Origin of the sequence: Microvirga sp. BSC39 (assembly GCF_000739015.1) — a bacterium.
GTDB lineage: Bacteria > Pseudomonadota > Alphaproteobacteria > Rhizobiales > Beijerinckiaceae > Microvirga.
Map to the genome: position 1 here is coordinate 1 of NZ_JPUG01000037.1, position 56862 is coordinate 56862.

53 protein-coding genes and 1 tRNA gene (1 of these 54 only partly in view) are annotated in these 56862 nt (G+C 62.4%); 19 read left to right on the plus strand and 35 right to left on the minus strand.

Annotated elements, in window-relative coordinates; all coding sequences use genetic code 11:
* The first annotated feature begins 277 nt into the window (after positions 1-277).
* A complete protein-coding gene (gene gshB / locus MA07_RS04405; protein ID WP_036347492.1) occupies positions 278-1222 on the plus strand; it encodes a glutathione synthase in 945 nt (314 codons plus the stop codon).
* A gap of 107 nt (positions 1223-1329) precedes the next feature.
* Here gshB and hemW read toward each other — a convergent pair whose 3' ends face one another.
* Positions 1330-2490, minus strand: coding sequence for a radical SAM family heme chaperone HemW (hemW, locus tag MA07_RS04410; RefSeq protein ID WP_036347495.1), 1161 nt, complete (start codon positions 2488-2490; stop codon positions 1330-1332).
* A gap of 293 nt (positions 2491-2783) precedes the next feature.
* Here hemW and MA07_RS04415 point away from each other — a divergent pair, with 293 nt between their 5' ends.
* Together MA07_RS04415 and MA07_RS04420 are read left to right on the plus strand one after the other, a co-directional pair.
* The gene (locus MA07_RS04415; protein ID WP_036347497.1) at positions 2784-3437 is read left to right on the plus strand and encodes a TetR/AcrR family transcriptional regulator; all 654 of its coding nucleotides are present in this window, start codon (positions 2784-2786) and stop codon (positions 3435-3437) included.
* Positions 3438-3528: 91 nt separating this feature from the next.
* Positions 3529-3999 carry a DUF2852 domain-containing protein gene (locus MA07_RS04420; protein WP_036347499.1) on the plus strand — a complete coding sequence of 157 codons (471 nt, stop codon included), beginning with the start codon at positions 3529-3531 and terminating at the stop codon, positions 3997-3999.
* Positions 4000-4212: 213 nt separating this feature from the next.
* On the opposite strand, the gene rdgB is transcribed toward MA07_RS04420, so the two are convergent.
* Entirely contained in the window at positions 4213-4854 is a 642-nt protein-coding gene (gene rdgB / locus MA07_RS04425; protein WP_036347501.1) for an RdgB/HAM1 family non-canonical purine NTP pyrophosphatase, read from the minus strand.
* Positions 4851-5564, minus strand: a complete 714-nt coding sequence (gene rph, locus MA07_RS04430; RefSeq protein ID WP_036347504.1) for a ribonuclease PH — start codon at positions 5562-5564, stop codon at positions 4851-4853. Before rph ends, rdgB begins: the two co-directional genes overlap by 4 nt.
* Before the next feature lie 114 nt (positions 5565-5678).
* Between rph and MA07_RS04435 the strand changes: the two genes are divergently transcribed.
* The 3 genes from MA07_RS04435 (at position 5679) to MA07_RS29985 (ending at position 7721) form a co-directional block, all read left to right on the plus strand.
* Positions 5679-6263, plus strand: a complete 585-nt coding sequence (locus MA07_RS04435; protein WP_081928771.1) for a YetF domain-containing protein — start codon at positions 5679-5681, stop codon at positions 6261-6263.
* Positions 6264-6296: 33 nt separating this feature from the next.
* Complete coding sequence (hrcA, locus tag MA07_RS04440) at positions 6297-7361, plus strand: heat-inducible transcriptional repressor HrcA (RefSeq protein WP_036347592.1); 1065 nt, start codon at positions 6297-6299, stop codon at positions 7359-7361.
* Between the two features lie 183 nt (positions 7362-7544).
* Positions 7545-7721, plus strand: a complete 177-nt coding sequence (locus tag MA07_RS29985; RefSeq protein WP_160195380.1) for a hypothetical protein — start codon at positions 7545-7547, stop codon at positions 7719-7721.
* Positions 7722-7767: 46 nt separating this feature from the next.
* Here the strand turns inward: MA07_RS29985 and MA07_RS04445 are convergent, their stop codons facing one another.
* The 3 genes from MA07_RS04445 to MA07_RS04455 all read right to left on the minus strand — a co-directional run bounded on the left by MA07_RS04445 (position 7768) and on the right by MA07_RS04455 (position 10943).
* Positions 7768-8310 carry a c-type cytochrome gene (locus MA07_RS04445; RefSeq protein ID WP_036347506.1) on the minus strand — a complete coding sequence of 181 codons (543 nt, stop codon included), beginning with the start codon at positions 8308-8310 and terminating at the stop codon, positions 7768-7770.
* Between the two features lie 2 nt (positions 8311-8312).
* Complete coding sequence (locus MA07_RS04450; RefSeq protein WP_052002832.1) at positions 8313-9425, minus strand: hypothetical protein; 1113 nt, start codon at positions 9423-9425, stop codon at positions 8313-8315.
* Between the two features lie 144 nt (positions 9426-9569).
* Complete coding sequence (locus tag MA07_RS04455; RefSeq protein WP_052002840.1) at positions 9570-10943, minus strand: APC family permease; 1374 nt, start codon at positions 10941-10943, stop codon at positions 9570-9572.
* 336 nt (positions 10944-11279) lie between these two features.
* Between MA07_RS04455 and MA07_RS04460 the strand changes: the two genes are divergently transcribed.
* The gene (locus tag MA07_RS04460; protein ID WP_036347507.1) at positions 11280-12758 is read left to right on the plus strand and encodes a SulP family inorganic anion transporter; all 1479 of its coding nucleotides are present in this window, start codon (positions 11280-11282) and stop codon (positions 12756-12758) included.
* A gap of 102 nt (positions 12759-12860) precedes the next feature.
* Entirely contained in the window at positions 12861-14666 is a 1806-nt protein-coding gene (gene lepA / locus MA07_RS04465) for a translation elongation factor 4 (protein ID WP_036347509.1), read from the plus strand.
* A gap of 29 nt (positions 14667-14695) precedes the next feature.
* On the opposite strand, the gene arsB is transcribed toward lepA, so the two are convergent.
* The 3 genes from arsB to MA07_RS04480 are packed head-to-tail and all read right to left on the minus strand — an operon-like array spanning position 14696 to position 16655.
* On the minus strand, positions 14696-15754 hold the full coding sequence (gene arsB, locus MA07_RS04470; protein WP_036347512.1) for an ACR3 family arsenite efflux transporter: 1059 nt from the start codon (positions 15752-15754) through the stop codon (positions 14696-14698).
* Between the two features lie 24 nt (positions 15755-15778).
* Positions 15779-16306 carry an arsenate reductase ArsC gene (locus MA07_RS04475; protein ID WP_036347514.1) on the minus strand — a complete coding sequence of 176 codons (528 nt, stop codon included), beginning with the start codon at positions 16304-16306 and terminating at the stop codon, positions 15779-15781.
* On the minus strand, positions 16299-16655 hold the full coding sequence (locus tag MA07_RS04480) for a metalloregulator ArsR/SmtB family transcription factor (protein WP_036347516.1): 357 nt from the start codon (positions 16653-16655) through the stop codon (positions 16299-16301). The genes MA07_RS04475 and MA07_RS04480 overlap by 8 nt, the downstream gene beginning before the upstream one ends.
* Before the next feature lie 340 nt (positions 16656-16995).
* Here MA07_RS04480 and MA07_RS04485 point away from each other — a divergent pair, with 340 nt between their 5' ends.
* Positions 16996-18231, plus strand: coding sequence for an MFS transporter (locus MA07_RS04485; protein ID WP_036347519.1), 1236 nt, complete (start codon positions 16996-16998; stop codon positions 18229-18231).
* Between the two features lie 91 nt (positions 18232-18322).
* Here the strand turns inward: MA07_RS04485 and MA07_RS04490 are convergent, their stop codons facing one another.
* The 3 genes from MA07_RS04490 to MA07_RS04500 all read right to left on the minus strand — a co-directional run bounded on the left by MA07_RS04490 (position 18323) and on the right by MA07_RS04500 (position 20311).
* Positions 18323-19102, minus strand: a complete 780-nt coding sequence (locus tag MA07_RS04490) for an SDR family NAD(P)-dependent oxidoreductase (protein ID WP_036347521.1) — start codon at positions 19100-19102, stop codon at positions 18323-18325.
* Between the two features lie 67 nt (positions 19103-19169).
* A complete protein-coding gene (gene arsC / locus MA07_RS04495) occupies positions 19170-19595 on the minus strand; it encodes an arsenate reductase (glutaredoxin) (protein WP_036347523.1) in 426 nt (141 codons plus the stop codon).
* A gap of 95 nt (positions 19596-19690) precedes the next feature.
* Positions 19691-20311, minus strand: coding sequence for a hypothetical protein (locus MA07_RS04500; protein WP_036347526.1), 621 nt, complete (start codon positions 20309-20311; stop codon positions 19691-19693).
* Positions 20312-20452: 141 nt separating this feature from the next.
* On the opposite strand from MA07_RS04500, the gene MA07_RS04505 reads away from it, so the two are divergent.
* Entirely contained in the window at positions 20453-21286 is an 834-nt protein-coding gene (locus MA07_RS04505) for a lytic murein transglycosylase (RefSeq protein WP_036347528.1), read from the plus strand.
* Positions 21287-21333: 47 nt separating this feature from the next.
* Here the strand turns inward: MA07_RS04505 and MA07_RS04510 are convergent, their stop codons facing one another.
* The 6 genes from MA07_RS04510 to MA07_RS04535 all read right to left on the minus strand — a co-directional run bounded on the left by MA07_RS04510 (position 21334) and on the right by MA07_RS04535 (position 26681).
* On the minus strand, positions 21334-22422 hold the full coding sequence (locus MA07_RS04510; protein WP_036347530.1) for a TRAP transporter substrate-binding protein: 1089 nt from the start codon (positions 22420-22422) through the stop codon (positions 21334-21336).
* 186 nt (positions 22423-22608) lie between these two features.
* On the minus strand, positions 22609-22782 hold the full coding sequence (locus tag MA07_RS28605; RefSeq protein WP_036347532.1) for a DUF1328 domain-containing protein: 174 nt from the start codon (positions 22780-22782) through the stop codon (positions 22609-22611).
* A 93-nt stretch (positions 22783-22875) separates the two neighbouring features.
* Positions 22876-23967, minus strand: a complete 1092-nt coding sequence (locus tag MA07_RS04520; protein ID WP_036347534.1) for an AAA family ATPase — start codon at positions 23965-23967, stop codon at positions 22876-22878.
* Positions 23964-24929, minus strand: a complete 966-nt coding sequence (locus tag MA07_RS04525) for a DMT family transporter (RefSeq protein WP_244445155.1) — start codon at positions 24927-24929, stop codon at positions 23964-23966. Before MA07_RS04525 ends, MA07_RS04520 begins: the two co-directional genes overlap by 4 nt.
* Before the next feature lie 352 nt (positions 24930-25281).
* Entirely contained in the window at positions 25282-26139 is an 858-nt protein-coding gene (locus tag MA07_RS29465) for a hypothetical protein (RefSeq protein ID WP_052002833.1), read from the minus strand.
* 131 nt (positions 26140-26270) lie between these two features.
* A complete protein-coding gene (locus tag MA07_RS04535) occupies positions 26271-26681 on the minus strand; it encodes a PRC-barrel domain-containing protein (RefSeq protein ID WP_036347536.1) in 411 nt (136 codons plus the stop codon).
* Positions 26682-26861: 180 nt separating this feature from the next.
* Here MA07_RS04535 and MA07_RS04540 point away from each other — a divergent pair, with 180 nt between their 5' ends.
* Together MA07_RS04540 and mepA are read left to right on the plus strand one after the other, a co-directional pair.
* On the plus strand, positions 26862-28022 hold the full coding sequence (locus MA07_RS04540; RefSeq protein WP_036347602.1) for an SDR family oxidoreductase: 1161 nt from the start codon (positions 26862-26864) through the stop codon (positions 28020-28022).
* A gap of 105 nt (positions 28023-28127) precedes the next feature.
* Positions 28128-29048, plus strand: coding sequence for a penicillin-insensitive murein endopeptidase (gene mepA, locus MA07_RS04545; protein WP_036347538.1), 921 nt, complete (start codon positions 28128-28130; stop codon positions 29046-29048).
* A 70-nt stretch (positions 29049-29118) separates the two neighbouring features.
* On the opposite strand, the gene msrA is transcribed toward mepA, so the two are convergent.
* Positions 29119-29778, minus strand: coding sequence for a peptide-methionine (S)-S-oxide reductase MsrA (gene msrA / locus MA07_RS04550; RefSeq protein ID WP_036347539.1), 660 nt, complete (start codon positions 29776-29778; stop codon positions 29119-29121).
* Between the two features lie 85 nt (positions 29779-29863).
* Complete coding sequence (locus MA07_RS04555; protein ID WP_036347541.1) at positions 29864-30184, minus strand: hypothetical protein; 321 nt, start codon at positions 30182-30184, stop codon at positions 29864-29866.
* A 204-nt stretch (positions 30185-30388) separates the two neighbouring features.
* On the opposite strand from MA07_RS04555, the gene MA07_RS04560 reads away from it, so the two are divergent.
* Positions 30389-30478, plus strand: a tRNA-Ser gene (locus MA07_RS04560).
* Between the two features lie 289 nt (positions 30479-30767).
* The gene (locus tag MA07_RS04565) at positions 30768-31211 is read left to right on the plus strand and encodes a PilZ domain-containing protein (RefSeq protein ID WP_081928772.1); all 444 of its coding nucleotides are present in this window, start codon (positions 30768-30770) and stop codon (positions 31209-31211) included.
* Between the two features lie 575 nt (positions 31212-31786).
* Here the strand turns inward: MA07_RS04565 and MA07_RS04570 are convergent.
* Complete coding sequence (locus MA07_RS04570) at positions 31787-31966, minus strand: hypothetical protein (protein ID WP_036347552.1); 180 nt, start codon at positions 31964-31966, stop codon at positions 31787-31789.
* 3132 nt (positions 31967-35098) lie between these two features.
* Between MA07_RS04570 and MA07_RS27530 the strand changes: the two genes are divergently transcribed.
* Entirely contained in the window at positions 35099-35416 is a 318-nt protein-coding gene (locus tag MA07_RS27530) for a hypothetical protein (protein WP_052002834.1), read from the plus strand.
* 1101 nt (positions 35417-36517) lie between these two features.
* Here MA07_RS27530 and MA07_RS04595 read toward each other — a convergent pair.
* Positions 36518-37096 (minus strand): hypothetical protein, encoded by a 579-nt coding sequence (locus MA07_RS04595; protein WP_052002835.1) that lies wholly within the window; start codon positions 37094-37096, stop codon positions 36518-36520.
* A 735-nt stretch (positions 37097-37831) separates the two neighbouring features.
* Between MA07_RS04595 and MA07_RS04605 the strand changes: the two genes are divergently transcribed.
* Positions 37832-40255, plus strand: coding sequence for a hypothetical protein (locus MA07_RS04605; protein WP_081928773.1), 2424 nt, complete (start codon positions 37832-37834; stop codon positions 40253-40255).
* Positions 40256-41789: 1534 nt separating this feature from the next.
* Here the strand turns inward: MA07_RS04605 and MA07_RS04615 are convergent.
* The 5 genes from MA07_RS04615 to MA07_RS04640 all read right to left on the minus strand — a co-directional run bounded on the left by MA07_RS04615 (position 41790) and on the right by MA07_RS04640 (position 45694).
* Entirely contained in the window at positions 41790-42368 is a 579-nt protein-coding gene (locus tag MA07_RS04615; RefSeq protein WP_052002837.1) for a hypothetical protein, read from the minus strand.
* Positions 42358-42993, minus strand: a complete 636-nt coding sequence (locus MA07_RS27540) for a helix-turn-helix domain-containing protein (RefSeq protein WP_160195381.1) — start codon at positions 42991-42993, stop codon at positions 42358-42360. The genes MA07_RS04615 and MA07_RS27540 overlap by 11 nt, the downstream gene beginning before the upstream one ends.
* Before the next feature lie 438 nt (positions 42994-43431).
* Positions 43432-43632: a hypothetical protein gene (locus tag MA07_RS04630; RefSeq protein WP_036347566.1), complete on the minus strand. Its 201-nt coding sequence runs from the start codon at positions 43630-43632 to the stop codon at positions 43432-43434.
* Positions 43633-43729: 97 nt separating this feature from the next.
* Positions 43730-43981, minus strand: coding sequence for an AlpA family phage regulatory protein (locus MA07_RS04635; protein WP_052002839.1), 252 nt, complete (start codon positions 43979-43981; stop codon positions 43730-43732).
* Between the two features lie 507 nt (positions 43982-44488).
* Positions 44489-45694 carry a site-specific integrase gene (locus MA07_RS04640; protein ID WP_036347568.1) on the minus strand — a complete coding sequence of 402 codons (1206 nt, stop codon included), beginning with the start codon at positions 45692-45694 and terminating at the stop codon, positions 44489-44491.
* Positions 45695-46146: 452 nt separating this feature from the next.
* Between MA07_RS04640 and MA07_RS29990 the strand changes: the two genes are divergently transcribed.
* Positions 46147-46293, plus strand: coding sequence for a hypothetical protein (locus MA07_RS29990; RefSeq protein ID WP_160195382.1), 147 nt, complete (start codon positions 46147-46149; stop codon positions 46291-46293).
* 49 nt (positions 46294-46342) lie between these two features.
* Positions 46343-46573 carry a hypothetical protein gene (locus MA07_RS04645; protein WP_036347570.1) on the plus strand — a complete coding sequence of 77 codons (231 nt, stop codon included), beginning with the start codon at positions 46343-46345 and terminating at the stop codon, positions 46571-46573.
* Between the two features lie 435 nt (positions 46574-47008).
* Here the strand turns inward: MA07_RS04645 and MA07_RS04655 are convergent, their stop codons facing one another.
* Positions 47009-47449: a hypothetical protein gene (locus tag MA07_RS04655; protein ID WP_036347574.1), complete on the minus strand. Its 441-nt coding sequence runs from the start codon at positions 47447-47449 to the stop codon at positions 47009-47011.
* A 148-nt stretch (positions 47450-47597) separates the two neighbouring features.
* The gene (locus MA07_RS04660; protein ID WP_152568719.1) at positions 47598-48431 is read right to left on the minus strand and encodes a hypothetical protein; all 834 of its coding nucleotides are present in this window, start codon (positions 48429-48431) and stop codon (positions 47598-47600) included.
* Positions 48432-50038: 1607 nt separating this feature from the next.
* Between MA07_RS04660 and MA07_RS04670 the strand changes: the two genes are divergently transcribed.
* Positions 50039-50683, plus strand: coding sequence for a hemolysin III family protein (locus tag MA07_RS04670; protein ID WP_244445156.1), 645 nt, complete (start codon positions 50039-50041; stop codon positions 50681-50683).
* A 44-nt stretch (positions 50684-50727) separates the two neighbouring features.
* On the opposite strand, the gene mmsB is transcribed toward MA07_RS04670, so the two are convergent.
* The 6 genes from mmsB to ytfT form a co-directional block, all read right to left on the minus strand.
* Entirely contained in the window at positions 50728-51927 is a 1200-nt protein-coding gene (gene mmsB, locus MA07_RS04675) for a multiple monosaccharide ABC transporter permease (protein ID WP_036347581.1), read from the minus strand.
* Between the two features lies 1 nt (position 51928).
* Positions 51929-53461, minus strand: coding sequence for a multiple monosaccharide ABC transporter ATP-binding protein (gene mmsA / locus MA07_RS04680; protein ID WP_200879320.1), 1533 nt, complete (start codon positions 53459-53461; stop codon positions 51929-51931).
* 89 nt (positions 53462-53550) lie between these two features.
* A complete protein-coding gene (chvE, locus tag MA07_RS04685; RefSeq protein WP_036347585.1) occupies positions 53551-54615 on the minus strand; it encodes a multiple monosaccharide ABC transporter substrate-binding protein in 1065 nt (354 codons plus the stop codon).
* A 256-nt stretch (positions 54616-54871) separates the two neighbouring features.
* Positions 54872-55648 carry a FadR/GntR family transcriptional regulator gene (locus MA07_RS04690; RefSeq protein ID WP_081928774.1) on the minus strand — a complete coding sequence of 259 codons (777 nt, stop codon included), beginning with the start codon at positions 55646-55648 and terminating at the stop codon, positions 54872-54874.
* Between the two features lie 12 nt (positions 55649-55660).
* Positions 55661-56623, minus strand: a complete 963-nt coding sequence (gene yjfF / locus MA07_RS04695) for a galactofuranose ABC transporter, permease protein YjfF (RefSeq protein WP_036347619.1) — start codon at positions 56621-56623, stop codon at positions 55661-55663.
* Positions 56623-56862 carry the 3' end of a galactofuranose ABC transporter, ATP-binding protein YtfT gene (gene ytfT, locus MA07_RS04700; protein ID WP_081928775.1) on the minus strand. Its footprint extends 765 nt past the window's final position, so 240 of the gene's 1005 nt are visible here — the last part of the coding sequence; its start codon lies off the right edge, out of view; its stop codon occupies positions 56623-56625. The genes yjfF and ytfT overlap by 1 nt, the downstream gene beginning before the upstream one ends.

Here is a 56862-nt window from a genome sequence, read left to right on the forward strand (position 1 = left end):
AATCCACGTGAACCGGCTCGATTCCATGGTCCTTCAGGCGCTCGACGGCCATGTCACGCTGGGCGGCACCGCTGCGGCTCTTGGCATTGACGATCAGAAGGGCACGGCGGGGCATGGACTCTCACATGGAAAAGCTTGAGGAGATCTGCAAGGGGCACTCGTCAAGCGGGGCCGTTGGATAACCCGCCTTCCCTGTTTTCGTTCACGATAGCCGCCATGAAGAGTTGCCATCCCGCATTTTAGCGCCAATAACCCTGCTTCCCAGGAGGCCCGACTCATGACCCTCACCGTCGCGTTCCAGATGGATCACATCCGCAGCCTCAAGATTGCGGGCGATACCGGCTTCGCGCTGCTGCTCGAGGCCCAGCGACGGGGTCACCGGGTCCTGCATTACACCCCCGACCGCCTGTCGCTGCGCGACGGCGCCGTGATCGCCATGGCGGAACCCGTCGAGGTGCGCGACCAGGAGGGCGACCACTTTACGCTCGGAACGCCGGAGCGGGTCGATCTCTCAGGCGTCGATGCGGTGCTCATGCGCCAGGACCCGCCCTTCGATCTGGCCTACATCACCGCCACCCATTTCCTGGAGCGCATCCACCCCAAGACCCTTGTGGTGAACGATCCGACCCATGTGCGCAACGCGCCGGAAAAGATCTTCGTCACCCATTTCCCGCACCTGATGCCCCCGACCCTGATCTCCCGCGATAGGCAGGAGATCGAGGAGTTCCGGCGAGAGCACGGCGACGTGGTGATGAAGCCGCTCTACGGCCATGGCGGCGCGAGCGTGTTCAAGGTCGGGCGGGAAGATCCCAATTTCGGCTCGCTCTACGACCTGTTCGCGAACCTGTTCCGCGAGCCCTGGGTGATCCAGCGCTTCCTGCCAAAGATCACGGAAGGCGACAAGCGCATCATCCTCATCGACGGCGAGGCGGCGGGCGCCATCAACCGGGTGCCGGCGGCCAACGACATCCGCTCCAACATGGTGCGCGGCGGCGCGGCGAAGCCCACGGACCTGACGCCCCGCGAGCGCGAGATCTGCGAGACCATCGGCCCGGACCTCAAGCGCATGGGCCTGATCCTCGTGGGCATCGACGTGATCGACGGCAACCTCACCGAGATCAACGTGACGGCCCCCACCGGCATCCGCGCCATCAGGCGGCTGGGCGGCCCGGATCTCGCAGTGACGGTGTGGGATGTGATTGAAAGCAAGGTGCGGCGGTAATCGAGACGTCATCCCGGGCACCGCAGGCGATCCGGGATCGCGTGCAGGATAGAACACCCGAACCTCAGCACTGTCATCCCCGCGAAGGCGGGGATGACAGTAGGTTCTCATGCCGCCAGTTCCGCAATCACTGCGTTGAGCACCGGGAAACCCTTCGGCGTGACCGCAAGGCGCGAGCCGTCATGGCGGATCAGGCCTTCCTCCTTGAGGATTCTTAAGCCGCGCTGATTGAGCGTCTTGCCCGTGAACGCCTCGAAGCGGCGCGGGTCGACGCCTTCCTTGAGACGAAGACCCATGAGCAGGAACTCGTCGCCCTCGGCTTCGGAGGTCAGGACTTCTTCGTCGATGACGCCATGGCCTTCCCGCTCCACCCGTTCGAGCCAGGTCTCGGGATGCTTCTCCGTCGCGGTGGCGAGGCGCGCATTGCCTGTCACCAACCGCCCATGTGCGCCGGGGCCGATGCCGGCATATTCGCCATAGCGCCAGTAGAGCAGGTTGTGCTGCGATTCCGCGCCGGGCCTCGCATGGTTCGAGATCTCGTAGGCCGGCAGCCCGTGCTTCTCGCAGGTTTCCTGCGTGATGTCGTAGAGCGCGCGGCCGGTCTCCTCGTCCGGCACCGTGATCTTTCCCGCCTCAAAGAGACGCTGGAACCAGGTGCCGGGCTCGATGGTGAGCTGGTAGAGCGACAGGTGCTCCACCGCGTGGGAGATCGCCTGCTCCAGCTCGGCGCCCCAGCTTTGCGGCGTCTGGCCGGGGCGGGCATAGATCAGGTCGAAGGAGTAGCGCTCGAAGATGGAGGCGGCGATCTTCACCGCGCCCAAGGCCTCGTCCACGGAATGCATGCGCCCGAGGCGCCTGAGATCGGGATCGTTGAGCGCCTGGACGCCGAGCGACACCCGGTTGATGCCGGCACCGCGATAGCCGCGAAACCGCTCCGCCTCGACGCTGGTGGGGTTGGCCTCCAGGGTCACTTCGGCCTTAGCATCGATGCCCCAGGCGCCGTCGATGGCGTCGAGTATGGCGCCCACAGTCTGCGGCTTCATGAGCGAGGGCGTGCCGCCGCCGAAGAACACGCTCGTGACCGTCCGGCCCGGAACGCGCGCCGCCGTATGGGCGATCTCGCGCTTGAACGCCGCGAGAAACCGCTCCTGATCCACCGGCTGGTGGCGGACATGGCTGTTGAAGTCGCAATAGGGGCATTTGGAGGCGCAGAAGGGCCAATGGACATAAACGCCAAAGCCCACATCGCGCGTCGGGTGATCGATCATCGGGCGTATATGGCAGGTCGGAGGCCGAACGTCACGGGTGCTGGTGTCGCGTATGTCCTACGCTCTGGTGTCATTCCCGGCCGGAGCGCAGCGGAGGGGAAGGGAATCCATAGCACTGAGCGTGCGAGTGTATCCCCTTCCCGGCCTCACGGCCGCCGGGTATGACACGTGGCGGGAATGGAAACTTTTCTGAACCTCTTCACCCACAATGATGTTCACTCCATGAGCCGTTCCATCCTGGCTTCCGCACCACCGGAAGCCTATGATGGCCGGCAGAGAGTTAGGAACCCATCATGCGGCATTGGCGCGGTCCGTTCGACCGGCAGGGCTATCACCACGGCAACCTGAAGGAGGCGCTGATTGAGGCGGCGCAGCGCTTCATCGCCGAGCGGGGAATCGGCGGGTTCACCCTCGCCGATGCGGCCAAGCTCGTGGGCGTCACCCCGGCGGCGCTGTACCGGCATTTCCGGGGTCGGGATGCCCTGGTGGCCGAGGTGGCCTTCCGCGGCTACGACGAGCTCGCGAAGCGGCTCGGCCGGGCCCTTCAGAGCGACGGCACGGCGCTCGAACGGTTCACCCGCATGGGCGAGGCCTATCTGGCCTTCGCCGAGCAGGAGCCCGGCTTCTACACCGCCATGTTCTCGGCCAAGCCTGCCGAGGGCGAGGCCTGTGCGCCCTTCTGGGCCAAGGCCGTGGAAAGCGGCGGCAAACCCTCCGGCAATGCGTTCGACTTCCTGGTCAAAGCCCTGGCGGACACCTTCCCGGAAGGGTTTCAGACGGTCGATGCCCGGTTCATCGCCATCGAGGTCTGGGCGCTGTCCCACGGTATCGCCACCCTCGACGCCGCAGGACAGCTGCCGAGGGGTCCCGGCCTGGCGGACAAGTACGAACTCCTGCGGGCCGGCGTCCTCGCCCTCGTCCACGGCGCCCTGAAAGGCAAAGCCTAAGCTCCCTGTCGATTTTTCCAGATCAATCCCTTGAAAGCGCCCAGATCGATCCGCATGTTAATGTTGTTAGCATTAACATAGGACCCTTTCGATGTCAGATTCTGCCTCCGCCGCCTGGAATGCGGGCCCGCACGCGGGGCCGTGGGAAAACCGGACCAACCGCCGCTGCGGGCGCAAGCCCGGCCGCGGTCTGGAGATCGCCGGCATCATTCTGGGCTTCATCTTCGTCTGGCCGCTCGCGCTGGCCTATCTGGTGTGGAAAATGATGGGATATCCGAAATACGACCAAGCCAAGGCCTTCCTGAACGATACGTTCGGCCGCGCCAAGGATGACCTCTTCCGAGGCCCAACCGGCTTCGGCGGCTTTGCCAGCACCGGCAACGCGGCCTTCGACGACTACCGCCGCAGCGAGCTGGAGCGCCTTGAGGAAGAGCGCCGCAAGCTCGACGAGGAAGCCCGCGACTTCCGCAACTTCGTCGAGGAGCTGAAGCGGGCCAAGGACCGCGAGGAGTTCGACGCCTACATGGCCAAGCGCCGCGGCAACGGCCCAACCAACGTCTAAACCGGCCTATAAGCAGCAAGAGCGCCCTTCAGGGCGCTCTTTTCTTGTGAGGACCACGCCCTTCATCGTCATTCCGGGGCGCCGCAGGCGAGCCCGGAATCCATAAACACGACGGCTCAGAAAAGAGCGAGGAGCGTCGCGTCTCCTTCTGCACTGTTAGCGGTTGTGGATTCCGGGCTCCGCTACGCGGCCCCGGAATGACAGTGGGTTATTTCAATCCCTGTCCAAGCACCCGGCGGCCAGCTTCACGAAAGCCCGCGCGCGGTGAGAGAGGCCCGAGGGCTGCGGCTTCGACCAGTCGATGCCGTGCTTCTCCTCCGAAGAGATTTCGCCGAAGGTCTCCGTGTAGCCGTCCGGCTGGAACATGGGGTCGTAGCCAAACCCCTTGTCGCCGCGCGGCGGCCAGACCACCTGGCCGAAGATGCGACCCTCGAACAGCTCCTCGTGCCCGTCGGGCCAGGCGATGACCAGGGCGGAGACGAAATGGGCCCGCCTGTCTGTCGCGTCGCGCTTCTCCAGCTCGCGCATGACCCGCTCCATGGCGGCGGAGAAGTCCCTGTTCGGGCCGGCCCAGTCGGCGGTGAACAGGCCCGGCGCGCCGTCGAGCGCATCCACGCACAATCCGGAATCGTCTGAGAGCGCCGGCAGGCCCGTGGCCTTGGCGGCGGCATGAGCCTTGATGGCGGCGTTCTCGGCGAACATGTGGCCGGTCTCATCGGGGACAGGCAGGCCGAGTTCGCCCGCCGACACGGCCTCGATCCCGAAAGGTGCGAGCAGCTCCTGCATCTCGCGCAGCTTGCCCGCATTGTGGGTGGCAATGACGACCTTGCCGGTGAGGGCGCGATGCAGGCTCATGCCACGGCCTTCTTCTGCAGGTCCACGAGCTGCGCCACGCCGGCCTTGGCGAGGCGGAGCAGGTGCAGGAACTCCTCCTCCGAGAAAGGCTTGCCCTCGGCCGTGCCCTGGACCTCGACGATGCCGCCGGAGCCCGTGATCACGAAATTGGAATCCGTCTCGGCGGCCGAGTCCTCCGCATAGTCGAGATCGAGCACCGGGGTGCCCTTGTAGATACCGCAGGAAATGGCCGCGACGGGCTCGCGCAGGGGATTGATCGAGATGATCGAGCGGCTCTGCATCCAGGCGAAGCAATCGTGCAGGGCCACCCAGGCGCCGGTGATCGAGGCCGTGCGGGTGCCGCCGTCGGCCTGGATCACGTCGCAATCGACCACGATCTGCCGCTCGCCCATGGCCGGCAGGTTGACCACGGCGCGCAAGGAACGGCCGATGAGGCGCTGGATCTCCTGGGTGCGGCCCGACGGCTTGCCGGAATTCACCTCGCGCCGGGTGCGCTCGTGGGTGGCGCGGGGCAGCATGGAATATTCCGCCGTCACCCAGCCCTTGCCCGTGCCACGCAGCCACGGCGGGCCCTTCTCCTCCAGCGAGGCGGTGCAGATGACCTTCGTGTTGCCGAAGGAGACGAGGCAGGAGCCTTCCGCATAGCGCGCGACCCCGCGCTCCAGGGTGACGGGCCGCATTTCGTCGGGGGCACGGTTGGATGGGCGCATGTCTTTGTCTCCTAAGGTTTTCATGCTCATAGAGGCCCTGGACCGCAACGGCAAGGCGGGCCGGGCCCGAACCATCGCCCTCCCCGGGCATTAGCGACGCGGGAGGAAGCCGACATGTTCTTTCAGGGCTGGTTCGGATTGTGGCGCGTTCTCGTGGTCGGCACGCTGGCTTACGTCGCCCTCATCATCCTTCTGCGGATTTCGGGCAAGCGGACGCTCGCCAAGTTCAACGCCTTCGATTTCGTGGTCACGGTCGCAATCGGCTCGACCCTGGCAACCATCCTTCTCAGCGATTCCGTCGCCCTGGCCGAAGGGGTCCTGGCCCTCGCGCTGCTGATCGGCCTGCAATATGCGATTTCCTGGCTGTCGGTTCGCTCCGAGCGGTTTCAGGAGCTCATCAAGTCGGAGCCCACCCTGCTCGTCCACCGCGGCCGGTTCCTGGAAAGCGCGCTCCAGGCGCAGCGCCTCTCCCGCGAGGAAGTTCTGGCGGCCGTGCGCGCCGACGGGCATGCGCGGCTCGAGGAAATCGGGGCGATCGTGCTGGAGACCGACGGCACGATCAGCATCATCACGGGGAACGACCTGCAGCCCTCCGATCCGGCTCTCAGGATGGTGAATGGATTCGAGCGGGCTTGCCTTCACGCTCAAGCACCGTCACATAATGACGATGCCACTGGAAAGCCCCGCGACGCCTCATGACCTCCGATGCATGTGCCAGGTTGTTCTGCCCTCATGAATGATCCCCGCGCCATCGCGGAGCTGAACGACCGTTCCCGCGAGATCTTCCGCCAGATCGTCGAGAGCTACCTGATCACGGGCGAGCCCGTGGGCTCGCGCCACCTGTCGCGCATTCTGCCGATACCCCTCTCGCCGGCCTCGATCCGCAACGTGATGGCGGATCTGGAGATGGCGGGCCTGATCTTTGCCCCCCATACCAGCGCCGGGCGCCTGCCCACGGAGACGGGCCTGCGCTTCTTCGTCGACGCCATGATGGAGATCGGCGACGTCACCTCGGACGAGCGGGCGCGCATCGAGGCGCAGATGCGGGCGGCGGCAAGCGGCCACACCATGGAGACGGCGCTCGCCGAGGCTTCCGCCCTGCTGTCCGGCGTGTCGCGCGGCGCGGGCGTCGTCGTGACATCCAAGTCCAATGCGCGGCTCAAGCACATCGAATTCGTGCGCCTCGACCCGGCCCGTGCCCTGGTGGTGTTGGTCTCCGAGGACGGCTCCGTGGAAAACCGCCTCCTCGATCTGCCCGCGGGCCTTCCCGCCGGGGCCCTCGTGGAGGCCGGCAATTTCCTCAACGCCCGCATCCAGGGCAAGACCCTGGGCGACATCAAGCAGGAGATCCAGGCCCGCCGTGGCGACATGGAGCGCGAGCTCGATGCGCTCACCGCCCGGCTGGTGGAAGCGGGACTCGCGACTACGGTGGGGCCGGTCGAATCCCGCCAGCTCATCGTGCGCGGCCAGGCCAATCTCCTCGACGACCTGAAGGCGGTGGAAGACCTGGAGCGCATCCGCCTGCTCTTCTCGGATCTCGAAACGCAGACCGACGTGATCGATCTCCTGAGCCGCGCCGAAGGCGGTGAAGGGGTGCGCATCTTCATCGGCTCGGAGAACAAGCTGTTCTCGCTCTCCGGCTCCTCGATGATCGCAGCGCCCTTCCGGGACGGCAGTCAGAAGATCGTGGGCGTTCTCGGCGTCATCGGCCCGACACGGCTCAACTATGCCCGTATCGTCCCGATGGTGGACTATACCGCCAAGGTGATCTCGCGCATTCTGGAGAAGGGGCGGTAGGAGCCCCGCTGCCAGCTTCTCGGGGCTGACTATTTACCACGCGATCTTCCCCATTACGGAAGCGTAATCCTCCTGCAATGCGGCAGGCATCCGGCAAAGCTTAAGGTGATTCCTGTTTCGCCAACGGTCCAGCGGAGAACCAGCATGACGTCAGACCGGCCGTTTCAAGAGCAGACGGGACCCATGCCATCGTCTTCCGATCTAAAGCAGATCAAGGAAGCCCTGCGGGAGTTGCGCACCTCGAGCCCCAGAAGCGTTCTGGCCGATCTGGTCGACGAAAAGATCCGCGCGATCGAAAGCCCCCACCCTGTGCCGCATTTCCATTCACCGGCAACCCCGGCGCGATGGATCGGCCACTGAGCAGGGATCTCTGCGGCCGGCGCTCCGGCACGCAAGCTTCAGCCGATCACTGCTTCGGCGGCAGCGGATCGGGCACCTTGTTCTTCACCGGAGGAACCTGGCGAAGATAGGCGAAGACCGCCTTCAGGTCGTCGTCGGTCATATTCGCATAGGCCGGCCATGGCATCGGCGGCAGGATTGGCCGGCCCTGGCCCTGGTGCCGGCCCGTGCGGATGGTCTGGATGAACTGCTGCTCGCTGAAATCCCGCAGCACGCCGGTTTCAGGATCCGACGTGAGATTGGCGGAAAAACTGACGCCCCAGGGGCCGGACCAGGCTGTCGAGGTCGGGTTCATGGCACCACTCCAGGGCGGGGAGAGAGTGGCCGGTGCGGAGATCGTCAGATCCTGCGGGTGGCCCGACAGGGCCCGCTTCATGTCAGGCTCTGGACCGGCGGAGCCCGTGGTCCAGGGCGTATGACAATCGTGGCACCCTGCAATGGAGACCAGATATTCGCCGCGCTTCACCTGCGCGCCGGCACCATCCTGTGCAGGAACAGCGCTGGGCACCATAAAGGCGGTCACCACCATCAACGGTAAGGCGCGGTGCATGGTCATCTCCCTTGGTTTGCAGAGGCTTGCCGAATGGAAGCACCCTTCTCGGCGATCCAGCGATTGAGCAGACGCACGGCCTCATCGTCGATCAGCTCGGTTCCGAGCGGCGGCATCTGCAAGGCAGGGTAGCGGGAGGAGATCCGCTGCATCACGCCGCTGCGGTCCGGATAGCCCGGCTCGACGCGCAGCACCGCGTCAGGCGATTGCCCGGGCGCCTGCTTCTTCACGGCCTGCTTGATCGTGCTCATGGCGGCTGGCTCGCCTGCATTGGTGACGCTGTGGCGCAGGAAGAGCCCGATGTTCTGCAACGAGCCCCGCTCGTTGTGGCAATGGCCGCAATTGCCATGCATGTAGCCGAGCGCGGCCCGCTCCGTTGCCGTTGCCGCCGCGATCCGGGGCGGCGCATCGAGCAGAGCCTTGGGCAGACCGACGAGCAGACCGTTGTCGACAAGGTATCCGAGATCCACATGCGGCTCGGGTTGAAGCTCAGCATGCGGCGCATCGGGATCCCGCTCCGGCGATAGCTGCAGGGTGCCGAAACCCAATACTTCGGAGGGACCGCCCTGGTGGCATGCCTTGCAATCGGTCACGCCTGGAATCGTATGCGAGCGTCCGCCCGCGAGCGGATAGGCGCCGCGCTTGCCGCGGGCCGAGACCAGTTGCGCGTCGCGGCCATCCGCGCTCCAGGCGTAGGCAGCGTAGAGCCACTGGCCATCGGGTTTGCGCTCAAGATAGCGCGTCTCGACCCGCTGGCCGTTGAAGGAGAACTCCTTCCAGAAGCGCGTGCCGACAGGGAAAACCCACGCTTCCGGATTCGATCCGTCGATGGCCGTGCCCGGCGGGAGCGAGATCCAGCGGCGCTTGGCGGCGCCGTCGCTCCACAAAGGATATTGCGGCGCAAAGGCGAGATGCGCGGGATCGACCTGCAACCGATCCTGATCGGTGTAGAGGCCTGTTTCCTGGAGCGTCGCCGGCGGAGTCCCGGCCGCATTCTGCGGAACGGCCGGCCCGCTCCTGAGCATGCCGACGGCGATGAGCGCCGCTCCGATTGCGACAGGACAACGGACCTGACCCGTCATCAGCAGCCTCTTGGCGGCAATTCCCTTGGCCATACACGTCTTCCTTCTTGCAGGATGAACGCATTGCCGATCGATACGCCTGTTCTCCTTCTGCCGCGGTGATCCTACGCACCTGCGCGTCGTGCTCCTAAAACTCTTCTGGAGTGGCCCTTCGGACGATCCTCGTCTCGAAAGGGATCAGGCGTTCGGGCTCAGGCGGTCCGCCTTGGGCCGGAACAACGCATAGAGCAGGAGAATTCCCGCCAGCATCCCGCCCGCGAGAGCCGGCGCGCGCCAGTCGCCGGTGGTGATGCGCACGATCACGAGGCCCGCGCAGACGAGGCTCCCGAGGATCGGCAGGAAGGCAGGAATTTCGAACCGCCCGTGCGGCTCGCCCTGCCGGTTCTTCAGCAGCACAAGCGCTCCGTTCATGAGCGTGAAGACGAGGAGCAGAAGCAGCACGGTGGCAGCCGCGAGCTGACCGATGGTGCCGACGAAGGCGAGCGGAGCCACAACAAGGAAAAGCGCCAGGATCGCAAGGTGCGGCGTGCGCCGGGTCGCATGGACCCGGCCGAGCCATGACGGCAGCAGACCCTGATGCGACATGCCGTAGGCCAGGCGCGAGGCCGTCACGTAATTGACCAGCGCCGTGTTGGCCACGGCGAACAGGGTGATGGCCGTGTAGACGATGGGCGGCAGCCAGGGAGCTGCCTTCTCCATCACGGCCGTGAGCGGACCGGGCGCCGCCGCGAGCTCGCGCCAGGGCAGCACCGAGACGGCCGTGATCGCCACGGCCACGTAGATCACGGCCGCCATCGCCATGGCGGCGATCAACCCGATGGGAATGGTGCGCTGCGGATCGCGGCACTCCTCGGCCACGTTGAGCGTGTCCTCGAAGCCGATGAAGGCGAAGAAGGTGAGCACCGCCCCCTGGAGCACGAGGAGCATCATCACGTCGCTGACCGCCTCTCCGGGCGGCGGCGTCTCGAACAGGTCGACGCTGCCCCAATAGCTGATGCCCACCGCCACCACGAGCAGAAGGCCGGCCGCCTCGATGCAGGTGCAGAGCACGTTGACCCACATGGACTCCCGGATGCCGCGCAGCACCAGCCCCGTGAGCAGCAGCAGGAACCCGAGCGCCAGCCATGTGACCATGGTCTCGCCACCGCCCGTGAGCGTGGCGAGATTGGCCGCGAACACCCGGGACTGGGTGGCAACGGAGGTGAGCGACGAGCAGGCCACCGCCAGCCCCACCACGAAGCCGATGAGCGGCGAGCGGTAGGCCCGCTCGGCCACATAGGCGGCGCCGCCAGCCCGCGGATAGCGGGAGCCGAGAGACGCATAGGAGAGCGCCGTCAGCAGGGCCGCCACGAGGGCTACCAGAAACGCAAGCCAGACTGCGTTGCCTACCTGCCCGGCCGCCTGCCCCATGAGGCCATAGACCCCGGAGCCCAGCATGCTGCCGAGGCCATAGAGGGCCATCTGAACCGGGCCGATGGTCCGGTGAAGCTCAGGGCGGCTACCGGCTCCTGCATCCTGCGGAGCATCTGAAAGTTCCGAAGTTCCTGCCATCGCCGCCTCGGGAGCCTGAATGCGTGCTGGAAGGATAGGGCGCGAAGACAGGATTGCTAACCCAATCGGGCTCACATCATGCACCTGGAACATGCCCTGATCCCGGGCGGACCGGTTGCAATGCTGGATCGTGCTGTTATGGAGGGGCATGGTTCACGACAGCTTCCGCGCGAAGACCTTCAGGATGACTCCGCCGTAGCGCGGCGCATCGGTGCCTTGCGGCGCTCCCGAACCTGTTTCCAATTTTTCGTGCCCACGGCCGCCCCTGCCCTATGGCAAGGTTTTTTGCCCGCGGCCCAGCATGCCCTCGCCAGCAGGGCTCACGAGACTTTTGACATGACCCATCTCTCCCGCCTCAAGGCCGAGTGGTTTCCCAACGTGCCCCGCGACCTGCTCGCCGGCACCGTGGTGGCGCTTGCCCTGATCCCCGAGGCCATCGCCTTCTCGATCATCGCCGGCGTCGACCCTAAGGTCGGCCTTTATGCCTCCTTCTGCATCGCGGTCGTGACCGCAGTCGCGGGCGGACGGCCCGGCATGATTTCCGCCGCCACGGGCGCCATGGCCCTCGTCATGGTCACGCTCGTGAAGGAGCACGGCCTGCAATACCTGCTCGCCGCCACGCTTCTCACCGGCGCGCTGCAGATCGTAGCGGGCCTGCTCCGCCTCGGCGACCTCATGCGCTTCGTCTCCCGCTCCGTGGTGACGGGCTTCGTGAACGCGCTCGCCATCCTGATCTTCATGGCGCAGCTGCCGGAATTCGTCGGTCAGGGGCCGCTCATGTACGGCATGGTCGCGGTGGGCCTCGCGATCATCTACCTCCTGCCGCTGGTGACGAAGGCCGTTCCCTCCGCGCTGGTCACCATCGTGCTGCTGACGGCGGTTTCGATCTGGTTCGGCTTCGACCTGCGCACGGTGGGCGACATGGGCCAGCTGCCGAGCGACCTGCCGGCTTTCGCCCTGCCCGACGTGCCGCTCAACCTGGAAACCCTGCAGATCATCCTGCCCTACTCGCTCACGCTCGCCATGGTGGGCCTGCTCGAATCCCTCATGACGGCTGCCATCGTGGACGAGATGACGGACACGGACAGCCCCAAGAACCGGGAATGCGGCGGCCAGGGCCTCGCCAACATCGTGGCCGGCCTGTTCGGCGGCATGGCGGGCTGCGCCATGATCGGCCAGTCGGTGATCAACGTCTCGTCCGGCGGGCGCGGGCGGCTCTCGACCCTCTGGGCCGGCGCCTTCCTGCTCTTCCTGATCCTCGTGCTCGACGACTGGGTACGCCAGATCCCCATGGCGGCCCTGGTGGCGGTGATGATCATGGTGTCGATCAACACCTTCCAGTGGGGTTCGATCCTGGCCATGCGCCTTTACCCGAAGAGCTCCAGCATCGTCATGGTGGCGACCGTCGCCGTGGTGGTGTTCACCCACGACCTTGCCAAGGGCGTGCTGGTGGGCGTGATCCTGAGCGGCATCTTCTTTGCCCGGAAGGTCGCCAAGTTCTTCACCGTCGCCTCGGAGCGCGTGGGTGACGTGCGAACCTACCGGGTGAACGGCGAGATCTTCTTTGCCACGGCGGAGGCCTTCCACAGCGCCTTCGACTTCCGCGAGGAGGATCTGGACAGGGTGGTGATCGACGTGACGGCCTCCCATTTCTGGGACATTACCGGCATCAACGCCCTGGACCGGGTCGTCCTGAAGTTCCGCCATCACGACATCCCGGTGGAGATCGTAGGCCTCAACGAGGCGAGCGCCACCCTGGTCGAGAAGCTCGGCACCCACCAGAAGGAGGGGGCCAGCCTCTCGGCCGGGCACTGAGGGCGCTGGAAAGCCGCCACGCGACACCGCCTTCCCTTGGCATTAAGGGGCCGGGCTGCTATTGCCCGGCCAACAGGGTTTCACGCCCGCCAGAGTTTACTGATGACCGCTCGCACTTTCGACAATATCCGCAACTTCTCCATCGTGGCCCATATCGACCACGGCAAGTCCACGCTGGCCGACCGCCTGATCCAGACCACGGGGGCGCTGACCGCCCGCGAGATGACGGAGCAGGTGCTCGACAACATGGATATCGAGCGCGAGCGCGGCATCACCATCAAGGCGCAGACCGTGCGCCTGGAATACAAGGCGCAGGACGGCAAGACCTACATCCTGAACCTCATGGACACCCCCGGCCACGTGGACTTCGCCTACGAGGTCTCGCGCTCGCTCGCCGCCTGCGAGGGCTCGCTGCTGGTGGTCGACGCCTCACAGGGCGTGGAGGCGCAGACGCTCGCCAACGTCTACCAGGCCATCGACGCCAACCACGAGATCGTGCCCGTTCTCAACAAGATCGACCTGCCTGCCGCCGATCCGGACCGGATCAAGGAGCAGATCGAGGAGGTGATCGGCATCGACGCCTCCGACGCCGTGCCGATCTCGGCCAAGACCGGCCTCAACATCGAGGGCGTGCTGGAGGCCATCGTCACCAAGCTGCCGCCGCCGAAGGGCGACCCGGACGCGCCGTTGAAGGCGCTCCTGGTCGATTCCTGGTACGATGCTTATCTCGGCGTCGTGGTTCTGGTGCGCATCATCGACGGGACGATGAAGAAGGGCTCCACCATCAAGATGATGGGCACGGGCGCCTCCTACAGTCTCGATCGCGTCGGCGTGTTCTCGCCCAAGATGCAGGAAATGGCCGTGCTCGGCCCGGGCGAGGTCGGATTCTTCACCGCCTCGATCAAGGAAGTGGCCGACACCCGCGTCGGCGACACCATCACGGACGAGCGCAAGCCCACGGCCCAGGCGCTTCCGGGCTTCAAGCCCGTGCAGCCGGTGGTGTTCTGCGGTCTCTTCCCGGTCGATGCGGCCGAGTTCGAGAACCTGCGCGCCGCCATGGGCAAGCTGCGCCTCAACGACGCCAGCTTCTCCTACGAGATGGAGACGTCCGCCGCGCTGGGCTTCGGCTTCCGCTGCGGCTTCCTCGGCCTGCTGCACCTCGAGATCATCCAGGAGCGACTGGAGCGCGAGTTCAATCTCGATCTCATCTCCACCGCGCCGTCCGTGGTGTATCACCTGAAGCTGCGCGACGGCTCCACCATCGAGCTGCACAACCCGGCCGACATGCCGGACGTGATGAAGATCGAGACCATCGAGGAGCCGTGGATCCGCGCCACGATCCTCACGCCCGACGACTATCTCGGCTCGGTGCTGAAGCTGTGCCAGGAGCGGCGCGGCGTGCAGATCGACCTGAACTATGTCGGCAAGCGCGCCATGGTGGTCTACGACCTGCCGCTCAACGAGGTGGTATTCGATTTCTACGACCGCCTGAAATCGATCTCGAAGGGCTACGCCTCCTTCGACTACCACATCTCCGATTACCGCGAGGGCGACCTCGTGAAGATGTCGGTGCTGGTCAATGCCGAGCCTGTCGATGCGCTGTCCATGCTGGTCCACCGCGATCGCGCCGAAGGCCGGGGCCGCGCCATGTGCGAGAAGCTGAAAGAGCTGATCCCGCCGCACATGTTCCAGATCCCGGTGCAGGCGGCCATCGGCGGCAAGATTATCGCCCGCGAAACCATCCGGGCCCTGCGCAAGGACGTGACCGCCAAGTGCTACGGCGGCGACGCCTCGCGCAAGCGCAAGCTGCTCGACAAGCAGAAGGAAGGCAAGAAGCGGATGCGCCAGTTCGGCAAGGTCGACATCCCGCAGGAAGCCTTCATCGCCGCGCTGAAGATGGATACGTAAGAAGAAGAGGGCCTCAAGGCCCTCTTCCCTTATTCGGCCGCCGTCACGGGAGCCTCGGATCGGGTGCGCCCGCGCTCGTACCAGCCTTGGCTGCGGTTCACGATCTTCACGAGCGACAGCATCACCGGAACCTCGACGAGCACGCCCACGACGGTCGCCAGAGCCGCGCCGGACTCGAACCCGAACAGACTGATGGCGGTGGCCACGGCAAGCTCGAAGAAGTTGCTCGCCCCAATCAGGGCCGAGGGCCCTGCCACGCAATGCGCCTCGCCGCTGGAGCGGTTGAGCCAGTAGGCGAACCCGAATGTCAGGTAGGCCTGCAGCATGATCGGCACGGCCAGGATCGCGATGATGAGCGGCTGGCTCAGGATCTGGCCGCCCTGGAAGGCAAAGAGCAACACGAGGGTCGCCAGCAGCGCCGCAAGCGACAGGGGCTGGATGCGCCCCAGCAGCGCCTGGAGCGCGGACTCGCCACCCGAGGCGAGCAGGGGGGACCGCACCCCATAGGCGATGACCACCGGCACGACGATGTAGAGCCCCACCGACAGGAGCAGCGTGTCCCAAGGCACGGTGATCGCGGAGAGCCCGAGCAGGAGCGCCACGATGGGCGCGAAGGCAAACACCATCACCACATCATTGAGGGCGACCTGACTGATCGTGAAGCGCGGCTCGCCGCTGCAAAGGTGGCTCCAGACGAACACCATGGCGGTGCAGGGGGCCGCACCGAGAAGGATCAGGCCCGCGATGTAGCTGTCGATCTGCGCCTCCGGCAGCCAGGAGCGGAACAGGGTGCCGATGAAGATCCAGCCGAGCACCGCCATCAGGAACGGCTTGAAGGCCCAGTTCACCAGGAGGGTGATGCCGATGCCGCGCCACTGGCTGCGGACCTCGCCCAGGGCACCGAAATCGATCTTCAGCAGCATGGGGATGATCATGAGCCAGATCAGGACGGCGACCGGCAGGTTGACGCTGGCGATCTCGGCCGCGCCTATGGCCTGGAAGACACCCGGCATCATCGAACCGAGGGCGATGCCGGCCACGATGCACAGGGTTACCCAGAGCGTGAGATAGCGCTCGAAAACGGACATGCGGTTGCTCCGGAACTGCGAGGATCAGGCGACGTCGAGGCGGGCGGACGTGGCACCTTCGGTGCGACCGATCTCGCCCAGCCTGCGGTGGAGCGCGGCAGCATCGAGCCGGTCGAGCGGCAGGTTGAGGAAAAGCTCGATTCGATTGTGGAGATACTTGAAGGCCTGCACGAAGGCGCGCTCCTTCTCCATATCGGAGCCCTCGACCGCAGCCGGATCCTCGATGCCCCAATGGGCCGTCGCCGGGTGCCCCGGCCAGACCGGGCAGGCTTCGCCGGCGGCGCTGTCGCAGACGGTGAAGATGAAATCCATCTGCGGAGCGCCGGGTCCGGTGAACTCGTCCCAGTTCTTGGAGCGGTAGCCCTGGGCAGGATAGCCGTAGGCCTCCAGCACCTTCAGGGCGAAGGGATTGACCTTCCCTTTCGGCTGGCTGCCGGCCGAAAATGCGCGGAAGCGCCCCGCCCCATCCTTGCGCAGGATGCCTTCGGCCAGGATCGAGCGGGCAGTATTACCCGTGCAGAGAAACAGGACGTTGTAGACAGGCTCAGCCATGGGCCGGCTCCTTGGGTGGACAGCAGGGGGTGAGATCGGCAATCAGCGGTGCGCAGACCTCCGGTCTGCCGCCGCAGCAATCCTTGAGCAGGAAGGTCGCAACCGAGCGGAAATGCTCCAGGTCCGCCCGGTAGATGATCGAGCGGCTGCGGCGCTCCGGGCGGACGAGCCCCGCCCGCGTGAGGACCGAGAGGTGCGCCGACATCGTGTTGGCGGGAACCGCCAGCTCGCGGGCGATCTCGCCTGCCGGCACTCCAGTGGGCTCCCGGCTGACGAGCAGGCGGAACACGTCGAGGCGGGTCGACTGGGCAAGGGCCGCAAGGGCCAGGATGACGGCTTCTGATTCCATATTTCCAGACTTATAGAATTATTGTCGTAAAGCAAGCTTTTGTTGTGCGCCGCCGCAAGACGCACTGCAGGCTCAAAGGCTTGCAGTCCCGAGATTCCCGGCTCCTTGCCGGAACGAAGCACCGCGGCTGCAGCGTTGCGCCTACCTTTGCAGCGGGGAACCCGATCCGACAGCCCGAGTTCAACCAAGGCACAGGGCATGGTCTCTCCAACGTCGTCGGCCGCTCAACGGGATCTTGCGATCCCGGGCTTCGGCACGTCCATGGGGCCGAAAGCGAGAAGGCCAAGCCCTCATGCGCCGCATATCCGAGCCACAGGATCTCGCTTCACGAGGAGAGCCCATGACTTCGTCCCTGCGGACCACCCTGCCGACCCTCTTCGCCCTTCTTCTCGGCTATGCACTCATGCAGGTCGGCAACACCCTGCAGGGCACGCTGCTCAGCGTGCGCGGGAGCATCGAGCAGTTCACGCCCACCGAGATCGGCGCCGTCGCCGCGGCATTCTGGGTCGGCATCGTCCTGGGCTCCCTCTGGGCCGGACGAGTCATCCATCAGGTGGGACACACGCGCGCGTTCTCGGCCCTAGCGGCCGTGGCGGCATCGGCCGTTCTCCTCCACCTGCTGGTAATCAGCCCGGCCGTGTGGATCGTCGCGCGGGCCGTGACCGGTTTCTGCTTCGCAGGGCTCTTCATCGTGGTGGAAAGCTGGCTCAACGCCTCGGTGACGGCGCAGACCCGCGGACAGGTGTTGAGCCTCTACAGCATGACGGGTCTGGTGGCCGGCATCGGCGGGCAGATGCTCCTGCCTGCGGGTGATCCGCAAGGGTTCCGGCTGTTCTGCTTCGTGGCCATTCTCATCTCGCTCGCCCTCGTGCCAACCGCCCTGTCACGGGCGACCGCTCCGGCCCATGCGGTGAGCGACACTAAGATCAATCTGATGCAGCTCTACCGGCAATCGCCCTTCGGCGTGGTGGCGGCGGTTCTGTGCGGCATCACCACCAGCTCGTTCTTCGCGCTCGGGCCCATCTGGGCGCAGGAGCGGGGCCTGGACACCACGGAGATCGCGCTCTTCATGACCTGCGGCACGCTCGGCGGATTTCTCACCACATGGCCGCTCGGCTGGCTCTCGGACCGCATGGATCGCCGCCACGTGATCATGGGAACGGCCGCCATGGCCGCATCGATCCTGCTGGTGCTCATCCATTCCGTGCCGCTCACCGTTCCGGCCTGGCTGCTCTTCATCTATGTGGCGATCTTCGGCGGCAGCGTGATTCCGACCTACAGCATCGTCACGGCGCATGTGAACGACATGGTGAAGCCCGGCGAGTTCGTGGCTGCGGCCGGAGGTCTGCTGATCCTGCTGGGCGCAGGCGCCGCCATCGGGCCCGTGATCGCAGGTGCGGCCATGACGGAATTCGGACGCCTGGGGCTCGTCTATGTGTTCGTGAGCGCCCAGTTGCTCATGGCGATCTGGGGCGCGTATCGCAGCATCCGGCGCGCCGCCCCGCCCACGGAGGAGAAGGAGACTTTCGTGCCGGAGCCCACCGTTCCCGTGGGAACGCGGCTGGAGGCGCATTAGCGCATCGTGCGGATCCGCACGCTGCGCTCATCTAAAAAGGAGCATCGGACCCAAAAGTGCAAATCCACTTTTGGGTCCGATGCTCTAGCGCCTACACCAGCAGCGACTGGGCGCCGTCGATCCAGACCGGCGTGCCGGTGATGTGGCGGGCGCGGTCCGAGGCGAGGAACAGCACGAGCTCCGCCACCTCCTCGCTCGTGCCGGGCTCCTCGCCGGTGAGCGGGATCGAGCCGGCCGGGTACTCGGCGGGAACCTCCGCCTCCTCCGTGTTGCGCTTGTCGGTATTGTCCTTGATCTCGGTGCCGATCCTGCCGGGGCAGACCACGTTCACCCGGATCTTGTGCTTGGCGAGTTCCACGGCCAGCATCTGCGTCATCGCCACCTGGGCGGCCTTAGTGGCGGAATAGGCCGTGGCGCCTGCGCTCGTGAAGGTGCGCGTGCCGTTGATGGACGCGGTGACGATGATGGAGCCGCCGGCCTTCTTCAGGTGCGGCACCGCGTAATGGACCGTCAGGTAGGTGCCGCGCAGGTTCGTGTTGATGGTGCGGTCCCATTCCGCCGGCTGCAGCTCGTCGATGGGCGCCCACACACCGTTGATGCCCGCATTGGCGAAGACGATGTCGAGCCGACCATAGGCTTGGACGAGATCGTCGACGGCCTTCTTCATCTGAGCGTCATCGCCCACGTCTGCGACAAGCGGAATGGCCCTGCCGCCCGCCTGCTCGATCTCCTGCGCGGTCTTGCGGATCTCGTCGTCCGTATGGCTGAGCACGCCCACCATGGCGCCTTCACGCGCGAGGCGCAGAGCCGCCGCCTTGCCGATGCCGGATCCTGCGCCTGTCACGAGCGCGACCTTACCTTGAAGTTCCATGGTGTGTTCCTCCGGTCATGGGATGTCCCCTTCCTGAACCGGAGGAGCGTCCGCTTGTTCCGCAGCGTCAGGCGATGCCGACTCGCCGCCCTGCAGCATCGACCACAGGCTCGCCGTCTTCCTTGGCGAACTCGCCCTGCTGCGGCGGCAGGATGCCGAGCACCGCCTCCGACGGACGGCAGAGCCTGACGCCGAGCGGCGTGACCACGATGGGCCTGTTGATCAGCACCGGATGCTCCATCATGGCATCCAGCAACTGGTCGTCGGTAAGGGACGGGTCGTCGAGCCCGAGCTCCTGAAACGGCGTCCCTTTCTCGCGGATCACGTCGCGGACGCTCACTCCCATGCGCCCGATGAGCTGGCGCAGGAGCAGGCGCGTGGGCGGGCACTTGAGATACTCGACAATGTGCGGCTCGATCCCTGCATTGCGGATCATCGCAAGCGTGTTGCGGGAGGTGCCGCATTGGGGATTGTGGTAGATGATCACATCCATGGGGTGGTCCTTAGTCCTTGCACGACGACGGCTTCGGGCCGGTCACCATGGATGGCTAGCGGGCAGATGAAGAGCGTTCAAGATTTCTGTTGGCCTCAGCCCTGGCAGGCCGCCCTGCCCTGCACCTGCAACCGCGTCAGCAGGCGCTGCGCGAGCATATCATGGGCCGCCTGGGTTTCGACGCCGTTCAGGGAGAGTTCGAGCACCCATTCGCCCGAGAGAGGGACGATGAGCGTCTCGACCGTCATGCTCTGCGAGGCGCTCGGCAGATTGGCGTCGATCCAGGTTGCGGACCAGCGCGCGGCGTTCCCGTGGGATGACAGGGAAACCGATTGCGCGGGACGCCCGAGAAGCTCCTCGTAATCCTTCTGCAGGAAGGCCGCGTCGCGGCTCGCGAGATCGGGCTGCGGCATGTCGCGAAGCTCTCCGGCGGAGCGAAGGCCGATAGCGATCTCGACATCGGAGCGGGCGGACTTCAGCCCCTGGGCGGTCGGGCGCCATTCCTCCGGGAGCGAGAACGAGAAGCAGAGGCCTGACGGGACAGCGCCCATCACCGTGGTCTGCCGTATCATGGGATCGAAGCGCACCTGTACGGGCTCGCTCTTGACGGGCTGGTCGAGCGGCCCGTTCGCAGCCTGCGTGCCGGAGGCGGCGGAGAGCAGGATCAGGGTTGCGGCTTGGAATGCCCTTGCTCGCCAGGATTTGACGCTACGCACTCGATCCTCCCGCTGGGACGGCCCCTCATCTCCATGGAAACGCGCGGGAACTGCTCCGGTTGCCTCGAGGGCCTGTGATCTTGAGTTGCGGGAGATAGGCCCTACCTCGCTCAGGAACGAAAACGAACCTGGAGAGACTTCATGCAGGCTTCCATACGCGCCTCGCTCATCGCGGCCACCCTGCTCGCGGCAGGCCAGGCGAGTGCTGCCACCTGCCGGGATCCGGCAGGTTTCGAGAAATGGCTCGACGACATCGCGCAGGAAGCCGTGGCGCAGGGCATCTCGGCCCAGGCCGTCAAGCAGGGCCTGTCCGGCGTCACGTTCGATCAGAGCGTGATCAAGAAGGATCGCGGCCAGGGCGTGTTCAAGCAGAGCTTCGAGCAGTTCGCCGGCCGCATGGTTTCCGCCGGCCGCCTCAAGGGCGGCGCCAACATGCTGCAGCGGCATGCCGGCACTCTCCAGCGCATCGAGCAGCGCTTCGGCGTGCCGGGTCCGGTGCTGGTGGCGATCTGGGGGCTCGAGACCGATTTCGGCGCGACGCGCGGCAATCTGCCGGTCATACGCTCGGTGGCGACGCTGGCCTATGACTGCCGCCGCTCCGACTTCTTCAAGGCGCATCTCTTCGATGCGCTGAGGATCGTCGACAAGGGCGACCTGTCTCCGGCCGAGATGCGCGGAGCCTGGGCGGGCGAGATGGGGCAGACCCAGTTCATGCCATCGTCCTACGTCAAATACGCCATCGATTTCGACGGCGACGGACGTGCCGATCTCCTGCGCAGCCCGGCGGACGTGCTCGCCTCGACGGCCAATTACCTGCGCGGTCATGGTTGGGTGAAGGGCGGGGATTGGGAGCCGGGATCCCCGAATTTCGAAGCGATCCGCGCCTGGAACAAGTCGCAGGTCTATTCGAAGACCATTGCCTACTACGCGAAGAAGCTCGCAGGCGAAGATACCTCGGCTTTCGCCAGCCAGTGACATCCTGAAAAAGGCGGGCTCCAGGCCCGCCTTTTTCATATGCTTGATCAGCCGCGGGCGCGAGCCCGGATCATGAAGGTGTCGTAGGCGTATTCCGCCACCTGGAACCAGAGATATTCCTCGCTACGGAAAGCCTTGTAGCTGTCATAGAGCTTCTTGAAGTCCGCGTTCTTGGCTGAGGTCTCGTCATAGACCTCGTTGGCTGCCTTGTAGGCCGCATCCATGATTTCCTGTGAGAACGGACGCAGCTGCGCCCCGGCGCCGATGAGGCTGCGCAGGGCTGCCGGATTGCGGGCATCGTACTTCGCCTGCGTGTCCACGTTGACATAGCCGGCAGCGGCCTGGAGGGCCGCCTGATAGGTCTTCGGCAGCTCGTTCCACTTCTGCAGATTGATGAAGAAATGGATGGCGGGACCACCTTCCCAGAAGCCAGGATAGTAGTAGTACGGCGCCACCTTGTTGAGGCCGAGCTTCTCGTCGTCGTATGGGGCCACCCACTCGGCGGCGTCGATGGTGCCGCGCTCCAGCGACGGATAGAGATCGCCGCCGGCGATCTGCTGCGGCACGACACCGAGCTTGCCCATGATCTGGCCTGCGAGACCGGCGATGCGCATCTTCAGGCCCTGGAGATCCTGGACGGTCTTGATCTCCTTGCGGAACCAGCCGCCCATCTGCACGCCGGTATTGCCTCCTGGCAGAGCGTACACGTTATGCCTGGCGTAGAACTCGTTCAGCAGCGCATTGCCGCCACCGTGGTAGAGCCACGCGTTCGTCTGGCGCGAGTTGAGGCCGAACGGCAAGGTCGTGCCGATGGCGAAGGTCGGATCCTTGCCGACATAGTAGTAGGAGCAGGTGTGGCCCATCTCCACCGTTCCGCCCGCAATGGCATCGAGCGCCTGAGGCGCGCCGACGATCTCGCCGGGGGCGAAAGGCTGGATCTGGAACTTGCCGTCCGTGGCCTCGGAGACGAGCTTGGCGAGCGTCTCGCCGCCGCCGAACAGAGTGTCCAAAGATTTCGGGAAAGCTGAAGTCAGCCGCCAGCGGATCTCCGGGTTCGACTGGGCGATGGCCGGAGCGGCAATGGCGGTCGATGCCGCGCCGACGGTTGCAGCCTGGAGGAATGCACGACGTTTCATGGGCGTCCCTTTCGTTCATTCACATTTCAAGGCGCGCACGAGACAGAAAGTTTCCCTCAAGGGCGCCCAAACGTAAAAAGTTGAACGGCCCCTATAGCGACCCTCGGGAAAGAAGGCAGAGCTTTCGAAGCAGGGACTTCATGCGCCCGGCGCATGCATCACGGGCCGCAAGAGCCGGGCAGCGCCCTAGAAGATCAGCTCGCCGGCTCCCCAGGCCAGCAGGATGAAGATCACGAAGATCAGCAGGAAGATGCCGAACAGGACCTTGGCGATGCTGCGCGCCCCGGAGGCGATGCCCGTGAAGCCCAGGGCTCCGGCCACGAGGGAGATGACGAGGAAGATCAGAGCCCATTTGAGCATATCGGCATCCTTCTCACTTACGGCCCAGCTACCGACATAAGTGCCCAAGCCCGATCGGGTTCCCGCATGCCGACCGCCAAGGAATGCATCGGCCTATACGACGACCGTGATCTTCTCGGCGGCCCGGGTCAGGGCCGTGTAGAGCCAGCGGCTGCGGTGTTCGCGGAAGGCGAAGGATTCGTCGAAGAGCACGAGATCGTCCCATTGCGAGCCTTGGGCCTTGTGCACGGTCAGAGCATAGCCATAGGTGAACTCGTCCGATTCCTTGCGCAGGACGAACGGCACCTCCTCCTCCGTGCCCTCGAAGAAAGCCTTGTGCACGGCCACTTCCACGGACCGGCGACGGGCATCGTCGTCGGGCAGCACGTCCATGCGGATGAAGTCGTTCCGAATGCCGCGCAAGGCCTGGATGCTCCAGGTGCCGCCGTTGAGCAGGCCCTTGGTCTTGTCGTTGCGCAGGCAGACGAGCTTCTCGCCCGCCGCCGGCATGGGATCGCGGTAGCCGTTCAACTCGCGCAGGCGCGTGTTGTACAGGCGCCGGGTCTTGTTGAGGCCGACCAGCACCTGATCGGCCGCCATGACGGCGGCGGCATCGATCTCGCGGCGACGGATGATGCGGCTTTCGCCATACAGGCCCGGCTCGAGACGGCCGCCTTCCCGAACCTGCATCGAGAGATGGATGATCGGGTTGTCCTTGGCCTGGCGGTGCACCTCCGTGAGCATCACGTCGGGCTCGCCCTCCGTGAAGAAGCCTCCGCCCTTGACGGGAGGCAGCTGCGCCGGGTCGCCGAGCACGAGAACCGGCTGGCCGAAGGACAGGAGATCGCGCCCCAGTTCCTCGTCCACCATGGAGCATTCGTCGATGATGATGAGGTCGGCCTTGGAGGCCGGACTCTGGCGGTTGAGCACGAATTGCGGACCGTTCTCGTCCGACTCCCGCGACTTGTAGATCATCGAGTGAATCGTCGAGGCATCCGTGCAGCCCTTCGTGCGCAGCACGAGCGCCGCCTTGCCCGTGTAGGCGCCGAAGGCCACATCGCCGTCCACGTGCTCGGCGATGTGCTTGGCGAGCGTGGTCTTGCCGGTGCCGGCATAGCCGAACAGGCGGAACACCGGACGATCGCCGCGGCGCAACCACTCGGCGACGGCTTTGAGGGCGGCGTCCTGTTGCGGCGACCAGGTCATGCGGTGCGTGCCTCGCGATGAAGGGAATAGAGGAGACCCAGGATGATGCAGAAGCTGCCGAGGAAGACGTAAGGGTCGAGCGGCTCGCCGTAGAACTGCCAGCCCACGAAGGCGATCAGCGGGATGCGCATGAAGTCCAGGGGCACGACCATCGTGGCATCGCCCTGACGGTAGGCGTTGGTCAGGCAGTAATGGGCGAGCAGGCCGCCGAGTGAGATGCCGATCAGGGGCAGCGCGTGGGACGACTGCACCTCGAGCCAGAAGGCCCGGCTCACGCCCGCGAGGTTCATGGGCAGCTGCAGGAGGTTCATGAAGAACAGGATCGAGAAGGTGCTCTCGGTCATGGTGAGGCGCTTGGTCATGATGGCCACGAGAGCGAAGCTGAAGGCCACGCCGAGCATCAGGAAACTGGCTGGCTGTAAGGTTTCCAGCCCCGGACGCAGGATCACGAGAACGCCGATGAATCCAAGCATGACAGCCACGAGACGACCGCGTGTCATCTGCTCCTTGAGCAGCGGAATCGCCAGCAGCGCCACCCAGGCCGGCGTGGTGAATTCGAGCGCGAAGACGGTCGCGAGCGGCAGAAGCGTGAGGCCGAAAGCCCATCCATCGGTGCCGGCGAAATGCAGGACGTTGCGCGCGAGATGCAGGCCGAAGCGCCGCGGCTTCAAGCCGGGTCTGAGATCCGGCCTGACGAGCGCAAGCGCGAGCAGGATCAGGACGCCGGCGGCATTGCGAACCGCCAGCATCTCGAAGATCGAGAAGGCAGGCGCGAGCGCGCGCACGGCGATGGCGGTTGCCGAGAAGGCGAGGAGCGCGCCGCTCATCCAGAGGACGACGGCAAGGATGCTGCGTTGGGGCACGATGGACCGGACGATGTGAATGCTCCTTCCGCTTACCTCGCCACCTCCGTGGCGTGAAGCCTTCACCGACACGAGGCCTCCAGCGACCAAGGCGCGCATGAGCGATCACCTTCAAACCCGCACGCCATGCCTCGAGGCACGAGTCATCGAACATGATTCTTGCCTCGAATGGTCGCGTGCATGCCGCGCGTCACGCCAAAGAGGCGATTTTTTTCGCGCCGCGTTGGAGCGCTGCATCGGACTCGTGAAAGGCCCTGATCTTCCCCCTCTAAGTGAGGAGGATTGCACCGCGATGTTGAACATTCATTAAGATGTTCGAATACTCGCGCGGCGGAGAAGATCAACTTTTGACATCATATAAGCGCCTGAAAAAGAATGACTTTTCCAACAGTAGGCGACGGCGCTCCGCGTTGACCATCCATGTCGGCGCCTCTCAAGAACAGACTCTAACTCACTCATCCTGCACCCGATATTGAGTCTTGCATCGGCAAGTGAAGAGAGCAGAGTCGAGCAACATATCCACAGAAAAAGTGCGCGTTCTACTGTCTACACTTTCCGTTATTCGGAACCCCCTTGGTATAACGACGTTGCCTTGCAAGCGTGACGGTTGCACGCGAAGGCCCTTGAAGGAGGCGGCAATGCCGACAGATACCAAGAACCCGCTGACGATGCTGTTCACGGGTGACACCGGTGCGACCAGCACCAAGAAGACCGCGAAGAAGAGCAGCTCTCGCAGCGGCTCGTCCAGCACCAAGAAGTCGGGCTCGAAGAGCTCGGGCGCCAAGAAGGCGACGGCCAAGAAGACGACAGCCAAGAAGACGGCTGCGAAGTCGACCTCGAAGTCGGCCTCGAAGTCCTCGGCCAAGTCCGGCGCCAAGAAGTCCACGGCGAAGAAGACGGCTGCTAAGAAGACCACCGCGAAGAAGACCGCTGCCAAGAAGACCTCGGCAAAGTCTTCCGCCAAGTCGGCGGCCAAGAAGACCACCGCCAAGAAGACGGCTTCGAAGAAGACCACTGCCAAGAAGACGACCGCCAAGAAGGCTTCGACCAAGTCGAGCTCGTCGGCTTCCCGCAAGTCCTCGTCGGCCCGCTCCGGCGCATCGCGCTCTTCGGCCAAGAAGACGCCCTCGCGCAGCTCCAGCCGCGGCGCGGTGAAGTCCTCGTCCCGCAGCTCGGCGTCCAAGTCGCGCAGCAGCTCCAAGTCGGCGCCCAAGCGCGCTGCCGCCGCTTCGAGCCGGACCTCTTCCACGAAGAAGTCGGGCAAGGTCGCCAAGCGTTCGTCCAGCTCCCGTTCGTCGAGCTCCCGCAAGAGCCCGTCGAAGTCCAGGCGCTAAGACGCCCATGCCGCACGCGCCGGGATAGGTCTTCCTGTCGCCCGGCGCATGCGCATAAAAAATCGCCCGGTGAAAACCGGGCGATTTCTTTTTGTGCTGAAGCCGGTTACCGGCCCGTGCTCATCGGGTCGCTGGCACCCCAATAGGGAGTGGCATTGTAGTAGCGGTGGACGTGCTCCTCCCACTCCCGGTCGTAGGAGGCATCGTGCCCTTCCGCACTGCGCCGGGGAGCGCCGCGCAGCTGATCCTCGTTGAGGTTCAGCTCGTAGGCATCGAGCTCCGTGTTGTACTTCAGGACGCCCCAGGGAAGCGTGTAGTATTCCTCGCCGAGACCCATGAAGCCGCCGAAGCTCATGACCGCATAGGCCACCTTGCCGGACCGCTTCTCGATCATCACGCGCTCGATCGTCCCGATCTTCTCACCGTCCGAGCGGCGGACGGGCGTTCCCTCGACCTTGTCGCTGGCGATCAGGCTTTGGGTTTCGCGAACGTCACCGCTCTGTGCCGTCGTCTGCATCATCTCGCTCCTTCGTGTGTGAGATCCTAAGGCAACGCTCGGGTTGAAAACCCGGTTCCGTGCCCCGCTTCTCCAAGCTTTCCAAGGCTTTGCTCCTGAGCAAAGCGCTGCCGTAGGAACCCCCTCACCGCCCTCACGTTGATCAACGTTTCCGAAGTGAACGATATGAGGGAGATTGCCATGGCGGTTCGCCAGAAGCCGGTTGAGGAGCAGGTCATCGTCATCACTGGCGCATCCAGCGGCATCGGACTTGCAACAGCGCACATGTTCGCCGAGCGCGGGGCCAGAGGCCTGGTCCTTGTCGCCCGCAACGAGGAGGCCCTGCGCAAGATCGCCGATGAGCTCAGCCATGGCCACACCCGTGCCGTCGCGGTGGCGGCGGATGTCAGCAAGCGGGAGGATCTGGAGCGCGTGGCGCGCACGGCCATCGACACCTTCGGCGGGTTCGACACCTGGGTGAACGATGCGGCCGTTGCTCTGTATGGAAATCTCAACGAGATCCCCATGGAGGATCAGCGGCAGCTCTTCGACGTGAACTACTGGGGCGTGGTCAACGGCTCCATGATCGCAGCCGATCACATGCGCCGCCGCGGCGGCACCATCATCAATGTCGGCAGCGTCCTGTCCGAGCGGACCATGATCCTGCAGACCCAGTATTCCGCCTCGAAGCATGCCGTGAAGGCCTTCACGGACGGCCTGCGCATGGAGCTGGAGAACCAGGACGCTCCGATCGTCGTGACGCTGATCAAGCCCTCCTCCATCGACACGCCCTATGTCGAGCACGCCCGCAACTATCTCGACCGCAACAACGCCGTTCCTCCGCCGGCCTACGACCCGCACCTGGTGGCGAAGGCAATTGCCTTTGCGGCCGAGCACCAGCGGCGCGAGATCACCGTCGGGTTCGGCGGCTGGGTGATCGGCGCCATGGGCAAGGTGGCCCCGCGCCTGATGGACAAGGCGATGGAATGGACAGGCTACGGGTCGCAGACCACGGACCAGCCTGAACGTCCCGGCATGCGCGACAACCTCTATCAGGCCCGCCAGGACGGCGACATGTACTCGTCTCTCCCGGGCGAGCCGCGCAAGACGAGCTTCCTGCTCGAGGCGCAGCTTCACCCCTTCGTGACGGCGGCCGTTCTGGCCGGCGTTGCCGCCGGCATCGCGGCGCTGTTCGTGCCGCCGCTCGGGGGAAGCCGGCGCCGGCGCGAGGCCAAGCGCCCGACGCCGCGCTACCAGCCCACCATGCGGCGCACCGGCAACGGTCATGACAAGCGCACCCTCGGCCCGGGCCATGCGAGCCAGCGCAGCCCCTACGAGGGCCGCCCGCAGCCCAGGCACTGACGACACAAAGGGCCGGACCCCACGCCGGCCCTTCTTCTTGAAGAGCGACAAGATGGCCGCTGCCGGCACGTTCCGAAGTGACCGGATGCGGGTTAGCCTTCCCGCATGAACCCGATTCGCTTCTCCGCCATCGCACTGGCTCTCGTCATCGGCGGCTCCGCCGCCGCGCAGGACAAGGGCACCGTGAACCCGAAGCCCCTGCCGCCGCTGGCCAATCCGGACGATCCGAAGCTGGCCGCCAAGGAACTCTTCGGCCGCCGCACCACGCCCGCCGACCTGCGGTCACGCTCCATCGGCGGCTATGCCCGCGGCTGCGTCGCGGGTGCTGCGGCCATTCCGGTCGACGGCGAGAACTGGCAGGTCATGCGCCTGTCCCGCAACCGCAACTGGGGCCACCCGCAGCTGATCGACTTCCTGCAGAGGTTTGCCACGCGGCTCCCGTCCATCAACGGCTGGCCGGGACTTCTCGTCGGCGACATCTCGCAGCCGCGCGGCGGGCCCATGATCACCGGCCACGCCTCGCACCAGATCGGCCTCGATGCGGACATCTGGCTGACGCCCATGCCCAACCGCCGCCTGTCACGGGCCGAGCGGGAGGAGATGTCGGCCACCAACGTGGTGCGCGACGACTGGCTGGATGTGGATCCGAACCGCTGGACGCCCCAGCACACCGCTCTCATCCGCGCCGCCGCGCAGGAGCGGAGCGTCGCCCGCATCTTCGTGAATCCCGCCATCAAGAAGGCGCTCTGCCGCGAGGCAGGCGCGGACCGCGGCTGGCTCGGCAAGGTGCGGCCGATGTGGGGCCACAACTATCACTTTCATATCCGCCTCGCCTGTCCGGCCGGGGACGCCGCGTGCTCGGATCAGGACCCACCGCCCGGCGGCGACGGCTGCGGAGCGGAGCTCGCGGGCTGGTTCACGCCCCAGATGCTGAACCCGAAGCCGGGCAAGCCCCGCCCGCCCCTGACCATGGCGCAACTGCCCAACGAGTGCCGCGGCGTTCTCGCGTCGCCTGACGGGCCTTGAACAAAAAGAGAGCGGTTCGCCCTCACGGGAAGCGAACCGCTCTCTCGAAGCTTGAAAATGGAAGGCCAGCCTATTCGGCCGCCACGCCCACGCCGATGGGGCAGGACACGCCGGTGCCGCCCAGGCCGCAATAGCCGTTCGGGTTCTTGGCCAGGTATTGCTGGTGGTAGTCCTCGGCGAAGTAGAACGGGCCTGCATCCAGGATCTCGGTTGTGACCGGCCCATAGCTCTTGGCGGCCAACGCCTGGGTGTAGGCTGCCTTGGAGGCTTCAGCGGCCCTGCGCTGGTCCTCGTTGAACACGTAGATCCCGGAGCGGTACTGGGTGCCTACATCGTTGCCCTGGCGCATGCCCTGGGTCGGGTCATGGTTCTCCCAGAAGGTCTTCAGCAGGGCATCGTAGGAGATCACCTTCGGGTCGAAGACCACCAGCACCACCTCGTTATGCCCGGTGAGGCCTGAGCAGACCTCCTCGTAGGTCGGGTTCGGCGTGATGCCGGCGAGATAGCCCGCAGCCGTGATCCAGATGCCGTCGCCCATCTGCCAGAATTTGCGCTCCGCGCCCCAGAAGCAGCCCAGACCGAACACGGCCCTCTCCATGCCGTCCGGATAGGGCGGCAGCAGCGGACGGCCGTTGATGAAATGCCGCTCGGCGGTCGGGATGGGGCTGGACCGGCCCGGCAGGGCCTCGGCGGCTTGCGGCAGGTCGGTGCGTTTGCGGAAGCTGAACATGGGGATCCCTCGCGTGACCCCGCTTATGTAATCATCGCTCTGTTCTTATGGGAGGGCTGCCGGCGTCACCTTGCCGTGAAAGGCTTTAGCGCTCAGCCAGATAGCCGATGGGCTCGAGGGGCTTCTGACCCAGCCACAGCAGGAATGCGCCGATGATGAAGCCGGTCACCGAGGCGGGCAGCTGGAGGCCATAAGTGGCGATCGGCTCCCACAGCCACGTGGAGCTGCGTTGCGCGATGCCGCCTTCCAGTCCGGCCATGCTTCCGGGAAAGAGAACACCCGCCACCTTCCCGACGGGGGCGAACGATACAGCATTGTTGACGATGGAGCGGGTTCCATCGATCACCAACCCAACAAATCCTGCCGCGATCAGCAGGAGGCCGAGGCTACGCGCTAAAAACTTCAAGGGAGGCTACCTCTCCAAACAGAGGGGAGATTATCTAGTCTGTTTTGTCGCAATGGCAAAGGCGATTCCGGATGATTTGTCACAAGTTCGGTCTTGCCTTTTGCCCGCATTTAGCGATACACGGGCGCTCCGCAGACGTAAGCGGAGAACCTGACCGCCTGCCGGATGACGGGCAAGGGTTCCTGAGCTGCACAAGCTCACGCTGGAGGGGTGGCCGAGTGGTTGAAGGCGCACGCCTGGAAAGTGTGTATACGGGAAACCGTATCGCGGGTTCGAATCCCGCTCCCTCCGCCATTATCTCTCAACAAGCTATTGAATGAATTAGAGAAACTCCGAGTTCTCAGATCCCTTCCCCACCCCCTTCCCCACCTTTGTTCCAGGCTTGGCCATTGGACTCCGCAAAGCAATCGAAGCGCAGTACGCGCACTGGTGCCGCCTCAGGCGACTGCTAGGACATTCGGCCTAGAGCTTCCGGCTCTATAGAAGGACACCTCAATCTGGTGTTTAGTGCCGCCCTTCTCGAAAGCACGACGTCAGAATTGCCTTCGGGCATAGTGAGTTCCGAGTTTCCTAAGGTGTTGTGATGAGTGAGCGTCGTTCGGCAAAACGTCTGCGGACCCTTCTCAAAGGTCAGATTAGGCTCAGTAGCCCCCAATCTGTTCATGAGTGTGCCGTGAGAGATCTCTCGGATGCTGGAGCACAGGTCGTTCTCAAGCACCCCGTTCAGATGCCACTCGAAGTCGATTTTGAGATCCCCGCGAGAAACATGTCAGTGCGTGCGCGGCTAGTCTGGTCTGATGGGCTCAAGCACGGCCTTACGTTCATCGGTGTCTCACAGGCGGTAGAGAATATTGCTCGCGCGTTTTTTGACGCCGAAGGTGAAGGAAGCTCCTGGGCTTGCGAGCCGGAAGGTTTCAAGGAGGAGTTTCGCAGGCTCGCCAGCGAGGCCATCAACTTGCTTGAAAAGCAGGAAGCTGAAAGGCAGCAAGTCGGCAAGCGGAAAGCTAAAGCACGGGCAGCAGCATAATAGTAGGTGAGCTTTATAGGCGGCCCGCCTCTGTTACGCGCCGACTGGTCCTAAGGCAAACCACAACTCGACGCGCACAGGCTTCCAGACGGTCAGGAACTGCTATTGAGCAGCAAGGCTGAGTACACGGTGGCCCCGCAAAGAAAGAGCGCCCATTCGGCTGGCGCTCCAGGTGGGCCGCTGCTGCGATCATTCAGGGAGAACGACCGTGCCAACAAGGCACAGGACGAGGCTGCGCTCTAAAGGTAAACGCATCCTTAACAGAGTTCGCCGCAGAGAGGCTTACCTGCCGCTGCTGCCTGCGCCGTGAGCCTTAGCGTACAGTTCTCTGACATTGACCATCATTTTGACTTCCCGGCACCCACACTTTGAGCATCGTAGCTTTAGGGCCATGTCGGGCACGGGCAGGTCAGCAGGCCAGCCCTTCAGCGGCACCTCAGCACCATGTCCACAATCGTGCGCTTCACAGTAGGCCATGACAGTTCTGTACCCCTCAGCAAGGCTCTGTCCGACCGTAACTGGGTGGATCTCGTCGCTGTTTGCATCATAGGCACGGCGGGGATCGCGACCGGCTCTCACTTCAGCCTCTTGGGCGGCATGGGCAGATACTTGAAGGTCAGCCCTTCGGCCGCGCTGCGCACAGCCTCCCTGCTGACTCCGAACTCACGGGCTAGCTTGCTGTATTCCCGCTCGCCAGACGCATAGCGCAGCCGCGCCTCTAGGACCTGCTCCACTGTCAGCTTAGTTGTGCCCATTCTCGCGCCACATCTGAATAGAACATAAAGCGAACATCTACTCAGATACGCAGAGCTGTCGGGGGAGGTTCCTCCCCTGCAAGCAAGCCTGTGAAGAGTGTGGACGACTGATTATGGGGCGAACTGCCACCTGACGGCGAGAGTGTGACTAGCCGAGACGGGGCTTAAGCTCTCCTCTCTGGATCTGCCCTCGAATTCGGTTCGCCTCCGCTCGCGGCAAGCCTCGTACGATACAGGCTCCGTCGACATAAACCGCCCAAGTGTGCTTGGACCTGTCTTCCAGTCGAACCGAAACATCCATAGGCGCGGCCCTCCACAAGCGAGAGTGCTCAAGGACAACGCAGGAAGACAGCTCTAGTTGTCAGTGTGGAAACTAGAATAGAAGTCTTGAAATGCGGCCCGGCAACCAATAGGGCCCGCTGATTTCTGAATCGAAATCTCTTGGCTAAAGCCTGCTTTATCATGCCGTCTTAACTTCTCAAAAACACCGGCCACCATACTCTGGATTACTGACTAATCGCGGAGGTCCAATATGAAGAGGCAGGACCACCCACCAGCCTACGTGCTACGAATGAAGCGACAATGGCGGGTCGTCGTTCCCATTCGTGGGAAACTCACACCGAAGATTTGCGTCAAAGAGTTTCCATCCCGCTCGACGGCAGAGGCATGGCTACGCAGCCATGAGGCCGAGTGCGAGATTGAGGCGTATCGAAGCCGCTTAGCTCCTGTTTGCTAAGCATCTTAGTCGACAACCAGCAGCCCGCATTCTGATGCCTGACGGTCAAGGGCAAGGTCCGGCACGTGCGGCGGTATCTCGGCTTTCCGGCAATCGCTCTTGCGCAAACCGCGAGCCCAATCTCAGGCATTGTGCCCTTCCGGGCACAGCCAGAACCTAGCAAATCAGCCATATTAACCTTGCCCATGGACGGAAGGCTTGTTCCTTCAGCGTGCGCCGGTCCACTTTGTTGCGTCGGTCAGTTACCTCAGCGAGCAAGCCCTTTGCTTGCCAGCCTCTGAAATCTGCGAGTTTTGGAAACACCACAGAGCCAGAACAGGTTCTGTTCTCATTATGGGGCCAAGATGGATTACACAACCGAGTTAGTGGCTCAGGCTATTCACAAAGCCGACCACCAAGAACTCCCGTGGCAGGGCCAGCCGGTGGCTCATAAGGAGCGGTATCGGGAGTATGCCCGCAATGCCATTAACCTGTTGGGCGAAGACATCGGAGTGCTACTTCTCGCCTTGGAGGACGCTACAGCAGGAACGCGGATGAGGCGTCCGAGGGCAGCGGCCTAAAGCTCTCGAAGCCGAGAACTCTCAACCACTCTGCCCTTGGCCGCTTCGGTAGCCTGAAGCTTCGTCTCCACCAAACTCGTGAACTGGGAGGTCAGTCTGCGTTTGCGCAGCGTGGTCGCGCCACTGCCGGTGCCGTTTGCGTCTTTGCACTTTGGGCATTCGCGCCTTCAGTTGACACTCCAGCCAGTGCAGGTCCTCTTGGAGCCCCTCAAGGCGTCTCAACAACTCGGGATCCGACAAGCTGTGTGCGGTCGCGTGACTGACTTCCTGCCCGCGCACAGCATTGGTGATGTTGCGTATTGTCTCCAGATAGGCTGGGCCAATGCCTGGTGTCGCTAGCCAGTGCTTATCCGGAACCCGGTCAACTTCCCTGAGGCTAGGACAGCGCCCATTGAACTCGCGTAGAACCGCGTGCCTCACTTGCGAGGGAACGGCTTCAAGTGGAAAGGGCTCATCTAAGTGCATGTGCAATCCTGCAAACTTGACCATGTGACTGGTTAATGCAGTGAGCAGAACGAGGCTAATCCAAGGCGGTTCATGAGCGGCTTCGTGTTTCCACCAAAGATAGACCCCCTGGGTACATATAATCCTCTGAAACTGACTGTGCCTTCCTCACCAACACTCGGGACAGATTGTTTTCCTCCAGAACAAGATAGGAAATCTGTGAGGGTGTCGTTAGGTGCTTCAAGTCTCGCCATAGGTGGACGGGGTAGCGCTACATCGCTTTGGCGTGTCCAGGCACACATCGTTCCTACAGGATAGGCGGATAGTCTTGGCCTGCCCTCAGGGAGGCCAAGCGATGAAGACCGTCCTTTCCTACTGCTCGGCAAGAATGTTCTTGAGGGGATTGCTGCCGATGGTCGCCATGAGCCCTTGTTAATCCCGAGGCGCAGTGAACGACAACGACCCTCAGCGCCGCATTAGGCTTACCGTCGAACCCTCGAAACAACGTGGAAGGCCTCCCTCTCTCCATTCTAAAAGGATGGCTAACGGGCTGACCAGGCGAGCCATTGTAGCGATAGCCCTAGTTAGTGGCATCCTCGCACTGCCCCTCCTTCGGAACCTTGAGGTGCCCGCCGCTACAAGCAGAGAGGCGAGGCCAGACGTTATTTGGGGCAGTCCAATCGCGCCTGCCCTCCTAGAGCCGCAAGAGGACGGGTAAGTTGGTCCACATCTAAACTGGCTCCCCTGTTGCTGGGAAATAGTGGTGGTTGCCTGGTGTAATGTTCGTGTGCTTATCCTCAGGATCTACAGCCGCTTCATCAGCCGCGCCGCTGCCATCACGAGTTGCGTATCCAGCATCTCCTCAGCGGCGTCGTACCTCGCCACCCACCACTCATAGGTCGCCCAGCGCATACCCTTCAACTTGGGTGGCACATCTCACTAGTCCGGGCGCATCCCCGCGCAACGCCGACTTGGCCTTCGCATTCGTCCGCCAAGCAGGCCCGGTTGGTCAGGGTCCAATCGGGATCGGCCAAGGATCTCGAATTAGGCTCGGGAGCGTTCCTTCCGGGTCTGTTCCGAAAGCTCCCGACAGCAAGCTCTGAGGAACCGAGAAAGTCTCGGTGACATCCCGCCAATAAGAACGTGGGCTTAGCGACAGGTTTTCTGTCAGCTCCGGGAAGAGGATCAAGACTGGAGTATCTGCAGCAGTCGCTTCTTGTTCGGGAAAGGATGGTTCGGCCGGTTCCGGCAGCGGAGGCAGCAATGCTGCGACCGGAAAGCTAGGTTCCGCAGGCTCCGGAAGTGGTGGCATCATGGCTTCCGGAGACGCCGCTGAAACAAGAGGAGCGGCAGGTTCTGGAGCGGGTGCGGGTTCCATAGCTGGCGGAGGGGATGACAACGTTGGCGCTGCTGGCCTCTGAGGCGCCGGAACTGCGGCACCTACTGGTCCAGACCCAAACGGTTGCGGGGCCGACGGCAACGCCGGTTTTGGAGGCGGAGGCAGCGATGCTACAGCTGGAAGGCTGGGCTCAGCAGGTTCGGAAGGCGGCGGAGGTGCTGCAAGTGAAGGCGGACTATGCCAAGGCTCGCGTGGAGCCTCGGATGTATGCGACCCTGAGACCTGAGTTTTTGGGCGCTGCTCTGTTTCGGCGCCTGCGTCGACCTGACGGGTACGAGCAGACAACCGTTTATCGGCACCTTCTCTTATGACTGCACCCAGCCGACTCTCTCCCATCGTATTCGGGCGTATGTTGGACACGGCGTTTAGCGAAGGGGATGACGGAGCAATGTTGCTAGGTGGCACCGCTCTTTGGGCGCAGGATGCAGCTATCCCGCTCAATACGAGGGCAGCAAAAGCCCCGAGCTTACGCATATACCCGTAGCCTCCCCAAATCCGCTCTTGGCGACTCATGAGGCCTCATGAGCATGCAGGGCTTTCGATACCGATTGACATCCTGCCTCAAAGGAACGTCCTCTCGAAAGCCTACACGACAGTCGGGAGGGCATATCTCTATTTGACCTCAGGGTTATATTGGAGAAGCAAAGCCCCGCCGAAGCAAGGCCTTCCCGCTACTAATCCCCACCGTTCAGGTGTCCGTTTGCACTACCATTTGGCTTGCTCACAGACGCAACACTGGCGCGTATCCCAGCCTCAAGCACTCTTGAGGCATCTCCACCACTCGTCTGTAAAGCAGCTCTGACAGTGATTGGAGTGCGCGGGGCCTGGGAACCGACGATCCGGTCGGACCGCATGAAACTCAGGCTCCCGTTTACTTTCAGGTGACGCCGCTCGATTACCTCGCCGGTTTGGGTGTCAAGAATGTGCCACCATTCAGAAGGCGTTTGGTTATCGACCAGCGAAACAAAAGCCTCCAAGGCTGTCTCGTAGTCACCAACGAGCCCACCTACCCCAACGGTTTTAGATGTTTCTGCTCCTGCAAACAGTAGAAACCTTTTCATAGTACATCCCCCTCATTTTCCCTCTGCATGCAAATGGTTAAACAGCGCATCTTGACTAAACAAGCGTATTTCTGGCGCTAACCCTGAATAGGCAGATAGATCATTTGCGGCATCTGAAAGTATACTGTCGAGCTTCGCAGGACTAAAAGAATGTAAGCTGGCGGATTGCCGCCGCGGAGTTTAACCAGGCCTCATAGCCTCCACAGCCCTTCATAGGCTCGTGGCGCGAGGGGCTCTCGAATAGCGCCCTAAGGTCATCGTTGGCCTCTTATTCTTGCTGGGCACATGTGCTGATATTGTGGAGGGAGCACCCCAGAGACTATTAGGGAGGCGCTCCCTCGACCCAGCGGGCTAAAGCCGCTCAATCAGCCTCGCTGCTGCCTTGACCAGCTGCGCATCCAACATCTCCTCAGCAGCATCGTACTTGGCTACCCACCGCTCGTAAGTCGCCCAGCGCATCCCTTTGGGCTTGGGTGGCAGATCCCACTCCTTCGGATCTGCCTCTCCGAGCAGAGACGCCTTCACCCTTGCCTTTGTACGCCACGCCCGCCCAATGGGATCAAGGAACTGAGAGGCGAAAGCTGCCCTACGGCCCCAAGCATACCGGCTGGCAAAGAACGTGGCTCCTAGCGGTCGATAGAGCACCCGCACGCGCCGTACTATCCTTGGGCAGATGGCGTACCATTGCAGCCCGCCGAAATGCCTTGGGTGCGATACGAGAGAGAATGACTGCAAGCGTTCCTGGAAGGACAACTCCAGCTGCCCACCGTACTCCGACAGCTGCAGAGTGGCGGTGATGGTTTCGCCGGAGCCGTAGGTGAGCACACATCGGATTTGGGCGCCGGGCTTACCAGACCCGCTCGGGATGAGCTCCGCCAGATCCAGCTTGGGGCCGCTCTCCAAGGTGAGACGCTGCCGGTCACGAGGCATGGTGCCCTCCTCTAGGCTGCAGCTTCACCACGACGCCCGACTGCTCTCTCACCACCTCCACCCCGGACCCCATCTGGTAGATTATATGTGTCCCTGTGGTCGGACCGTTGAGGGGCTCCGACGAGGCCTGTCGGTCCCTCTCATCGGACCGTGGGCGGTAATTTTCTTTCGTGAGAGCCGTTACTGTCCCTGTCGTGAGACCAACTGTCCCTCCCATCAGACCGGCTACAGATTTCTCCTTCTCCGGGTGCCAGCGCATGAACGCTTTTGAGGCCTTCTCTCCTGTAAACTTTGTAACATCGGAGCCATCACGCTTTTGATGTTAGAGCCGAAATCTTTTGGCTGAGCGATTTTATTTAAGCGCACTGCTCGGAATGAGCACAGACGAGGAGCATGTAGCTAACGATACGAAAGTGCAGCTCACTTAACGGTTCTAGGAGCGCTCCACCTTATGAAGAACCTCACGGTTCTACCCACGGTGTTGCTATTCTCACGCCGTCCACTCCTCGAAATCTCTTTAGTCCACTAGCAGAAGGTTGTTTTTTCACAGCTTTCTCGCGCATTTTGCCAGAAAGGAATTGATCCTGACACTGCCGCCATTCAGCGTCGTTCTTAGTGTGCATTTTTGAACGCAGGGCAGGGAGAGGCGGCAGAGGCTAAGAGCCGAAAGAGCTTGTCCTAATCGCCAGACTCCTACTCTGCAAAGGCAACACTTCACCGATCAAATGGGGCAATATGTCGAACTTCACAATCTACGACGCTGCGCTAGCAGGTATGGACAACGTTAGTTGGGCTGCCTTTGGCTTATCTTATGCGGGTGAAATCTTAGCCATCATTGATAATGCGACGCCAGGTACGGTCACGTACTCGGTTTCAGAGAATCCAGTAGTGGGTCAGTATGTAGTATCCTACACAAGCGACGATAGCGGGTACATCATCAACGATATCGTTGCTACCCGAAGTGGAAGCTTAGTATTTGAGGCGCATAACATCGGACAGCGTGTGACCGATGAACAAATGAACAATGGCGACCTATTTTCCAATATTCCACTCGATGGCCCCAACACCTTTTACGGCAACTCCTATGACGATGTAATCAGTGGCGCAGAGGGGAACGACACCCTCTATGGCGGCGGCGGCAGCGACACACTCGACGGAGGGGAAGGCAATGACGTTCTGATTGGTGGTATTGGTGAAGGCGTCGCAGAGGACTGGATTGAGGGTAGCGGTGGCAACGACACCATCTACGGTGGCGAGGTTGGCCAAGATGACGACCCATTCCTCGATTGGAACGACATCAATTACTGGAACCGAGGCTTCTCCAGCATTCGTGTTGAGTTCAGCTCAACGTCACGGTCGGGAACGGTTGTGAAGTCCGACGGCAGCGTAGACACGTTCTTTTCCATCGACGCGGTGCGCGGCACAGATGGGGCGGATACCTTCATCGGCGGATCGGGCATCGGGGTCCAGCGGTTCATTGGTTACGGTGGGGACGATACCTTCGATGGCACGCTTGGTGTCAACGAGGTTGATTACCGTGCCGACGCCAGAGCGGTAGGACTCAAGACCGGCCTCACCATCAACCTTGAAATCGGTAAGGTGAAGGACGCGACTGGCAACACGGATACGCTGATTGCTATCGAGCGTGCTCGTGGCACAGGAAACAACGATGAGATCATCGGCAATAGCTTGGATAACAGGCTGAGAGGAGAGGCTGGCAACGACACTATCCATGGTGGGGTTGGAAGCGACACCCTCGACGGTGGTGCAGGCAACGACATTCTGATTGGCGGCATTGGTGGAGGCGTGGCCGAGGACTGGTTTGAGGGCAGCACGGGCAATGACACCATCCATGGCGGCGAGGTTGGTCAAGATGACAATCCTGACGTCAACTTCAATGAAATAAACTACTGGAGTCGCGGCTTTTCCAGCGTTCAGGTTGAGTTTAGCTCTACGTCACGTTCTGGAAAGGTCGTGAAGTCGGACGGCAGCGTGGACACATTCTTTTCCATCGAGGCAGTACACGGAACGAACGGAGCCGACACCTTCATTGGCGGGGCAGGATCCAGCAACCAGCGATTCCAAGGTTATGGTGGCAACGACACCTTCGACGGCACTCTGGGAGAGAACGAGGTCGACTACCGGCTGGAGGCGAGGCTGCTCGGCGCGACCCATGGCGTCGTCGTTGATCTTACCAAGAGGACGGCGACGGACTCTACCGGTTGGACGGATACACTGATTGCCATCGAAAGAGTTCGTGGTACGAGCTTCAGCGACCAGATTGTAGGTGACGACCGCAACAACCGTATTCGTGGCGACGGCGGCAACGATACTCTCTTCGGAGGCGGCGGCAACGACAGACTTGAGGGGGGACTGGGCAATGACACCCTCTATGGTGGAGCCGGGAATGACATAGCGGTGTTCTCGGGCTCAAAGGGGAGCTACACGTTCACTCGCGGAGCTGATGGCGCACTTATCGTGAGCGGTTCCGAAACGGATATGATTTACGATATCGAAGTCATCAGGTTTGCAGATGGTGACTTCACACTTACCCAACTGATTCCAAGTCAACCAAATCCGCCACCTCCAGTCGTCACGCCACCGACAACAGTTGAGACCGTCACCAGCACCACCCTCGCGGACGGCTCGTACAACCTTGTTGCAGGTGGCACGGGCAACGTCTCGCTGACCGGCAATGCTCTGGACAACAGCATCACGGGCAACAAGGGCAAGAACACCATCAATGGCGGCGCTGGTGCCGACAAAGTGAACGGCGGGCTCGGCAACGACAACCTGACGGGCGGCTCCGGCAAGGACGCCTTCGTGTTCTCGACGAAGCTTGGTACATCGAAGACGGACCGTACGGTTAACTTTGACACTATCAAAGACTTTGTGGCGAAGGACGATAGCATTTACCTGGACAATGCCGTGTTCAAGAAACTCGGCAAAAAGGGCTCAGAGGCTGCACCCGCCAAGCTCGACAAGAAGTTCTTCACCGTAGGCGACAAGCCCAAGGATAAGGATGACTACATCGTCTACAACAAGAAGACGGGCGTGCTGTCCTACGATGCCGATGGCTCTGGCAAAGGTGAGGCTATCGAGTTCGCCCTGCTCAAGAACAAGCCTACCCTGAAGGTCGACGACTTCTTCGTCATCTAAACTCGTGCGGGAGTGCTTGGACCGATAGCTCAGGCACTCCTCACCATCCCATCTACAAGCGCTTCGTCAGCCGCACCGCTGCCCTGACTAGTTGTGCGTCGAGCATGTCCTCAGCGGCGTCATAGCGAGCCACCTAGCGCTCGTAGGTCGCCCAGCGCATGCCTTTCGGCTTGGGCGGTAGATCCCACTCATCCGGGTCTTCATCCCCAAAAGAGCCGCTTTGTCCTTTTGTTTCGTGCGGCAGATGCAGCTTGCCAAGCCGCTGCTTCAGCCATAGTTAGACTGACTTGATGTGACGGTCAAAGCCACTTCATCGGTCGCGTCGCTACTTCAACTTTGATGCTAGAACATCGCGAGCGTGCGCCCATTTTCATCCAACCGGCACGTGACCTTGGCTTGTCGAACCTGCACACGGGTGCCGCGCTGAAATACAATCCTCGCTTCAACCGGAGCGTATAGACTGCCATCTTTAAGGCGAGCGGTGCGTCCCGCACTGGCAACATCGACCTGTATGGCTCCGTAATGCGAGGCGCTGGAAACGAGTGCGCTACGGCAGGACTGGACAACAGCTAGGGGTGTACCTGGTCTGGCACGTAGAGGCTTGAGTACCTGAATGCTGCGGAACCATCCGCCGTCGCTCGCCCCACTCTCATACAGCCACAAACTTCCTGGAAGAGTAACCCTGGCAAAGGACGCAGTCGCGACAGCGGTGGGAGCAATACTGGCAACAGAACCTGCAGTGTGTCCGCGGCCGAATGCACCCTGGCCAGGATTGCCGCCATTCGCCGATGTTGACGCTGGTGCTCCGAGAGAACCTGCTCCAGCGAGACCGCTCCCGCTCGCTGCCGTTCCATTGCCTCCGAGACCAGCTCCCGCTCCGCCATTGAGCCCCTGCTGCCCGCCAATACCAGCACTTGCCGTTGCCCCTCCTGCACCAGCAGTGCCCCCCAGCCCACCACTGAGACCGCTCGGCCCAAGGTTGCCGCTTACTGAAGCTCCATGCCCCCCGCTGCTGACGCCCGCCCCTGCACTGAGCCCACCAGACCCAAGGTTGCCCTGAGCTGACGCTCCTCCTGCGCTGGTACTGGCTCCTATGGCGCCTCCAGTCCCGCTCGAGCCCGTGTTGCCGCTAGCTGCAGCCCTACTGCCTTCGCTGCCGACGCTCACGCCTGCGCTGAGTCCATCAGACCCAAGGCCAGCACTCAATCCCGCTCCTACACCGGCAGCACCCACACTCGCACCGATGTCGAGTGCTGTCGCCGTTTCGGCTTGCACGATTGTTAGACCTATAGACAGCAAAGTCGCCAGAGAGCGTCCCATGGCAGGAGCTAAAAGAACTCTATGCCTCATAGAACCGTTGCTCATTGTGACACTCCCTAGCGTGCGAAGAGGCTAGACCCTTCTAATCAGGTTATGGCGTCAACACGCATGAGCAAGGTGGGATTATGGGTCAAGTGATGTCCAACAGGGAGTAGGCTATGGGCTTGCAGGAGAAGCCGCTCAGGGGCCTCGGTAGCCCGCAGTCCTGATGTCACTACAGCCGCTTCATCAGCCGCGCCGCTGCCATGACGAGCTGCGCATCGAGCATATCCTCAGCGGCATCGTACTTGGCCACCCAGCGCTCGTACGTGGCCCAGCGCATGCCTCTAGGCTTGGGCGGCACATCCCACTCATCCGGATCCTCATCCCCGAGCAGCGCCGCCTTCACTTTCGCCTTGGTGCGCCATGCTCGTCCAATAGGGTCGAGAAACTGCGAGGCGTATGCAGCCCTGCGGCCCCATGCATGCCGGCTGGCAAAGAACGTGGCTCCAAGAGGCCGGTAGAGCATACGCACCCGCCGTCCGGTTCTGGGGCAGATGGCGTACCATTGCAGCCCACCGAAATGCCTTCCCTCCGACACAAGGGAGAATGATTGCTGGTGTCCTTGGAAAGACAGTTCCAGCAAACCACCGTAATCCGACAGCTTTAGAATGGCAGTGATGGTCTCACCCGAGCCATAGGTGAGCACGCATTGGATATGGCTGCCAAGCTTGCCAGCGCCGCTCGGGATGAGCTTGGCGAGGTCCAGCTTCGGACCGCTTTCAAGGGTGAGCCGCTGCCGGTCACGAGGCATGGCGGCGTCCTCCTGGCTGTAGTTTCACCACGACTGCTGAGGGCTCTCTCGCCTCCTCCACCCCAGCCCCCATCTGGTAGATTATATGTGTCCCTGTAGTCGGACCGCTGGAGGGCTCAAACGAGGGCTGACGGTCCTTCTCATCGGACCGTAAGCGGTAATTTTCTTTCGTGAGTGCCGTTACTGTCCCTGTAATGAGACCGGCTGTCCCTGCCATCGGACCGGCTACAGATTTCGCTTCACCCGGCTGCCAGCGCATGAAGGCCTTCGGGGCTTTCTCACTGGTGCGGTTGCAGGAGTGGAGCGTCAGGCGGTACTCACTCGCATGCGGGCTCTTGCGGTCGAAGTGGCCGCGTGAGCAGCAGACGATGAAGCCCTTGTCCATCAGCTCTGTGAGTGCTCGTGCCGCCGTGTCTTTGGAGCAGCAGACGTGTCTAGCGGCATCACGCGTAGAGAGGGCAATGAAGCCGTTGTTGCCGCCGTTGTAGATGGCAGCCAATTCAAGAAAGATGCAGCGAGCCACCGGCGAGAGAGAGCGCCACGCGGCAGAGCGCAGCATGTGGCGTGGAAGGGACACGAAGCGCTCTGTTGTGCTTCGACCCTTGTGGTTGTGACGTTTGGGCATGAGGTGCCTCACAGCGCCCCCGATAAGCTCAAGGACGCCCATTCTGAAGATTGATGAGAGAAAGGTGCAGCCGAGACACAAACCCCGGCTGCTGGGCTTCTGAGAGTCAGGAAACGTACTCTGGTCAGGGCTGGTTAGGCCGCACGACGCTTCTCCCCGGCAGAGACAGCCTTGAGCACTCGCAACTGAGTGCGTAGGATGTACCGCCCGTGCGTCCCGGAATATGGGCCAGCGTGGGGCTCATCGATGGTGTCGATGACAAGCCCGCGCTTGCGCAGTGAGTGAACGTATGCGGACCAGCGTGGGGCGGGTCTCTCAAGGGGAATGATACCGCTGTGCCCTTTTTCCAGCAGGCAGCTGAGCGTCCATGCTTCACGCCCTTTCACACGCAACATCTCACCCGTGTCGAGCCGCTGCACGAGGAGTTCGACAATATCGTTAGGCATTGTGCGCCTCCGTGCTGAAGCCTGCCAGCTCTGCGACGGTGAGCGCGAGTGCCGGCGATAAACCGAACCGCGTGGAGAGGCTCTTCACCACACGAGGATGGGAGCGGAGTGACTGCGATGCTGCCCAGGCGAAGAGCGGCAGCAGACACAGGTTCTCGTTGCCGCGAGAGCGCAGCTTGTGTAGGCTATTCATGGTTGAAATCCTTAGCCCCGTGCGAGAGCTCCTCGTGCGGGGCTCTCTTTTGCACGGCCATGAACGGGAAGGGTTCAGAAGGTCAGAGCTTCTGAAATCAACAATCGTTCGCAGCTCCAGCGATGAGGGCTCGAATGTCCTCCACGCGCCATGCAGTGATGCGCGGTCCGAGCTTCACGGGCTTGGGATAGCGTCCGTCTTTGATGCCCGCCCACCAAGTGGATCTGCTGACGGGAATAGGCCCGTTCGGGGCAAGAATGCCGGGCAGCCGGACAAAGCCGGTTGGCGGCAGTTGGGATAAGGTCGTAGCGTCGGTATTCAGGCGTGCGTTATAATTGAGCAAAGCCATAGGGCTCGCGTCCTTTCATCGTTCAGTTGTGAATGGAACGAACGGCGAGGCTCAGGAGATTCGATTGACTCTCACCCTGAGCCCCCAGTAGGCTTAGCCCGCTCTGAAACGAGTGCGGGTTTCGACCCACCGCGCCGCCTTAGCCCCCCGCCAGGGGTTGAGGCGGCACTTTTTTCCGTGTCGCTAACTTCTTTTGCGAGAAGCCAATCCTCAACGGACCATCTACTTCCGTATCGGACTTTAATATCTGTAAGGTTTGTTACGGAATTCTCAATCGCTTTCCTCCAGTTCATCCCGGAAGGCGTGCCAGGCCAAGGTGTTGCAGGCCAACGCGCTCGTCTCCCATATTGCTGGCCTTTCCTGCAGAAGGCCGGTCTGCAGCAAATCACCATGATTCGCTTGAGAAGACCCTAGACGGCAATGGGTGTCCTAAAGGTTGCCGTGCGGACACGAATTAGTTGATATTTCCCTAATCCACAGACCCCGCACAATTTGGCCCGTTCTATTTTACGGAACTGTGCGGCCCGCTTTCAGGTGCACGACATTGCTTCCGGCTTTCTGCTCAAGGAAACTAGCCCAAGCGTCCATCAACTCACGACGCTTCTCCAGCGCATCGCCACGCCGATACGCCCGCTCGACTGCATCGCCGACGAGGTGGGCCAGAGCCGCTTCTGCCACTTCTCGCGGGAAGTGGGTGCGCTCGCCTGCCCAGTCGCGGAAGGCACTACGGAAGCCGTGCACCGTCACATCCACCTTCATCCGCCGCAGCACCATCTCCAGTGCCATGACCGAAAGAGGGCGTCCAGGCTTGGTGCCGGGGAACACAAGCTCACCAAGCCGCTTCTGCTGCATCTCCTGCAGGATCTCGACTGCTCGGGCTGAGAGCGGCACCCGATGCACTCGCCCTGCCTTCATGCGAGCCGCAGGCACGGTCCAGACACGCGCCTCCAGGTCAAACTCGTCCCATCGGGCTCCAAACACCTCACCTGACCGGGCAGCGGTCAGAATAGCAAACTCCAGAGCACGCGGTGCCATCCCCTCCCGCTCCCGCAGTGCCATCATGAACGCGGGCACGTTATCAAAGGGCATGGCCTTGTGATGGCCACGTGTGAGCCTTGCCCGCTTGGGCAGAACGGCATCGAGTTGCCCCCGCCACCGGGCTGGGTTCTCACCCATCCCCTGCCCTCGTGCACGGGCAAAGTCGAACACCCGCTCCATCCGCCCCCGCAGGCGTGAGGCTGTCTCAGGCTTTGTGGTCCAAAGCGGCTGCAGAACCTTCAACACATCCTCGGTGCCAATCTCTGTCACCGGCCTGGCTCGGAGCGGTTCGCAGTAGACGGTGAGCGTCATCTTCCACTGGGCGCGGTGCTTTTCATTGCGCCAAGAGGAGGACATGCTCTCAATTAGAGCGTCAGCAGCCTCGCCAAAGGTCATCACCTTGGGCTTGGTGTCCCGCGCCGCGATGGGGTCGAGCCCATCGGCCAGCTTCTGGCGGACTTCGGCAGCCCGTTCGCGGGCCCTGGCAAGCGGCACATCCCGCAGGGCACCAAGCCCCATCTCTCGGCGCTTGCCGTCCACCTTCCACATGAACACCCACGAACGGGCGCCGCTGGCTGTGATGTTCAGGTACAGCCCGCCGCCGTCGGAGTGCCGTCCTGGTTTCGCGAGCGTTGCGACCGTTCGAGCGCTCAACGTGTGCATGTGTCGTGCCATCTGCCCCTCTCCTTCCCCACCTTCTTCCCCACCTTTGAGGCTGGATTGTAGCGGATGAGGCTGGACCATGTAAGATACACGCCAGCGTAAAAGCCTTATCTCCAAAGAGATTTCCGGATGCTGCTAGATGTGTCTGGACGCTAGTATGGCGGACACTCCCTCCGCCACTACTTGACCCTATGCTACTGAGCGGGTTCGTATTTCGGGGCCTCAAGGCATAGCCCATAGGCCCTCGAGCCAGTGCTGCACGACCGGCAGCTGACTTGGTGCATGGCTCTTCATTCATCCCCGAATATGGGAATCTTTTGGAGCTCCAGGCGCTCGAAAGCGAGCGCTGACCTTGGGGTGAAACGAAGGTCCAGAAACACTCATACACAGTTTGTGAAGGAATAGGCCGGCGGTGGCCTGCGTTTGCCAGCCATGCATTCGCACTCGAAGCGCAGGATAGGCTCATGACCCCGGACCAAGTTTCTCAGACAGTCAGTTCCGAACGGATGGATGGCTCCCACACCGGCCCCTCCCTCGGGCGGGCTTCGTTCCTCTTCGTGACCTCGGTCAGTTCCTTCATCGGGGCGAGTCTCCTGCTCGCCAGCATCTGACGAAGCAGCGCCAGAACATGCCCAACACTCCTGGGCAGGAGGCCTCATCATGAGCAAAGTCAGGGCCGACCATACAGTGGAACTCGTGGCCCGAGCAATTTACGAGGCAGAGCAACACGCATTCTCATGGGACAACGGATCTGCGAGAAGCAAAGAGCGCTCCCGGGAGTATGCTCGGAATGCGATCAGACTGCTGAACGACGATATCGGCGTTCTTCTCTTCGCGTTGAATGAAGCCGCAGCAGAGCACTCTCCGACAGGTTCGGGAGCGGCAACCTGAATCCCGTGCCGACCACGAGGCGTTAGCGCAGGGCCACGACCGAGCCGGCAGAGTCGAGCTGGCACGCAACGCGAGACTGGCGAACCTGCCGGGCATTCGCGCGGGCATACACGACGCGCACTTGGAGAGGAGCCATGAGGCCGCCATGTGCCAAGCGGCTTGTCCGCCCAGCACCTGCCGCATCGACCCGGATTGCTCCATAACGAACCGCCGCCGCTGCGATGGAAGTGCGACATAGCTCGACAATCTGGCCTGAAACGCCAGCTCGCATCGTACGCACGTCAACCAAGTCTTCTCTCTCGGCCCGAGAGGGTTCGAGGCGGGGGATGAGCGAGGATGGCAGGCTCAGTTCGGCCATGCTTTCCCGGGTCGTGAGTGATGCCGGTGCCGCTGCTACGTTTCCCGATGCCCTGGCACTTGGCGCCGCCTGCGGACCTACACTACGGGTTTCCCGATCATCGCGACCTTCGGCGTTGGCTCTTCCTCCTCCGCGGCCAGCCTGTCCAGCATCTGGGTTGCTGGCTCCTCCGGCGTTTCCTCCGCCAGTGCTGTTTCCCTGACTGCCGCGCCCCTCGGCACTTCCTCCCCCCTTCCCGCTGCTTCCCCCCTGCCCTCCGACACCGTCTCCGCGGCTGCTTCCACCATCCTGGCCGCTCCGTCCGCCCCGCTCTCCGCCACCGGTGCCATTGCCGTTACCGGCGCTATTCCCGTTGCCGCCGCTGTTTCCACCACTGTTGCTGTTGGCATTGCCGCCACTGTTACCTTTGCCGCCACCGTTCCCGTGATCCTGACCGCCACCGTTTCCATTCCCTTGGCCGCCACCGCCGTCTTTCCCCCCTCCCCCATTGCCGTGACCACCCGAATTGCCGCCGCCATTTCCTCCACCGTTACCCCCATTCTTGGCAGCGACAGGGGGAGCTGCCAGCAATACAGCGACGACGATTGAGGTGAGAGGTATCCGGAGCATAGCTCCTCCTGATGGTTGGAGTTCTCGTGATCACAGGGAACGAACGCTGACGAGACGTCACCAAAGCCTGTTGTCAGGCAGCAGATCATTCGGCAGGGAAAGAGCGCCAGGGCCACGCCGGTTTCGAGTGTCCTGAGCGACCAGTCGAGGCTGCTGACTTGCGCGCTGCGGAGGTTTTCCGACTGACCCGGCGCTTTGGTTTCGAGGCTCGTGCCGTGGCCCCGTCAGCCTTGATGCGTCAGGCTCAGGTGTGCGAACTGGAGCCGCTGCACTCTTGCCGACTGGCTTGGGCAGCGGTTTGATCCCGATACCCGGGAAGGACCTGCGAGGCTTGTCAGCTTCAGTCCTGTCACTTTGCAGAGTGGTGACGACGGCCAGCTGATGCTGGACAGCTTCCAGCTGCGCAAGAGCAGAAGCCGCTCTCGCCTTCTCGCTTTCCGCTGTCGTTTTGGCCTTGAGCACCTGCGTACTGAGGCTTGCCAGCTCCTCCTGTAACGCGGTCACTTTCAGCATCGCCTTTTCCGCGACTGCCTTCTGCTCAGTCTCCGCAGTCGTGGGCCCGGTTGTTTGCCTTGTATGCGCCTCCGTGTCAGCGAGCTGCTCCCGGAGAACCAGCACCTCCTCCTGTTTTTCCTGCAGGCTGGCCAGTCGTTCCTGGAGGGCGGCGACTTGCAACTGGGCAGCTACGGCGCTGCCCCGCTCCCTCTCGAAAGCCGCCTGGAGGGTAAGAAGCTGAACTTCGCCACCTGCCGCAACCTCCGTAGAGCTTTGCATTGCGAGCAGAGGCAAGTTTTGCCACTTCTCCGGCAGCGGGGAATATGGATCAAGCAAAGCCCCGGCGCGTGCATCCGCATTGTTCCGAGCAGGCTGAACGTCGACCACCTCCGGCAAGTGACCTCCACTTGCAAGCCTTCCGTCTGCGAAGCTTGGCAAGAGATAAGCCGTGGCGCCCACCGCACCGAGAGCGCCAATCATCCCCCACCACTTTCTGCCTGAGGCTGACGGGGCAAGCCTTCCTTCGTGGACTGCTCCAGATCGCCATAACATCTGTCGGATCATAAGCGGCCCTCTGTTTTCCAACCTTCATCGGGACGAGGGCTCACACGAAGAGCGCACCGTCGTACCGGCACGAGGGGTTTCTCAAATCGATTACCTCGCCCGGTTACGATCTATTACTAGGCTGCATTGTGGCTCCGTCATGTATTCTCACTGGCAATTTGGAACGATGATACCTTTGAGGGTATCCAGTGCCTACAAAGGGAGCCGGGATCGCGAGCGCTCCTTGCCAACGTGAGGGGTATCCAGATCAACCCTTTGCATGGCCTTCTTTTAGGAAGATCCTTCGACGTCTGGAGGCGCTGGAGGAGGCATCCAGTGGGTTGCGTCATCGATGTCGATGTAGTCGCGCATATGGCTGTCATAGAAGACGAATGCGCCCTGGGGATATTCAGGACCCTGATGCCAGAACACATCGGTGTAGCGGACTCCGTTTTCTGTCCATACATCGAGCCTGGATCCGTCTCGGGGCGCGGACTCCAACGGGCGCCACTCACTCATTGCGGCCCCCAAAGGAACAGAGCTCCGGCCTTTTCGAAGCAACATGCGACAGCCTCACGCGGCAGCACAGCGGGAGTTGCCGCTCGGATGCCGAGGAGGCAGGAATGGCATGTCGCCATTCCAGTCGGGACCGACATAAGCTTTGCATTATTCTGCAAACGCAACCGGCTGCCGGGAGAGGGAACGCTCACTGCGACTGGCCGGTCAGAGGGCGGCACCTGGGCCTTGATGCCCATGAGGGATCGACGGTGTCCTGCGTATTCGTCCAGAGCGAAATACCTTCTTCGATGCTGGCGCTAGCGTTGCGTTGAGAACCTCGTTCAGGCTTCGGAGTTCCTCCTGCAGGAGGTCAAGGCGGGTTAGCAACTCGGCATCCGACATTCGGCCGGCAGACCGATTGGCGCTTGAGGGATACTGATCGCCCGTGGCTTGGCGGATGCTCGCCAGCGCCGTCCGCCCAATTCCCGGGACGGCCAACCAGCTTCTGTCACAGATCCGGGAGACCTCCTGAACAGTGGGCCTGAGCCCTTTGAACTCGCGCAAGATGGCAAGCCTCACCCGGGACGGAACGGCTTCTAGTGGGAATAACTCGTTCTCATACATCGCAAATCCCCGCATATCCCAAACACGCTCATGAAGTCAGAGTTCAATCGAGGCAAAGGCGCGACGGCATTGAGACTGATTTGAGATCCAGCACGGCCATATACAGAAAAGATCGGCCTGTCTCCCTATGCCCCAGCCCCAGGAGCCGCTTGGATAGGCCGTGGCAGGCGGGTCTCCTTGTCACTCTGTAGTCAGTCTACCCCTCCCAAGGGCATAGCCTCACCTTGAACGACATCGGATCGAATCCAAATATCCGCCGGATATTGTCGCACTTACGCTTCATAACGTGCGCTCGTGCGTTAGTGTTCTGCAGCCGGCCCAATCCAGAGGAAGCGAACTTGAAATGGAACTACGATAGGGGCGAGATCATCGCCGACGGCATCGTGCATGCGGTCGGGGTGATCGTCGGAACCATCTCCATCATCGCCTTGATCGTGCTGGCCGCCCCGACCGTTGGAGCGTGGGAGTTCACCTCCATTCTGATCTATGGCATGGGTCTTCTGACGGTTCTCACCGTCTCGGGGCTCTACAATCTCTGGCCGATCTCACCGGTCAAATGGATGCTCAGGCGGTTCGACCACTCGGCCATCTACCTCCTGATTGCCGGCACCTACACGCCGTTCATCACCCAGATGAAGGCGGGTGCGGAATCCCTGGTGCTGCTGGTCGGTGTGTGGCTCACCTCTGCAGTGGGCATTGCCCTCAAACTCCGCTTCCCCGGCCGGTTCGACCGCCTCTCGATCCTGCTCTACCTGTTCCTGAGCTGGAGCGGCGTCATGGCCTATGAGTCCGTTTTCGGCGCGCTTCCCGACTCCACCCTCTGGCTTCTCGCCATCGGGGGCATTCTCTACACGGCCGGCGTGGTGTTCCACCTCTGGGAAAGCCTGCGCTTTCAGAATGCGATCTGGCACACCTTTGTCCTGGTCGCGGCCGCCTGCCACTACGGCGCCGTGCTCGATTGTCTGGTGCTTGCACGGACCTGACGGGGCAACTCACTCAGTGTTGGCTTCGCGCTACCCGCAATGGCTCATTTCTTCCTGTTGTAAACGTCCAGGGAGACAGCTGCGAGCAGCACAAGCCCCTTGATGACCTGCTGGTAGTCGATGCCGATGCCTAGGATCGACATGCCGTTGTTCATCACGCCCATGACGAAGGCGCCGATGACCGCGCCCGTCACCTTACCGACACCACCCGTAGCCGAGGCGCCGCCGATGAACACGGCCGCGATCACATCGAGCTCGAAGCCAAGTCCGGCCTTCGGCGTTGCCGTGTTGAGGCGGGCCGCGAAGATCAAGCCGGCGAGGCCCGCCAGCACCCCCATATTGACGAAGGTGAGAAAGGTCAGGCGCTCGGTCTTGATGCCCGAGAGCTTCGCCGCCTTCTCGTTGCCACCCAGGGCATAAATCCGCCGGCCGACGGTCGTGCGGTTGGTCACGAAGGCATAAAGCGCGATCAGCACCGCCATGATGACGAGGACGTTCGGCAGGCCGCGATAGGTGGCCATGAGATAGCAGAACGCAATCACGAGCACGGCAAGCAGGCCGTTCTTGAAGAGGAACAGGCCGAAAGGCGCGGTCTCGACGGCATGCTTGAGCTGGTTGGAGCGGCTGCGGAAGCTGAAATAGATGATGGCTGCAACGCTCGCCGTTCCCAGGAACAGGGCCGTGTAGTTGAACCCCTCCCCGCCGAAGACGTCAGGGATAAAGCCTGAGCTCAGGCGCTGGAACACCACCGGAAAAGGACCGACCGACATGCCGCCGAGGAGCGCCAGGGTCAGGCCCTTAAAGACAAGCATGCCGGCAAGAGTCACGATAAACGACGGCACCTTGAAGTAAGCCACCCAATAGCCCTGGGCAGCACCGATCAGGCCGCCGACAATCAGGCAGGCGATGGTGGTCGTCACCGGATCGAAGCCCCACCTCACCATCATCATGGCGGCCAGACCACCGACGAAGCCGACGATGGAGCCCACCGAGAGGTCGATGTGCCCGGCTACGATGACGAGCAGCATGCCGAGCGCCATGATGACGATATAGCTGTTCTGCAGCACGAGGTTGGTGAGGTTCAGGGGCCGCAGCAGAGTGCCGTTGGTCACCACCTGGAAGAACAGCATGATGACCAGCAGCGACAACAGCATGCCGTAGTCGCGGAAATGGCTCTTGATGAACTCCATCCACGAGGTCTTGGGCTGGGAAACCTGAAGCTCGTCAGCGGTTCTCGTGTCCATCTCAGCGTCTCCCGGACTTGACGATAGCGTGCATGATTTTCTCCTGGGACGCTTCGGCGATGTCGAACTCGGCGATCAGGGCGCCTTCGTTCATCACATAGATCCTGTCGCACATGCCGAGCAGTTCCGGCATCTCGGAGGATATCATGAGCACACCTTTGCCGGCATCGGCCAGCCTGTTGATGATCGTATAGATTTCGTACTTCGCGCCCACATCGATGCCCCGAGTCGGCTCGTCGAGGATGAGAATCTCCGGGTCGGAGAAGAGCCACTTGCTGAGAACGACCTTCTGCTGGTTGCCGCCCGACAGGTTCACCGTCTCCTGGAAGACGTTGGGACTGCGGATGCGCATCTTGGCGCGATAGTCGTTGGCGACCGCCAGTTCCTGGATCTCGTCGATGACGAACCTTTTGGAGACCCCTTCGAGATTGGCCAGGGTCACGTTCTTACGAACATCCTCGGCCAGAACCAGGCCATAGGTCTTGCGATCCTCGGTCGCGTAGGCGATCCGGTTCGCGACCGCCTTCTCCACGGTGCTCACGTCGATCGGCTTGCCGTGGAGCATCACGCGGCCGGAGATGTTCTGGCCATAGCTGCGCCCGAACAGGCTCATGGCGAACTCGGTCCGTCCCGCCCCCATGAGCCCGGCGATGCCGACGATCTCGCCGCGCCGGATATTCAGGTTGATGTTCTTGACCACCTGCACATGGGTGTGAATCGGGTGGTATGCGGACCAGTTCTCGACCTGCAGGATGATCTCGCCGATCTTCGGCTCACGCCTGGGATATCGATCCTCCATGGTACGGCCCACCATGCCGCGGATGATGCGATCCTCGCTGACGGCCTGCGCCCGGCAGTCCAGCGTCTCGACCGTGCCGCCGTCCCGCAGGACCGTGATGGCATCCGCGACCTTCGAGATCTCGTTGAGCTTGTGCGAGATCAGGATCGAGGAAATGCCCTGAGCCTTGAACTGAAGCAGCAGGTTCAGGAGCGCGTCGCTATCCTTCTCGTTCAGGCTGGCGGTCGGCTCATCGAGGATGAGAAGCTTCACCTTTTTCGAGAGCGCCTTGGCAATCTCGACGAGCTGCTGCTTACCGACTCCGAGATTGGTCACGAGCGTATCGGGAGATTCATTGAGCCCGACGACCTTGAGCAGTTCCTTGGTGCGCGAATATGCCAGCGACCAGTCGATGACGCCGTACTTCGCCTGCTCGTTGCCGAGAAAGATGTTTTCCGCAATCGACAGGAGCGGCACCAGCGCCAGCTCCTGATGGATGATAATGATGCCGAGCGATTCGCTGTCGGCGATGCCCTTGAATCGGCGTTCCTCGCCTTCGTAAACGATGGAGCCGGAATAGGAGCCGTGCGGATAGACGCCGCTCAGGACCTTCATCAGCGTGGACTTGCCCGCGCCGTTTTCACCCACCAGCGCATGGATCTCACCGGCCTTGACGGTGATGTTGACGTTGTCGAGCGCTTTCACGCCCGGGAACGTCTTGGTGATCCCTCGCATCTCAAGGATTGCGTTCATCACATGACCTCAAGCCGCACTGGATAGGCAACCTTTCTTGAAACAGGCAAGGACCCCGCGCGAGCGCGCAGGGTCCACACGCATTGGGCCGGTTACTTGAACTCGGTTTCCTTGTAGTAGCCGCTGCCGACCAGAACTTCCTTCCAGTTCGACGCATCGACATTGACCGGCTTCAGCAGGTAGGACGGCACAGTCTTTACGCCGTTCTCGTAGGTCTTCGTGTCGTTGACCTCGGGCTGCTTGCCCGAAAGCACCGCGTCGACCATGTTGGCCGCGACCTTGGCAAGTTCACGGGTATCCTTGAACACCGTCTGGGTCTGCTCCTTGGCCAGGATCGACTTCACGGACGGGACTTCCGCATCCTGTCCGGTGATGACCGGCATCGGCTGCTGGGCCGAGCCGTAGCCCACGCCCTTGAGCGACGAGATGATACCGATGCTCAGGCCGTCATAGGGCGAGAGAACCGCATCGACCCGCTTGTCGGTGTAGAATGCGCTGAGCAGGTTATCCATACGGGATTGGGCAACGGCGCCGTCCCAACGCAGGGTCGAGACCTTGTCCATGCCCATCTGGCCGCTTTGAACCTTAAGCTTGCCGCTCTTGATATAAGGGTCGAGAACGGACATCGCGCCGTTGTAGAAGAAGTAGGCGTTGTTGTCGTCCGGCGAGCCGCCGAACAGCTCGACGTTGAACGGTCCCTTGCCTTCCTTCAGGCCGAGCGCCTTCTCGATATAGCCGCCCTGAAGCACGCCGACCTGGAAGTTGTCGAAGGTGGCGTAGTAGTCGACATTCTTGGAGTTGCGGATCAGGCGATCATAGGCAATGACCTTGATGCCCTTGTCGGCAGCCTGCTGGAGTGCGTCTGACAGGGTCGTGCCGTCGATGGCCGCGATCACCAGCACCTTGGAACCCTTGGTGATCATGTTCTCGACTTGGGAGAGTTGGTTCGGAATATCGTCGTCCGCGTATTGCAGGTCGACGTTGTAGCCCTTCTCCTTCAGCACCTTGACCATGTTGTTGCCGTCGTCGATCCAGCGAGCGGACGACTTCGTGGGCATGGCCACGCCGACGGTACCCTTATCCTGCGCCTGTGCGGCGCCAACGAGGCCGAAGGCTCCGAGAGCCACGGCCGCCAATGTGGTCGTAAATGTCTTCAAGTTCGTTCTCCCTCTTGTGCATGTCCAGGGCTTGGCTGTCGGCCCTGGCGCGTATCGGCACCCTTCACTCAAGAACTCTTCGTCAGCTTTAAGCTTCGGCCCGGGCCGAAGGCAGTGTCTGATCTTTTTATCAAGGCAAACTGCCGCCTGTGGGCAGAGCTGCTTTTCTGTTGTTTGATAGAGCGTTCGTTTGAACTCACCAATATTGAAGCTTACTATACGTCTCTCGCAGGCAGCAAGCACTCAACCCGTCGCCTCAGTCCGCTCCCGAGAAAGCATGGATCTGGATCCTGGCTAAGGAGCTTTCAGCGTGCTTGATCTGAACCCTTTCAGCCGCCTGCAGGATAAGCGACGCCATGGCGTCGCTTGCGGCGGACGGCTGGCGCTGCTCGATGGCGTCGAACACGGCCTGATGCTGGCGCATCACCTCATTGAACCGGTCGTCACTGGAGACCGGGGAACTGATCGTAAACGATGTTGCCAGCGCCGCCCCGATGACGGAACCAATCGATTGCAGGAAGGGATTGCCGGAAGCCTCCAGAATAGCCTGGTGGAAGGCCAGATCGGCTTTCGTAAACCCCTGCCGGTTGCTCTCGCACCCATACATACCTTGCAGCGCCTTATGCATAACCTTGAGCTGCTCCGGCGTCCGCCGCAGGGCGGCCGTCGCGCAGGCGAGCGGCTCGAGCGTCTGCCGGATCTCGAACAGCCATCCCAGGAAGCGGGCATCGACGCCCATCTCAAGATGCCACTCGAGGATGTCCGCATCGAACATGTTCCAGTTGTTGCGATCCAGAACCTTGGTGCCGACCTTGGTCTTGGACTCGATCAGGCCCTTGGCGGCCAGGGTTTTCAGGGCCTCCCGGAGCGCCGTGCGCGAAACCCCGAAAAGCTCCATGAGCTCTCCATCGCCCGGCAGGATGCTTCCCACAGGGAAGTGGCCCTGCATGATGTTCTGACCGATCCCATGGGTCACGAGGTCATGGGCCGATCGCGCTCTTGAGGGCCTCTGGATACCGTTCACCAACGCCATGATCCTGTTCTCTCACGTTGACCGGGACCGAACAGATGCCGCCGACAATCCCCGTTGCAAGACGATGAATGCAAACAGGAGAGCACCAATGGCGATTTTCGTCCACCAGGAACTCAGTGTTCCCTCGAAGGTAATATAGGTCTGGATCAACCCCTGGATCAGCACCCCGATCAGCGTGCCGATAATCGTTCCATAGCCTCCCGTCAGCAACGTGCCGCCGATAACCACCGCCGCGATGGTGTCGAGTTCCACACCGGTTGCGGCCAGGGAATAACCTGCGGATGTGTAGAAGGAGAAGACAATTCCAGCCAGGGCGGCAAGGAGGCTCGACAGCATGTAGATCCGGATCGTCGTCTTCCCTACGGGGACACCCATCAGTTCAGCCGAGGTCCTGTTGCCGCCAAGGGCATACACATTGGCCCCGAACCGCGTGAAATGGGCCAGAACAATGCCGGCCGCGAAGGTCACCAGCATGACGATGGCAATGAAGGTCAGCCGACCGCCGCCCGGCAGGGCGAAGGCGATGTCGGTGATCTGGCCATAGGCCGGGGCATTGATCGGGATCGAGTCCGTGGTGAGCACGAAGCACAGACCACGGGCCAGGAACATGCCAGCCAACGTCACGATAAAGGCCGGGATCTGGAAGGCATGGATCAGTAAGCCCATGCCGGCTCCGAACATGGCAGCCAACCCGAGGACAAGAAGGAAGGCCAGGTATGGATTGAGGCCGTATCGCTCGATGGCGACTGCCAGGAAAACACCTGTGAAAGCGATTACCGAGCCGACCGAGAGATCGATGCCGCCGGACAGGATCACGAAGGTCATGCCGACCGCCACGATGCCGAGAAAGGCATTGTCGGTGAGAAGATTGCCGATCACGCGTGTCGAGGCGAAGCTCGGAAACTGAGCGAGGCAGATCAGGTAGCCGACGATGAAGACGGCGAGCGTGATGAGGACCGGAAGGTGCCGCCGGATCATGCCTTGGCCCTCCAGATCGCGCGAACAGCCGACAGGACGGGAGACTGGGCCAGGAGCACGGCAAGCACGACGATCGCCTTCACGATGAGGTTGTATTCGGGCGGGTATCCGCTCAGCAGGATGCCGGTGTTCATGGCCTGGATGATGAGCGCCCCGACCACCGAGAGGCCAAGGCTGAAGCGCCCGCCGAACAGGGACGTGCCGCCGATGACCACCGCGAGAATGGCGTCGAGCTC

Coding starts and splice junctions, on each gene's coding strand:
- arsC (WP_036347523.1), bottom strand. CDS start 19,595: ATGGATGTGATCATCTACCACAATCCCCAATGCGGCACCTCCCGCAAC.
- MA07_RS04640 (WP_036347568.1), bottom strand. CDS start 45,694: ATGGCACGACACATGCACACGTTGAGCGCTCGAACGGTCGCAACGCTC.
- MA07_RS04535 (WP_036347536.1), bottom strand. CDS start 26,681: ATGCAGACGACGGCACAGAGCGGTGACGTTCGCGAAACCCAAAGCCTG.
- MA07_RS04480 (WP_036347516.1), bottom strand. CDS start 16,655: ATGGAATCAGAAGCCGTCATCCTGGCCCTTGCGGCCCTTGCCCAGTCG.
- MA07_RS29990 (WP_160195382.1), top strand. CDS start 46,147: ATGACCCCGGACCAAGTTTCTCAGACAGTCAGTTCCGAACGGATGGAT.
- MA07_RS04615 (WP_052002837.1), bottom strand. CDS start 42,368: ATGCCTCGTGACCGGCAGCGGCTCACCCTTGAAAGCGGTCCGAAGCTG.
- rph (WP_036347504.1), bottom strand. CDS start 5,564: ATGCGCCCATCCAACCGTGCCCCCGACGAAATGCGGCCCGTCACCCTG.
- MA07_RS04595 (WP_052002835.1), bottom strand. CDS start 37,096: ATGCCTCGTGACCGGCAGCGTCTCACCTTGGAGAGCGGCCCCAAGCTG.
- MA07_RS04450 (WP_052002832.1), bottom strand. CDS start 9,425: ATGGCCAAGGGAATTGCCGCCAAGAGGCTGCTGATGACGGGTCAGGTC.
- gshB (WP_036347492.1), top strand. CDS start 278: ATGACCCTCACCGTCGCGTTCCAGATGGATCACATCCGCAGCCTCAAG.
- MA07_RS27540 (WP_160195381.1), bottom strand. CDS start 42,993: ATGCCCAAACGTCACAACCACAAGGGTCGAAGCACAACAGAGCGCTTC.
- hemW (WP_036347495.1), bottom strand. CDS start 2,490: ATGATCGATCACCCGACGCGCGATGTGGGCTTTGGCGTTTATGTCCAT.
- MA07_RS04565 (WP_081928772.1), top strand. CDS start 30,768: ATGAGTGAGCGTCGTTCGGCAAAACGTCTGCGGACCCTTCTCAAAGGT.
- MA07_RS04655 (WP_036347574.1), bottom strand. CDS start 47,449: ATGGCGGCGGCAATTCGGGTGGTCACGGCAATGGGGGAGGGGGGAAAG.
- MA07_RS04420 (WP_036347499.1), top strand. CDS start 3,529: ATGTCAGATTCTGCCTCCGCCGCCTGGAATGCGGGCCCGCACGCGGGG.
- MA07_RS04630 (WP_036347566.1), bottom strand. CDS start 43,632: ATGAATAGCCTACACAAGCTGCGCTCTCGCGGCAACGAGAACCTGTGT.
- arsB (WP_036347512.1), bottom strand. CDS start 15,754: ATGTCCGTTTTCGAGCGCTATCTCACGCTCTGGGTAACCCTGTGCATC.
- MA07_RS04415 (WP_036347497.1), top strand. CDS start 2,784: ATGCGGCATTGGCGCGGTCCGTTCGACCGGCAGGGCTATCACCACGGC.
- MA07_RS28605 (WP_036347532.1), bottom strand. CDS start 22,782: ATGCTCAAATGGGCTCTGATCTTCCTCGTCATCTCCCTCGTGGCCGGA.
- MA07_RS04525 (WP_244445155.1), bottom strand. CDS start 24,929: ATGCGCGCCTTGGTCGCTGGAGGCCTCGTGTCGGTGAAGGCTTCACGC.
- rdgB (WP_036347501.1), bottom strand. CDS start 4,854: ATGAGCCTGCATCGCGCCCTCACCGGCAAGGTCGTCATTGCCACCCAC.
- MA07_RS04690 (WP_081928774.1), bottom strand. CDS start 55,648: ATGGCGTTGGTGAACGGTATCCAGAGGCCCTCAAGAGCGCGATCGGCC.
- hrcA (WP_036347592.1), top strand. CDS start 6,297: ATGAATGATCCCCGCGCCATCGCGGAGCTGAACGACCGTTCCCGCGAG.
- MA07_RS04475 (WP_036347514.1), bottom strand. CDS start 16,306: ATGGCTGAGCCTGTCTACAACGTCCTGTTTCTCTGCACGGGTAATACT.
- lepA (WP_036347509.1), top strand. CDS start 12,861: ATGACCGCTCGCACTTTCGACAATATCCGCAACTTCTCCATCGTGGCC.
- mmsB (WP_036347581.1), bottom strand. CDS start 51,927: ATGGACACGAGAACCGCTGACGAGCTTCAGGTTTCCCAGCCCAAGACC.
- MA07_RS04490 (WP_036347521.1), bottom strand. CDS start 19,102: ATGGAACTTCAAGGTAAGGTCGCGCTCGTGACAGGCGCAGGATCCGGC.
- MA07_RS04520 (WP_036347534.1), bottom strand. CDS start 23,967: ATGACCTGGTCGCCGCAACAGGACGCCGCCCTCAAAGCCGTCGCCGAG.
- MA07_RS04605 (WP_081928773.1), top strand. CDS start 37,832: ATGTCGAACTTCACAATCTACGACGCTGCGCTAGCAGGTATGGACAAC.
- MA07_RS04540 (WP_036347602.1), top strand. CDS start 26,862: ATGGCGGTTCGCCAGAAGCCGGTTGAGGAGCAGGTCATCGTCATCACT.
- MA07_RS04455 (WP_052002840.1), bottom strand. CDS start 10,943: ATGGCAGGAACTTCGGAACTTTCAGATGCTCCGCAGGATGCAGGAGCC.
- MA07_RS04510 (WP_036347530.1), bottom strand. CDS start 22,422: ATGAAACGTCGTGCATTCCTCCAGGCTGCAACCGTCGGCGCGGCATCG.
- MA07_RS29985 (WP_160195380.1), top strand. CDS start 7,545: ATGCCATCGTCTTCCGATCTAAAGCAGATCAAGGAAGCCCTGCGGGAG.
- mepA (WP_036347538.1), top strand. CDS start 28,128: ATGAACCCGATTCGCTTCTCCGCCATCGCACTGGCTCTCGTCATCGGC.
- MA07_RS04645 (WP_036347570.1), top strand. CDS start 46,343: ATGAGCAAAGTCAGGGCCGACCATACAGTGGAACTCGTGGCCCGAGCA.
- MA07_RS04505 (WP_036347528.1), top strand. CDS start 20,453: ATGCAGGCTTCCATACGCGCCTCGCTCATCGCGGCCACCCTGCTCGCG.
- msrA (WP_036347539.1), bottom strand. CDS start 29,778: ATGTTCAGCTTCCGCAAACGCACCGACCTGCCGCAAGCCGCCGAGGCC.
- MA07_RS04445 (WP_036347506.1), bottom strand. CDS start 8,310: ATGCACCGCGCCTTACCGTTGATGGTGGTGACCGCCTTTATGGTGCCC.
- MA07_RS04485 (WP_036347519.1), top strand. CDS start 16,996: ATGACTTCGTCCCTGCGGACCACCCTGCCGACCCTCTTCGCCCTTCTT.
- MA07_RS27530 (WP_052002834.1), top strand. CDS start 35,099: ATGACAACGTTGGCGCTGCTGGCCTCTGAGGCGCCGGAACTGCGGCAC.
- MA07_RS04570 (WP_036347552.1), bottom strand. CDS start 31,966: ATGGGCACAACTAAGCTGACAGTGGAGCAGGTCCTAGAGGCGCGGCTG.
- MA07_RS04460 (WP_036347507.1), top strand. CDS start 11,280: ATGACCCATCTCTCCCGCCTCAAGGCCGAGTGGTTTCCCAACGTGCCC.
- MA07_RS04635 (WP_052002839.1), bottom strand. CDS start 43,981: ATGGCTTTGCTCAATTATAACGCACGCCTGAATACCGACGCTACGACC.
- MA07_RS04435 (WP_081928771.1), top strand. CDS start 5,679: ATGTTCTTTCAGGGCTGGTTCGGATTGTGGCGCGTTCTCGTGGTCGGC.